The sequence below is a fragment of the Luteimonas sp. 8-5 genome, assembly GCF_029763755.1.
Lineage (GTDB): Bacteria > Pseudomonadota > Gammaproteobacteria > Xanthomonadales > Xanthomonadaceae > Cognatiluteimonas.
Genome location: NZ_JARUVM010000012.1, coordinates 1 through 55,191, shown reverse-complemented (window position 1 = coordinate 55,191; position 55,191 = coordinate 1). Strand labels below are relative to the sequence as shown.

At 67.5% G+C, this 55,191-nt stretch carries 57 protein-coding genes, 1 tRNA gene and 1 pseudogene (1 of these 59 only partly in view); 24 read left to right on the top strand and 35 right to left on the bottom strand.

What is annotated here, in order from left to right; translation table 11 throughout:
- Positions 1-213 carry the end of a bifunctional demethylmenaquinone methyltransferase/2-methoxy-6-polyprenyl-1,4-benzoquinol methylase UbiE gene (gene ubiE, locus QAA18_RS02645; protein WP_279410801.1) on the top strand. 549 nt of this gene lie to the left of the window's left edge, so 213 of the gene's 762 nt are visible here — the last part of the coding sequence; the start codon falls outside the window, past its left edge; it ends in the stop codon at positions 211-213.
- Positions 214-235: 22 nt separating this feature from the next.
- On the opposite strand, the gene QAA18_RS02640 is transcribed toward ubiE, so the two are convergent.
- The 10 genes and pseudogenes from QAA18_RS02640 to QAA18_RS02595 all read right to left on the bottom strand — a co-directional run.
- Positions 236-943 carry a transposase gene (locus QAA18_RS02640; RefSeq protein ID WP_279410799.1) on the bottom strand — a complete coding sequence of 236 codons (708 nt, stop codon included), beginning with the start codon at positions 941-943 and terminating at the stop codon, positions 236-238.
- A gap of 115 nt (positions 944-1,058) precedes the next feature.
- Positions 1,059-2,456 carry an ATP-dependent protease ATPase subunit HslU gene (gene hslU / locus QAA18_RS02635; RefSeq protein ID WP_279410797.1) on the bottom strand — a complete coding sequence of 466 codons (1,398 nt, stop codon included), beginning with the start codon at positions 2,454-2,456 and terminating at the stop codon, positions 1,059-1,061.
- A gap of 3 nt (positions 2,457-2,459) precedes the next feature.
- Entirely contained in the window at positions 2,460-3,011 is a 552-nt protein-coding gene (hslV, locus tag QAA18_RS02630) for an ATP-dependent protease subunit HslV (protein WP_279410795.1), read from the bottom strand.
- 78 nt (positions 3,012-3,089) lie between these two features.
- Positions 3,090-3,974, bottom strand: a complete 885-nt coding sequence (xerC, locus tag QAA18_RS02625; protein WP_279410793.1) for a tyrosine recombinase XerC — start codon at positions 3,972-3,974, stop codon at positions 3,090-3,092.
- 22 nt (positions 3,975-3,996) lie between these two features.
- Positions 3,997-4,686 carry a DUF484 family protein gene (locus tag QAA18_RS02620; RefSeq protein ID WP_279410791.1) on the bottom strand — a complete coding sequence of 230 codons (690 nt, stop codon included), beginning with the start codon at positions 4,684-4,686 and terminating at the stop codon, positions 3,997-3,999.
- Positions 4,683-5,540: a diaminopimelate epimerase gene (gene dapF / locus QAA18_RS02615; protein WP_279410790.1), complete on the bottom strand. Its 858-nt coding sequence runs from the start codon at positions 5,538-5,540 to the stop codon at positions 4,683-4,685. Before dapF ends, QAA18_RS02620 begins: the two co-directional genes overlap by 4 nt.
- Before the next feature lie 3 nt (positions 5,541-5,543).
- A complete protein-coding gene (locus tag QAA18_RS02610; protein ID WP_279410788.1) occupies positions 5,544-5,657 on the bottom strand; it encodes a lipoprotein in 114 nt (37 codons plus the stop codon).
- Complete coding sequence (locus QAA18_RS02605; RefSeq protein ID WP_279410787.1) at positions 5,654-6,067, bottom strand: YbaN family protein; 414 nt, start codon at positions 6,065-6,067, stop codon at positions 5,654-5,656. The genes QAA18_RS02610 and QAA18_RS02605 overlap by 4 nt, the downstream gene beginning before the upstream one ends.
- Before the next feature lie 9 nt (positions 6,068-6,076).
- Positions 6,077-8,167 (bottom strand): S9 family peptidase, encoded by a 2,091-nt coding sequence (locus tag QAA18_RS02600; RefSeq protein ID WP_279410821.1) that lies wholly within the window; start codon positions 8,165-8,167, stop codon positions 6,077-6,079.
- A 15-nt stretch (positions 8,168-8,182) separates the two neighbouring features.
- Positions 8,183-10,207 (bottom strand): annotated as a pseudogene (locus tag QAA18_RS02595) (prolyl oligopeptidase family serine peptidase); the annotation flags it as partial.
- Between the two features lie 213 nt (positions 10,208-10,420).
- On the opposite strand from QAA18_RS02595, the gene QAA18_RS02590 reads away from it, so the two are divergent.
- On the top strand, positions 10,421-10,780 hold the full coding sequence (locus QAA18_RS02590) for a hypothetical protein (RefSeq protein WP_279410785.1): 360 nt from the start codon (positions 10,421-10,423) through the stop codon (positions 10,778-10,780).
- Here QAA18_RS02590 and QAA18_RS02585 read toward each other — a convergent pair.
- Both QAA18_RS02585 and QAA18_RS02580 read right to left on the bottom strand, forming a co-directional pair.
- Positions 10,699-11,586 (bottom strand): patatin-like phospholipase family protein, encoded by an 888-nt coding sequence (locus QAA18_RS02585; protein WP_279410783.1) that lies wholly within the window; start codon positions 11,584-11,586, stop codon positions 10,699-10,701. The genes QAA18_RS02590 and QAA18_RS02585 overlap by 82 nt on opposite strands.
- Positions 11,587-11,590: 4 nt before the next feature.
- A complete protein-coding gene (locus QAA18_RS02580) occupies positions 11,591-12,574 on the bottom strand; it encodes a YafY family protein (protein ID WP_279410782.1) in 984 nt (327 codons plus the stop codon).
- 45 nt (positions 12,575-12,619) lie between these two features.
- Here QAA18_RS02580 and QAA18_RS02575 point away from each other — a divergent pair, with 45 nt between their 5' ends.
- Genes QAA18_RS02575 through QAA18_RS02565 form a run of 3 tightly spaced genes read left to right on the top strand, consistent with a single transcriptional unit; the run spans position 12,620 to position 17,236 of the window.
- Entirely contained in the window at positions 12,620-15,532 is a 2,913-nt protein-coding gene (locus tag QAA18_RS02575) for a molybdopterin oxidoreductase family protein (protein ID WP_279410780.1), read from the top strand.
- Positions 15,529-16,293, top strand: a complete 765-nt coding sequence (locus QAA18_RS02570) for a 4Fe-4S dicluster domain-containing protein (protein WP_279410779.1) — start codon at positions 15,529-15,531, stop codon at positions 16,291-16,293. The genes QAA18_RS02575 and QAA18_RS02570 overlap by 4 nt, the downstream gene beginning before the upstream one ends.
- A 37-nt stretch (positions 16,294-16,330) precedes the next feature.
- Complete coding sequence (locus QAA18_RS02565) at positions 16,331-17,236, top strand: DmsC/YnfH family molybdoenzyme membrane anchor subunit (protein ID WP_279410778.1); 906 nt, start codon at positions 16,331-16,333, stop codon at positions 17,234-17,236.
- Here the strand turns inward: QAA18_RS02565 and hemC are convergent.
- The 6 genes from hemC to QAA18_RS02535 are packed head-to-tail and all read right to left on the bottom strand — an operon-like array spanning position 17,233 to position 22,064.
- Positions 17,233-18,138, bottom strand: coding sequence for a hydroxymethylbilane synthase (gene hemC, locus QAA18_RS02560; protein ID WP_279410777.1), 906 nt, complete (start codon positions 18,136-18,138; stop codon positions 17,233-17,235). The genes QAA18_RS02565 and hemC overlap by 4 nt on opposite strands.
- A gap of 44 nt (positions 18,139-18,182) precedes the next feature.
- Positions 18,183-18,908, bottom strand: coding sequence for a LytTR family DNA-binding domain-containing protein (locus QAA18_RS02555; protein WP_279410775.1), 726 nt, complete (start codon positions 18,906-18,908; stop codon positions 18,183-18,185).
- Entirely contained in the window at positions 18,905-19,969 is a 1,065-nt protein-coding gene (locus tag QAA18_RS02550) for a histidine kinase (RefSeq protein WP_279410774.1), read from the bottom strand. The genes QAA18_RS02555 and QAA18_RS02550 overlap by 4 nt, the downstream gene beginning before the upstream one ends.
- 3 nt (positions 19,970-19,972) lie before the next feature.
- On the bottom strand, positions 19,973-20,668 hold the full coding sequence (locus QAA18_RS02545) for an alpha/beta hydrolase (protein WP_279410773.1): 696 nt from the start codon (positions 20,666-20,668) through the stop codon (positions 19,973-19,975).
- A gap of 50 nt (positions 20,669-20,718) precedes the next feature.
- Entirely contained in the window at positions 20,719-21,360 is a 642-nt protein-coding gene (locus tag QAA18_RS02540) for a hypothetical protein (RefSeq protein WP_279410772.1), read from the bottom strand.
- 2 nt (positions 21,361-21,362) lie between these two features.
- Positions 21,363-22,064, bottom strand: coding sequence for a hypothetical protein (locus tag QAA18_RS02535; protein ID WP_279410770.1), 702 nt, complete (start codon positions 22,062-22,064; stop codon positions 21,363-21,365).
- 147 nt (positions 22,065-22,211) lie between these two features.
- Between QAA18_RS02535 and QAA18_RS02530 the strand changes: the two genes are divergently transcribed.
- Together QAA18_RS02530 and QAA18_RS02525 are read left to right on the top strand one after the other, a co-directional pair.
- Entirely contained in the window at positions 22,212-22,547 is a 336-nt protein-coding gene (locus QAA18_RS02530; RefSeq protein ID WP_279410769.1) for a hypothetical protein, read from the top strand.
- Between the two features lie 7 nt (positions 22,548-22,554).
- Positions 22,555-23,343 (top strand): NRDE family protein, encoded by a 789-nt coding sequence (locus tag QAA18_RS02525; RefSeq protein WP_279410768.1) that lies wholly within the window; start codon positions 22,555-22,557, stop codon positions 23,341-23,343.
- A 4-nt stretch (positions 23,344-23,347) separates the two neighbouring features.
- Here the strand turns inward: QAA18_RS02525 and QAA18_RS02520 are convergent, their stop codons facing one another.
- The 5 genes from QAA18_RS02520 to QAA18_RS02500 all read right to left on the bottom strand — a co-directional run bounded on the left by QAA18_RS02520 (position 23,348) and on the right by QAA18_RS02500 (position 27,585).
- Positions 23,348-24,451: a hypothetical protein gene (locus tag QAA18_RS02520; protein WP_279410766.1), complete on the bottom strand. Its 1,104-nt coding sequence runs from the start codon at positions 24,449-24,451 to the stop codon at positions 23,348-23,350.
- Positions 24,452-24,456: 5 nt separating this feature from the next.
- Positions 24,457-24,978 carry a protein tyrosine phosphatase family protein gene (locus QAA18_RS02515; RefSeq protein WP_279410764.1) on the bottom strand — a complete coding sequence of 174 codons (522 nt, stop codon included), beginning with the start codon at positions 24,976-24,978 and terminating at the stop codon, positions 24,457-24,459.
- 255 nt (positions 24,979-25,233) lie between these two features.
- Positions 25,234-25,845, bottom strand: a complete 612-nt coding sequence (locus tag QAA18_RS02510) for a hypothetical protein (RefSeq protein ID WP_279410763.1) — start codon at positions 25,843-25,845, stop codon at positions 25,234-25,236.
- Between the two features lie 64 nt (positions 25,846-25,909).
- Positions 25,910-26,746 carry a nucleotidyl transferase AbiEii/AbiGii toxin family protein gene (locus tag QAA18_RS02505; protein ID WP_279410761.1) on the bottom strand — a complete coding sequence of 279 codons (837 nt, stop codon included), beginning with the start codon at positions 26,744-26,746 and terminating at the stop codon, positions 25,910-25,912.
- Positions 26,746-27,585, bottom strand: a complete 840-nt coding sequence (locus QAA18_RS02500; protein WP_279410759.1) for a hypothetical protein — start codon at positions 27,583-27,585, stop codon at positions 26,746-26,748. The genes QAA18_RS02505 and QAA18_RS02500 overlap by 1 nt, the downstream gene beginning before the upstream one ends.
- A gap of 145 nt (positions 27,586-27,730) precedes the next feature.
- Here QAA18_RS02500 and qatA point away from each other — a divergent pair, with 145 nt between their 5' ends.
- From qatA to qatD, 4 genes are read left to right on the top strand one after another with little or no spacing between them, the layout of a single operon-like run.
- On the top strand, positions 27,731-29,689 hold the full coding sequence (gene qatA / locus QAA18_RS02495; protein ID WP_279410757.1) for a Qat anti-phage system ATPase QatA: 1,959 nt from the start codon (positions 27,731-27,733) through the stop codon (positions 29,687-29,689).
- Positions 29,689-30,558 (top strand): Qat anti-phage system associated protein QatB, encoded by an 870-nt coding sequence (gene qatB, locus QAA18_RS12890; protein ID WP_343226732.1) that lies wholly within the window; start codon positions 29,689-29,691, stop codon positions 30,556-30,558. The genes qatA and qatB overlap by 1 nt, the downstream gene beginning before the upstream one ends.
- Positions 30,555-31,919, top strand: coding sequence for a Qat anti-phage system QueC-like protein QatC (gene qatC / locus QAA18_RS02485; protein ID WP_279410754.1), 1,365 nt, complete (start codon positions 30,555-30,557; stop codon positions 31,917-31,919). Before qatB ends, qatC begins: the two co-directional genes overlap by 4 nt.
- Positions 31,920-31,932: 13 nt before the next feature.
- The gene (gene qatD / locus QAA18_RS02480) at positions 31,933-32,688 is read left to right on the top strand and encodes a Qat anti-phage system TatD family nuclease QatD (protein ID WP_279410752.1); all 756 of its coding nucleotides are present in this window, start codon (positions 31,933-31,935) and stop codon (positions 32,686-32,688) included.
- Here the strand turns inward: qatD and QAA18_RS02475 are convergent.
- From QAA18_RS02475 to QAA18_RS02465, 3 genes are all read right to left on the bottom strand, one after another.
- Positions 32,671-33,054 carry a hypothetical protein gene (locus QAA18_RS02475; protein WP_279410749.1) on the bottom strand — a complete coding sequence of 128 codons (384 nt, stop codon included), beginning with the start codon at positions 33,052-33,054 and terminating at the stop codon, positions 32,671-32,673. The genes qatD and QAA18_RS02475 overlap by 18 nt on opposite strands.
- A 19-nt stretch (positions 33,055-33,073) precedes the next feature.
- Positions 33,074-33,319 (bottom strand): Arm DNA-binding domain-containing protein, encoded by a 246-nt coding sequence (locus tag QAA18_RS02470; RefSeq protein WP_279410748.1) that lies wholly within the window; start codon positions 33,317-33,319, stop codon positions 33,074-33,076.
- Positions 33,320-33,522: 203 nt separating this feature from the next.
- A tRNA-Ile gene (locus QAA18_RS02465) sits at positions 33,523-33,595 on the bottom strand.
- Between the two features lie 67 nt (positions 33,596-33,662).
- Between QAA18_RS02465 and QAA18_RS02460 the strand changes: the two genes are divergently transcribed.
- The gene (locus QAA18_RS02460; RefSeq protein ID WP_279410747.1) at positions 33,663-34,118 is read left to right on the top strand and encodes a cupin domain-containing protein; all 456 of its coding nucleotides are present in this window, start codon (positions 33,663-33,665) and stop codon (positions 34,116-34,118) included.
- 8 nt (positions 34,119-34,126) lie between these two features.
- Positions 34,127-34,546: a hypothetical protein gene (locus QAA18_RS02455; protein WP_279410744.1), complete on the top strand. Its 420-nt coding sequence runs from the start codon at positions 34,127-34,129 to the stop codon at positions 34,544-34,546.
- On the opposite strand, the gene QAA18_RS02450 is transcribed toward QAA18_RS02455, so the two are convergent.
- The 4 genes from QAA18_RS02450 to dtd all read right to left on the bottom strand — a co-directional run bounded on the left by QAA18_RS02450 (position 34,496) and on the right by dtd (position 38,818).
- Entirely contained in the window at positions 34,496-35,893 is a 1,398-nt protein-coding gene (locus tag QAA18_RS02450) for a sorbosone dehydrogenase family protein (protein WP_279410743.1), read from the bottom strand. The genes QAA18_RS02455 and QAA18_RS02450 overlap by 51 nt on opposite strands.
- Complete coding sequence (locus QAA18_RS02445; protein WP_279410742.1) at positions 35,890-36,333, bottom strand: DUF2231 domain-containing protein; 444 nt, start codon at positions 36,331-36,333, stop codon at positions 35,890-35,892. Before QAA18_RS02445 ends, QAA18_RS02450 begins: the two co-directional genes overlap by 4 nt.
- 90 nt (positions 36,334-36,423) lie before the next feature.
- The gene (gene rpoD / locus QAA18_RS02440; RefSeq protein WP_279410740.1) at positions 36,424-38,292 is read right to left on the bottom strand and encodes an RNA polymerase sigma factor RpoD; all 1,869 of its coding nucleotides are present in this window, start codon (positions 38,290-38,292) and stop codon (positions 36,424-36,426) included.
- An 85-nt stretch (positions 38,293-38,377) separates the two neighbouring features.
- Positions 38,378-38,818: a D-aminoacyl-tRNA deacylase gene (dtd, locus tag QAA18_RS02435; RefSeq protein WP_279410739.1), complete on the bottom strand. Its 441-nt coding sequence runs from the start codon at positions 38,816-38,818 to the stop codon at positions 38,378-38,380.
- Between the two features lie 36 nt (positions 38,819-38,854).
- Between dtd and QAA18_RS02430 the strand changes: the two genes are divergently transcribed.
- The 4 genes from QAA18_RS02430 to tagD are packed head-to-tail and all read left to right on the top strand — an operon-like array spanning position 38,855 to position 42,171.
- Positions 38,855-39,346: a PH domain-containing protein gene (locus tag QAA18_RS02430; protein ID WP_279410738.1), complete on the top strand. Its 492-nt coding sequence runs from the start codon at positions 38,855-38,857 to the stop codon at positions 39,344-39,346.
- A complete protein-coding gene (locus tag QAA18_RS02425) occupies positions 39,327-40,823 on the top strand; it encodes a PH domain-containing protein (protein ID WP_279410819.1) in 1,497 nt (498 codons plus the stop codon). The genes QAA18_RS02430 and QAA18_RS02425 overlap by 20 nt, the downstream gene beginning before the upstream one ends.
- A 5-nt stretch (positions 40,824-40,828) precedes the next feature.
- Positions 40,829-41,764: a lauroyl acyltransferase gene (locus tag QAA18_RS02420; protein ID WP_279410737.1), complete on the top strand. Its 936-nt coding sequence runs from the start codon at positions 40,829-40,831 to the stop codon at positions 41,762-41,764.
- The gene (gene tagD / locus QAA18_RS02415) at positions 41,761-42,171 is read left to right on the top strand and encodes a glycerol-3-phosphate cytidylyltransferase (RefSeq protein WP_279410736.1); all 411 of its coding nucleotides are present in this window, start codon (positions 41,761-41,763) and stop codon (positions 42,169-42,171) included. Before QAA18_RS02420 ends, tagD begins: the two co-directional genes overlap by 4 nt.
- Here tagD and QAA18_RS02410 read toward each other — a convergent pair.
- From QAA18_RS02410 to def, 5 genes are read right to left on the bottom strand one after another with little or no spacing between them, the layout of a single operon-like run.
- On the bottom strand, positions 42,128-43,162 hold the full coding sequence (locus QAA18_RS02410) for a CDP-glycerol glycerophosphotransferase family protein (protein ID WP_279410734.1): 1,035 nt from the start codon (positions 43,160-43,162) through the stop codon (positions 42,128-42,130). The genes tagD and QAA18_RS02410 overlap by 44 nt on opposite strands.
- Positions 43,163-43,175: 13 nt before the next feature.
- Complete coding sequence (locus QAA18_RS02405; RefSeq protein ID WP_279410733.1) at positions 43,176-44,819, bottom strand: glycosyltransferase family 39 protein; 1,644 nt, start codon at positions 44,817-44,819, stop codon at positions 43,176-43,178.
- A 29-nt stretch (positions 44,820-44,848) separates the two neighbouring features.
- Complete coding sequence (gene rsmB, locus QAA18_RS02400; protein WP_279410732.1) at positions 44,849-46,180, bottom strand: 16S rRNA (cytosine(967)-C(5))-methyltransferase RsmB; 1,332 nt, start codon at positions 46,178-46,180, stop codon at positions 44,849-44,851.
- Positions 46,177-47,097: a methionyl-tRNA formyltransferase gene (gene fmt / locus QAA18_RS02395; RefSeq protein ID WP_279410731.1), complete on the bottom strand. Its 921-nt coding sequence runs from the start codon at positions 47,095-47,097 to the stop codon at positions 46,177-46,179. The genes rsmB and fmt overlap by 4 nt, the downstream gene beginning before the upstream one ends.
- A 9-nt stretch (positions 47,098-47,106) precedes the next feature.
- Positions 47,107-47,622: a peptide deformylase gene (gene def, locus QAA18_RS02390; RefSeq protein WP_279410729.1), complete on the bottom strand. Its 516-nt coding sequence runs from the start codon at positions 47,620-47,622 to the stop codon at positions 47,107-47,109.
- Positions 47,623-47,790: 168 nt separating this feature from the next.
- On the opposite strand from def, the gene QAA18_RS02385 reads away from it, so the two are divergent.
- The 7 genes from QAA18_RS02385 (at position 47,791) to QAA18_RS02355 (ending at position 54,852) form a co-directional block, all read left to right on the top strand.
- Entirely contained in the window at positions 47,791-48,954 is a 1,164-nt protein-coding gene (locus QAA18_RS02385) for a LysM peptidoglycan-binding domain-containing protein (protein ID WP_279410818.1), read from the top strand.
- A 75-nt stretch (positions 48,955-49,029) separates the two neighbouring features.
- Positions 49,030-50,022 (top strand): DNA-processing protein DprA, encoded by a 993-nt coding sequence (gene dprA / locus QAA18_RS02380; RefSeq protein WP_279410728.1) that lies wholly within the window; start codon positions 49,030-49,032, stop codon positions 50,020-50,022.
- Positions 50,019-50,507, top strand: coding sequence for a DUF494 family protein (locus QAA18_RS02375; RefSeq protein ID WP_279410727.1), 489 nt, complete (start codon positions 50,019-50,021; stop codon positions 50,505-50,507). Before dprA ends, QAA18_RS02375 begins: the two co-directional genes overlap by 4 nt.
- A gap of 143 nt (positions 50,508-50,650) precedes the next feature.
- A complete protein-coding gene (locus tag QAA18_RS02370; protein ID WP_279410725.1) occupies positions 50,651-53,200 on the top strand; it encodes a DNA topoisomerase I in 2,550 nt (849 codons plus the stop codon).
- Positions 53,201-53,210: 10 nt separating this feature from the next.
- A complete protein-coding gene (locus QAA18_RS02365) occupies positions 53,211-53,777 on the top strand; it encodes a Sua5/YciO/YrdC/YwlC family protein (protein ID WP_279410724.1) in 567 nt (188 codons plus the stop codon).
- A 50-nt stretch (positions 53,778-53,827) separates the two neighbouring features.
- Positions 53,828-54,238 (top strand): hypothetical protein, encoded by a 411-nt coding sequence (locus QAA18_RS02360; RefSeq protein ID WP_279410723.1) that lies wholly within the window; start codon positions 53,828-53,830, stop codon positions 54,236-54,238.
- A complete protein-coding gene (locus tag QAA18_RS02355; protein WP_279410722.1) occupies positions 54,235-54,852 on the top strand; it encodes a hypothetical protein in 618 nt (205 codons plus the stop codon). The genes QAA18_RS02360 and QAA18_RS02355 overlap by 4 nt, the downstream gene beginning before the upstream one ends.
- Positions 54,853-55,191: the final 339 nt, after the last annotated feature.

Sequence of the window (55,191 nt, the reverse complement as noted above, 5' to 3'; positions counted from 1 at the left end):
ATCTACGATTTCCATTCCTTCCAGGTGCTGCCGCGCCTGGGCCGGCTGTTCGCGCACGACGCCGGCAGCTACCAGTACCTGGCCGAATCGATCCGCAAGCATCCGCCGCAGGGCGAGCTCAAGTCGATGATGGAAACGGCTGGCTTCGAGCGCGTTTCCTTCCGCAACCTCAACGGCGGCATCGTCGCGATCCATACCGGCTACAAAGTGTAAGCACAGGCGTCAAGAACAGGGGTCAGACCACCTTTTCCACTGCAACGACAGCCTTGCGGGGACCTGGAGTTCCCAATCCGGCTCGCTGGCCTGTCCGCTTCTCGATTTCCGCGACGAACTCGTCGGAGCCGAATGCTCGCTGACGCTGGGTTACCAGACGGAACCGTGCCAACTGCTCGCCACTCACCCCCTCTGCCACGAGTTGGCGATAGCGTTTCCACCGCTCTTCATCATTCCTCCCGAGCCTGGTGAATACCGGATGGGGATCTAGGACGGGATCCCCTGTCGTTCCCGTATTTCCCGAGTAGCTGGACCATTCGTAGCCGGCCGGATCAGCGACCATTCCCGCACGGACCGGATTCAACTCGATATAGCGATAGCACGTCAGCAAATAGTGCTCGGAGTCGACGAGACAGGACTTGTAGCGACCCTCCCAAAGTGTTCCGGTCCTGCCCGTCGACTCGTTGACTGCCCGGACGAAACGACGCCCCACATCCTGCATCATCAGCCCGACCGCCCCTCGCTCCTGCGGCGTTACCAGGAGGTGGACGTGGTTGGTCATCAGGACATATGCATGAATGCTGCAACCGCGCTGTCTTGCGGCTTCCCGCAGGTGCTGCAGGTATCTCAGGTAGTCTGCTCGCCTGGGAAAGCATGGCTGTCTGTTGTTGCCACGCTGTACGACATGCTGCGCTACGCCGGCCAGATCCAGTCGCCTCGTCCTTGGCACCGGGGATTCCTCGGGAGGGAGAACACAGATTCCCTATCCGCACCCCGGCAACACAGCCGGCAATGCCGGACTGTGCTGTAGGGAAAAGAGGAAATGGTGGTCTGACCCCTGTTCTTCAGAGGATGTAGCGGGACAGGTCGGGGTCCTGGACCAGGGTGCCGAGGTGCTGGTCGACATACGCGCGGTCGATGACCACGCTGTCGCCGCCGCGGTCGGGGGCCTCGTAGCTGAGGGTGTCGAGCAGGCGCTCGAGCACGGTGTGCAGGCGGCGCGCGCCGATGTTTTCCTGGCGCTCGTTGACCTGGGCGGCGATGTCGGCCAAGCGTTCGATCGCCTCCGGCGCGAACGTCAGGGCCACGCCCTCGGTGCGCAGCAGTTCCACGTACTGCGTGGTCAGCGCCGCGCGCGGTTCGGTGAGGATGCGGACGAAGTCGTCCTTGCTCAGCGCGCCCAGCTCCACCCGGATCGGGAAGCGGCCCTGCATCTCGGGGATCAGGTCGCTCGGCTTGGCCAGGTGGAACGCGCCGGAGGCGATGAACAGGATGTGGTCGGTCTTCACCGGCCCGTACTTGGTGCTGACGGTGGACCCCTCGACCAGCGGCAGCAGGTCGCGCTGCACGCCCTCGCGGCTGACGTCGGCGCCCATGCCCTCGCTGCGCTTGGCGACCTTGTCGATCTCGTCGATGAACACGATGCCGTGCTGCTCGCAGGCATCGATCGCCGCCTCGCGCACCTCGTCCTCGTTGACCAGCCTGGCGGCCTCTTCCTCGACCAGCTGCGGCCGCGCCGCGGAGATGCTGAGGGTGCGCTTGTGGGTCTTGCCGCCGGAGATCTGCGAGAACATCTGCCGCAGCTGCTGGCCCATCTCCTCCATGCCCGGCGGCGCCATGATGTCGACTCCCACATTGACCGCGGTCTCGATCTCGATCTCGCGCTCGTCCAGCGCACCGCTGCGCAGCTGCCTGCGCAGCTTGGCGCGGGTGTCGCTGTCGCCTTGGTGTTGCTGGGCCGAAGGTTCGGCACCGATGTCGACAGTGGTGTTGGCGCCGAAGCCGAATCCGCTGGCCGGCACCTCGCGCCGCGGCAGCAGCGCATCGAGGATCCGATCCTCGGCGCGCTCCTCGGCCTGGGTGCGCACGCGCTGCTTGGCCTGTTCGCGGTACAGCTTGACCGCGGTGTCGGCCAGGTCGCGGATGATCTGCTCGACGTCCTTGCCGACGTAACCGACCTCGGTGAAGCGCGTGGCCTCGACCTTCACGAACGGCGCGTTGGCCAGCGTCGCCAGGCGGCGGGCGATCTCGGTCTTGCCGACGCCGGTCGGGCCGATCATCAGGATGTTCTTGGGCATCACCTCGTTGCGCATCTCCGGCTCGAGCTGCATCCGGCGCCAACGGTTGCGCAGCGCGATGGCCACCGCCCGCTTGGCGTCCTGCTGGCCGACGATGTGCTTGTCCAGTTCCTGTACGATCTCGCGCGGGGTCATGGTGGCCGAGGTGTTCTCGATCTTCTGCATCGCTCAGAGCTCCTCGACGACGATGTTGCCGTTGGTGTAGATGCAGATGTCGCCGGCGATTTTCAGCGCTTCGGTGGCGATGGTCCTGGCATCCAGCTCGGTGTGCGCGGCCAGCGCGCGCGCGGCGGCCAGCGCGAACGAGCCGCCGGAGCCGATCGCGACCAAACCATCTTCCGGCTCGATCACGTCGCCGGTACCGGAGATCACCAGCGACGACTCCGCATCGGCAACCACCAGCAGCGCCTCGAGCTTGCCGAAGCGTCGCTCGGTGCGCCAATCCTTGGCCAGCTCCACCGCGGCACGGGTGAGCTGGCCGTGCTTCTCCAGCTTGGCCTCGAACAGTTCGAACAGCGTGAAGGCGTCGGCGGCGGCACCGGCGAAGCCGGCCAGGACCTGGCCGTCGCGGCCGAGCCGGCGCACCTTGCGCGCGTTGCCCTTCATCACCGTGTTGCCGAGCGTGACCTGGCCGTCGCCGGCGACGACGACCTTGCCGTTGCGGCGCACCGACACGATGGTCGTGGCGTGGAAGGTATTGGGATTCTGGCTGGGGTCCATGCGGCCTCCGCGGGCTGTTCCCCCAGAGGTGGGGCCGGATGGGATCGGCACAACCCCCCCTACCGCCATGCGTGACGGCTACTTGCGGCGTTTTGCGCGGGGGTGGGCGGCGTCGTAGACCTTGGCCAGGTGCTGGTAATCCAGGTGGGTGTAGATCTGGGTGGTGGCGATGTCGGCGTGGCCGAGCAGCTCCTGCACGCCGCGCAGGTCGCCGGATGACTCGAGCACGTGGCTGGCGAACGAGTGCCGCAGCAGGTGCGGATGCACGCGCTTGAACAGGCCTTGGCGCTGGGCGAGCTGGCGCAGGCGCAACTGCACCGCGCGCGGGGTGATCGGGCCGCGACGCCCGGGGAACACGGGTGCGTCGTTGCCCGCGCCGGTTTCGCGGCGCCAGGCATCGAGCGCATTGCGCGCATGCGACCCGACCGGCACGCTGCGCTGCTTGCTGCCCTTGCCCAGCACCGTCACCAGGCCGTCGGCCAGGTCGAGGTCGCGCCAGCGCAGCGCGCACAGCTCGGAAAGACGCAGGCCCGACGAGTAGAACAACTCCAGCAGCGCGCGGTCGCGCAACCCGAGTGGTGCATCGGTGGGCACTTCCACGAGCACCTTGGCCTCATCCGGGTCCAGCACCTGCGGCAGCTTGCGCGGCGCCTTGGGCGCGCGAATGGCGGCCGCGGGACTGGCCGCGATGCGGCCGTTCTTCAGCAGCCAGCGATAGAAGCTGCGTACCGCCGACAACCGGCGCTGCAGGCTCTTCGGCGACAGGCCACGGCGATGCTCCGATGCGACGAAGGCGCGGATGTCCTCCGGGCCGAGTGCAGGCAGGTCGCGCGACTGCGCCTGCGACCACGCATCCAGCGCGGCCAGGTCGCGGCGATAGCCGTCCAGGGTATTGGGCGACACCATCCGCTCGACCTCGAGGTGCTCGAGGTACTGGTCGACTGTGGAATGCGGCGCTGGCATCTGTTCGCGGCTGCCGCCGCTCCTACGGGTTCTCGTCGAAGCGCAGCAGGGCCGTGGTGAGCGCTTCGCCCATCATGCGCAGGAACAGGGTGCCCATGCCCGGGTAGAACCGGTTCGGATCGCGGCTGCCGACGGCGAGCAGGCCCAGCGCCGGCGCGCCGCCCGGCGCCACCAGCGGCATCAGCGCGCTGGACTGCACTTCCTCGCGGCGATCGCCGTACAGCACTTCGTTCTTTTCCGGCTGCAGCCGGCCGCACAGCGGTTCGCCGTCGGCCAGGCAATCCCGGAAGGGAATGATGCGACCGTCGCCGCGCGCGATCACCTGCAGCCAGTCGACATCGTCCAGGCCCTCGACCGCATCGAACATCACCACCCGCACCAGGTCGCCCTGGAAGTCCTCGGCCAGCGAGGCGGCCATCGCCCGCAGCGTGGCCGCGGCGTCGGCCTGCTTCAACATCGCCAGCGTGAGCTGGTGCGTGCGCACCGCCAGGCGCTCGTTCTCCTGGGCGTTGGCGAACAGTTCCTGCAGGCGGCGCGACAACTCGCGATTCTTGTCCCGCAGCACCTCCAGCTGGTAGCTGGCCAGCGACGCGGCCGGGCCGTTCTCGCGCGGCACCACCATGCTCACCGCCAGGTCGGGGAACTGTTGCAGGAACTTCGGGTGCCGGCGCAGGAACGCCGCGACCTCGTGCGCGCCGAGCTTTTCGGTCATGAGCGCTGGTCCATGTGTGCAAGCTCCCCTTCGAAAACGAATGCCGTTGGCCCTTCCATTGTGATCGGCCCGCCGTCGTCGCGCCAGCCGATGCGCAGGGTGCCGCCCGGCAGGGCCACTTCGACCTCGCGGTCGACGCGTCCGCGCCGCATCATCACCACCGCCGCGGCACAGGCGCCGCTGCCGCAGGCCAGGGTCTCGCCGGCGCCACGCTCGTATACGCGCAGCCTGATCCGCCCGCGCGATTCGACCTGGGCAAAACCCACATTGACCGACGCGGGGAATGCATCGCTGCGCTGCAATGCCGGGCCGAGTTCCGCGACCGGGGCCGCGGCGACGTCGTCGACCTCGATCACCGCGTGTGGATTGCCCACGGCGAGCGCACCGAAACGCACCGGCCGGCCTGCCACGTCGACGTTGTATTCATCTGCGGGTGCGTCGAACCCCTGCAGCGGAATTCGCGCCGGCTCGAGCACCGGTGCACCCATTTCAATGCGATAGACACCCCCGCCCACGGCTTCGACGGCATGCGTGCCGGAAGGACTGTCCACGACGAAGCGGGCGCCGCGCGCGGCGCCGTCGCGCACTAGCCATGCGGCCACGCAGCGGGCGCCGTTGCCGCACTGCAGGGCGGCGCTGCCGTCGGAATTCCAGATGCCGTAGCTGGCCACCGCGCCTGCGCTGCGCGCGGGCTCGATGGTCAGGATCTGGTCGCAGCCTACGCCCTTGTGGCGGTCGCCCAGCAGGCGCGCGAGCAGCGCGTCCGGTGGCGGCGACCCATCGCGCAGGTCGAGCACGACGAAGTCGTTGCCCGCGCCGTGCATCTTGGTGAAGCGCATGCCCCTGGCGGCCATCGCTCAGCCGGCCGTCGTGGCCAGCGCCGAGCCTGGGCGCACCAGCGAACCCTTGTTGCCGCAGCCGGCCAGCAGCACGGCGCATGCGATCAATGCAATGGCGACGATCTTTTTCATGGCGGCAGTGTAGCGCGCCCGCCGGCCCGCGCTTGCGGTTCCGGACGGCGCCACAACCAGATCGCGACGATCGCCATGATCGTGGTGCCGGTGGCCGCCATCCACGCCCTGGGCGCCGTCAGGAACATGACCACGGCGCACAGCGCCATCATCGCCGTGGCCAGGCGCTTGGCCCGGCGACTGACCGCACCCTGCGCCTGCCAGTCGCGGATCATCGGCCCGAACTGGCCGTGCCGGCGCAACCACGCGTGCAGCCGCCGCGAGCCGCGCGCGGCGGCGTAAGCCGACAGCAGGACGAAGGGCACCGTGGGCAGGCCGGGCACCACGATCCCGACCAGCCCCAATCCCAGCGCCCCGTAGGCCAGCAGCCACCAGGCCCAGCGCCAGCGTCCCGGTGCCCGCCGTGCCATCACCCGGCCCTAGCGTTCGGCGACCCCGAGCTGGTCGAGCATGAAGGCGTACATCTCGGCGCGCTCGCGGTAGCGGCGGAAACGGCCGGACTTGCCGCCGTGGCCAGCATCCATGTTGGTGCGGAACACGATGGTGCCGCCGCCGGTGTCGACGTCGCGCAGCCTGGCCACGTACTTGGCCGGCTCCCAGTACTGCACCTGCGAATCCCACAGGCCGGTGCCGATGAACATCGCCGGGTAGTCCTGCGCCACCAGGTTGTCGTACGGCGAATACGACAGCATGTAGTCGTAGTACTGCTTCTGCTCCGGGTTGCCCCACTCATCGTACTCGTTGGTGGTCAGCGGGATGCTCGGGTCGAGCATGGTCGTGACCACGTCGACGAAGGGCACCTGCGACAGGATCACCCGGTACTTCTCCGGCGCCATGTTGGCCACCGCGCCCATCAGCAGGCCGCCGGCGCTGCCGCCGTAGGCCGCGACGCGATCGGGCGCGGCATAGCCTTCCTTCACCAGGAAGTCGGTGACGTCGATGAAGTCGGTGAACGTGTTCTTCTTGTTCAGCAGCTTGCCGTCGTCGTACCAGGCTCGGCCCATTTCCTGTCCCCCGCGGATGTGCGCCAGGGCATACACCATGCCGCGGTCGAGCAGGCTGACCACGGTCAGGTTGAAACCGGGATCGGTGGACGACCCGTAGCTGCCGTAGGCGTACTGCAGCAGCGCCGCCGTGCCGTCGCGCTTGAAGTCCTTGCGGTGGACCACGGTCACCGGCACCTTCACGCCGTCGCGCGCGGTCGCCCACAGGCGCTGGGTCTCGTACTTCGACGGGTCGTAGCCGATCACCGGCTGCTGCTTGAGCTGGCGGCGCTCGCCGGTCCTGACGTTGAGCTCGTACGTGGTCTGCGGCGTGGTCAGCGAGGTGTAGTCGTAGCGCAGCCAGTCGGTGTCCGGCTCCGAGTTGACGGAAAGACCCATCGAGTACGCGGTCTCGTCGGCCTTCACGAACTCGCTGTCGCCGCCGTCGGCGTTGCGCAGCAGGCGGATGCGTTCCAGCCCGCCGGAACGCTCGCCGATGGCGATGAAGTCGTCGAACAGCTCGTAGCCCTCGATGTAGACGTCGTCGCGATGCGGCACCAGGTCGGTCCATTCCTGGCGCGAGGTCGCGCCGCTGGGCGCGGTGACCAGCTTGAAGTTGCTGGCGCCGCCGGCGTTGGTGCGGATCACCCAGCGATCCCCCAGGTGGTCGGCCTGGTACTCGAGGTCGCGCTCGCGCGCCGCCAGCACCGTGAACGTCTCCGGATTGGCCGCCGGCGCGCAGCGCAGTTCGCTGGAAACGGTGCTTTCCACGCCGATGCAGATGAATCGGTCGTCGCGGGTGCGGTCGATGCCCATGTAGAAGCTGTCGTCGTGCTCCTCGTAGACCAGCGGATCATCGGCCACCGGCGTCCCGAGCACGTGCTTGCGCACGCGCACCGTCAGCAGGGTCTCCGGATCCTTCTCGACGTAGAACAGGGTGCGGTTGTCGTCGGCCCAGACCAGGTTGGGCGACACGCCGGTGATGGCGTCCGGGTAGACCTCGCCGGTGGCCAGGTTGCGGAAGCGCACCGTGTACTGGCGCCGGCCGACATCGTCCTCGGCCCAGGCCAGGATCGCGTTGTCCTGGGTGACGGCGTAGTCGCCGACGCTGAAGTAGTCCTTGCCCTGCGCCATCGCGTTGACGTCGAGCAGCACTTCCTCGCGCGCGGACTCGTCGTAGCGGCCCATGACGTCCGGGCGGCGCGCGTGGATCGGGTAGTCCTGCCCGGTCTCGTAGCGGCTGTAGTACCACCAGCCGCGCTCGCGGTACGGCACCGAGCTGTCGTCCTGCTTGATGCGGGCGACGATCTCGTCGTACAGCCGGTCCTCGACCTGCTTGAGCGGCGCCATCACCGCATCGGCATAGGCGTTCTCGGCATTCAGGTAGGCCAGCATTTCCGGCTGCTTGCGGGTGTCGTCGCGCAGCCAGTAGTACTCGTCCTGGCGCTCGGCACCGAACGGCGCCTTGACGGTATGCGGCTTGCGCGCGACATCAGGGGGCGTGATGGAAGCGGGGGTATCGGTCATCGCGGTGTCCTTCGCGGCCAGCTTGTCCCAGAGGAAGCGGTAGGTCAGCGCCCACACGTGCGCGCTCTGCGCGTTGGTGGCGCCGGCACCGTGACCGCCTTCGGTGTTCTCGTAGTAGCGGACGTCCTTGCCGGCGTCGAGCATCTTCGCCGCCATCTTGCGCGCATGGCCGGGATGCACGCGGTCGTCGCGGGTGGTGGTCCAGATGAAGGTCGGCGGGTAGTCCTTGGCCGGATCGAACAGGTGGTAGGCCGAAAAGTCCTTGATGAATTCCCAGTCGGCGGTGTCCGGATCGCCGTATTCGGCCATCCACGAGGCGCCTGCCAACAGGTGGCTGTAGCGCTTCATGTCCAGCAGCGGCACCTGGATCACGATGGCGCCGAACAGCTCCGGATACTGCGTGAGCATGTTGCCGGCGAGCAGGCCGCCGTTGCTGCCGCCCATCGCGCCCAGGTGCCGGGGCGAGGTGATACCGCGCGCGACCAGGTCCTGCGCCACCGCGGCGAAGTCCTCGTAGGCCTTGTGCCGGTTCTGCTTGAGCGCGGCCTGGTGCCAGCGCGGGCCGTACTCGCCGCCGCCGCGGATGTTGGCGACCACGAACACGCCGCCCTTCTCCATCCAGCCCTTGCCGGCGGTGCCGTTGTACGAAGGCGTGAGCGACACCTCGAAACCGCCGTAGCCGTACAACAGGGTCGGCGCCTTGCCGTCCAGCGCCAGGTCCTTGCGATGAACGATGAAATACGGCACGCGGGTGCCGTCCTTGCTGGTGGCGAAATGCTGTTCGGAAACGAGCCCTTCGGCGTCGAAGAACACCGGCATCGACTTGAGCCGTTCCGGCGCCTTGCCTATTTCCGCCAGCGACAACGTCGTCGGGGACAGGTAGTTGGTCGCGGTCAGCCACACCGCGTCGCTCTCGTCGCTGTCGACCGCGCGCACGCCGAGGGTGCCGATGTCGGGCGCGCCGGCGAACTCCGACGCCGTCCAGCCTTCGGCGCCCGGCGTCAGCACGCTCAGGCGGTTCTTGACGTCGTCGAGCACGTTCAGCACCAGGTGCGACTTCGTCCAGGTATAGCCTTCCAGCGAGGTGGTGTCGGTGGGCCGGAACAGCACCTCGAACTCGCGCTTGCCTCCCATGTATTCGTCGAAGTTCGCGGCCAACAGCGAGCCGGCCGGATACTCGTTGCCGCCGGCCGCCATCGGCTCGCGCAGCTGCAGCAGCAGCCAGTCCTTGTGCACCGACTTGCCGGCGGAGTTGGGCGCATCGACCCTGGCCAGCTTTCCGTCGTCGCCCAGCAGGTAGAGCTCGTCGTTGTAGAACGCGAGCGTGCGGCTGACGAAGTTGCGCTCGTAGCCGGGCGTGTCGTCGTGGTAGCCGGCGATGTACATGTCGTCCGGCCTGCCTTCGTACACCGTGGTCGCCGATTCGAACGGCGTGCCGCGCTTCCAGGTCTTGACGATGCGCGGGTAGCCCGACGAGGTCATCGAACCTTCGCCGAAGTCGGTGAAGACGAACACGGTGTCGCGGTCGATCCAGCCCAGGCCGCCCTTCGCCTCCGGGCGGTAGAAGCCGCCCTCGACCCACTGCTTCTTCGACAGGTCGAACTCGCGGGTGACATCGGCGTCGGCGCCACCGCGCGACAGCGCGACCAGGCAGCGCTCATAGGCCGGCTTGAGGCAGTCGGCGCCGTGCCAGACCCAGTTCTCGCCCTCGGCCCTGTTCAGGGCATCGAGGTCGATCACGGTTTCCCACGCCGGCTCGGCCTTGCGGTATTCGTCCAGCGTGGTCCGGCGCCACAGGCCTCGCTCGTGCCGGGCGTCCTTCCAGAAGTTGTAGTAGTAGTCGCCGATCTTCGAGACGTCCGGGATCTTGGCGTCGGAATCGAGGATGGCCAGCACCTCGGACTTCAGCGTGGCGAATTCCGGGCCGGCGGCGAGTTCGGCATCGGTGCGCGCGTTCGGCGCGCGGGCCCAGTCCAGGGCCTTGTCGCCGGTGACGTCCTCGAGCCAAAGGTAGGGATCGACCACGTTGCTGGATTCCTTCTGCTGGGCGACGGCGGCGGGGATGGCCAGGGCGAGGATCGCAGAGGCGATCAGGGCGCGGCCGGCTTGCGACGGCTTGCTGGAGGACATGCGAACTCCGTGAATGCGGCGGTGGCAATTGGCGGGCCAGCTTACCGGCTTCCGTTCCGCGATTCGCATCCCATGAGATGGGGACGGCGCAGCCTCGGGTCAACCAAAGGAGGAGCGCCCGCCATGACCCCCATTACCGCCATCCGCAACGAACGTCCCGACCCGCGACTGGCCGCGATCCTGCGCCGGACGGCCATTGCCGGCGCCGGCCTGGTGCTCGCGCTGCCCGCGGCCCGCGGCTACAACCCCTGGATCGGTGCCATGCCGCTGTGGCTGCTGGCCATGCCGCTGGCGAGCCTGTGGGCCCTGCAGGGTTTCCGCCTGCCGCGGGTGGCGCCGGCCGGCACCCGGCTTTCCGCCGCACCGCGCCGCAGGCGCCGCCCGCAGGCGCGTCGCCGCCGTCAGTATCCGGCCGCGTCCAGGGCCCTGGCGGCTTCCTCGCGCCCGAGCGCGATCAGCTCGGCGGCGCGCCAGAACTCGTAGAACTGGCTGGCATCGCGCGGGATCCGCACTTCCACGCCGGGCGGATCCAGTGCCAGTTGCACGCGCGCGAGCCGCGCCTGCATGGTATCCAGGGACGCGGTCATCAATTCGATGAAACCCAGCCGCGTGCCGCTTGCGCCCTCGCCGCCGTCCTGGTCGCGCCGCGCGCGGCGCAGCGGCCACCAGCGCGAACCGGTGTCGGCACTGGCATCGGTATCGGTGGAAGCCTGCTGATCCTGCTCGCGCGGCGGGCCGTTGAGGTCCACCGCCACCACGATATCGGCATCGGCCATGCGCATCGCGGTCAGGGGCAAGGGCGCGAGAAGGCCGCCATCGACCAGCGCGCGACCATTGACCACGTGCGGCGTGAACACGCCGGGAATCGCGAACGAAGCACGCAAGGCGTCCCACAGGTCGCCCTGGCGCAGCCACATCTCGCGATGGTGCTCGAGGTCGACCGCCACGGCGGTGAAATCGATCGGCAGTTCCTCGATCCGGGGCGACCCGCAGACCTCGCGCAGCGCCGCGACGAGTCGTTTTCCGGTGAACAGCGAAGCCCGACCCCAGCCCGGATCCAGCAGACGCAGCATCGCGTTGCGGTCCATGCCCAGCAACCAGTCGCGATAGGCCCCGAGCTGGCCGGCCGCATGCAGGCCACCGACCAGGGCGCCGATGGAGGTGCCGGCGATCGCGACGATCTCCAGCCCGCGCTCCTCCAGCACTTCGATCACGCCGATCTGGGCCAGGCCGCGGGCGCCGCCCGACCCGAGTACCAGGCCGATCCGCGGCTTGCGGCCTTCGTCCACGGGTTCAGCGCTCGTAGTTGGACAGGGCCAGCTGCAGCAGCGCGCGTGCCTGCTCGCGCAGCGACGCCGGCTCGACGACTTCGGCGTCCGCGCCGTAGTGCAGCACGTCCATCAGCAACTCGCGCGCGTTGCTGTAGGGCACCTTGAGTTCGTAGCGCCCGTCGGGCAGGTGGCGGCCCTGCTGCTGCGAATGCCACTGTTCGTCGGCGACCCAGCGTGCGGCGCGTTCGTTGAACACGATGGTCGCCCAGCCCTTCGGCGCGCCGGAGAAGATCCCGTAGCTGCCCGCCAGGTGCTCGTTGAGCGTGGCCTCGTCGATGTCGCGCGCCACCTCGTCGAGCATGCGCGCGCCGCTGATTCGGTCGACCGAGAAGCTGCGCAGCGCCTCGCGCTCGTTGTCCCAGGCGTCCAGGTACCAGTTGTCGCGGTAATGGGTGATGCGTTGCGGCGACACCGTGCGCCGGGTCTTCTCGCCGGTGGAGCGGGCGCGGTACTCGAACGCGAGCTGGCAGCGCTCCAGCACCGCCGAACACACGATGCGGAACGCGGCCTCGTCCATGCGCCTGGTGCGGTGCGGGATCACCCGCACCCGTTCGACCGGCCAGCGCTTGGGCGCGCCGTCGCGGGCGTGCGAATGTTCGTCCAGCAGCTTCTCGATGCGCTGCTGCAGCGGCGCCAGCGCGCTCGACAACAGCCCGCCGCCGCTGCGCGCGAGCAATTGCTGCGCCGCGAGCAGGGCGTGCAATTCTTCGGAATTCAGCCACAGGCCGGGCAGTTCGAAACGGTTGGCCTCGTCCGGGTCGTAGCGGAAACCGGCTTCGCCGTCGCCGATCACCGGCGCCATCAGCGCATCGCGCAGGAAGGCCAGGTCGCGATAGACGGTCGCGCGCGAGCAACCCAGTTCGTCCTGCAGCCGCGGTACGGTCACCGGATAACGGGCGACCCGGAGGATGCGATGCAGGGCGATGATGCGTTCGTAACGGTCCATGGGCCGATTATGGCGCGCCCCGGGGCCGCCGTGCACAATGGCCGGATGCGCGAGCCCCTGCTCAACACCTCGCCCTCCCCGGGGGACGAAGTGCAGACCACCACCTGCTACATGTGCGCCTGCCGCTGCGGCATCAAGGTGTGGCTGTCGGACGGGAAAATCAGGTACATCCAGGGCAACCCGGCCCACCCGGTCAACCGGGGCGTGCTGTGCGCCAAGGGTTCGGCCGGGATCATGCAGCACTACTCCCCGGCGCGGCTGGAGAAGCCCCTGCTGCGGGTGGGCGAGCGCGGCAGCGGCGAGTTCCGGGAAATCGAATGGGACGAGGCCATGGAGATCGCCCGCTCCTGGCTGGCGCCAATCCGCGAGCGCAACCCGGACGAGCTGGCCTTCTTCACCGGCCGCGACCAGTCGCAGGCGCTCACCGGCTGGTGGGCGCAGCAGTTCGGCACCATCAACTACGCCGCCCATGGCGGTTTCTGCTCGGTCAACATGGCCGCGGGCGGCCTGTACACCCTGGGCGGCTCGTTCTGGGAGTTCGGCGAACCGGACTGGGACCACACGCAGTACCTGATGCTCTGGGGCGTGGCCGAGGACCACGATTCCAACCCGATCAAGCTCGGCCTGGGCAAGCTAAAGGCACGGGGCGCCAAGATCGTGGCGGTGAACCCGGTGCGCAGCGGCTACGGCGCGATCGCCGACGAATGGATCGGCATCCGCCCCGGTACCGACGGCCTGTTCGCCTTCGCCCTGATCCACGAACTGCTGCGCAGCGACCGCATCGACCTCGACTTCCTGGTGCGCTACGCCAATGCGCACTGGCTGGTGGTGCGCAACCCCGGCGGCGCCGACGACGGCCTGTTCGCACGCGACGCCGAAGGCAACGTCCTGTGCTGGAACCGCGACCCCCTTCTCCCGCCCGCGGGCGAAGGTGCCCCGCGCAGCGGGGCGGATGAGGGCCGCCCTTCTCCGGCAGACGCCATCGACATCTCCCCCGCCGTAGTCGGCGAGTACACCCTCCCCGACGGCCGCCGCGCCGTGCCGGTGTTCCAGCTCCTGGCCGAACGCTATCTCGATCCGCAGTACTCGCCGGACGCCGTGAGCGAACGCTGCGGCATCCCCGCCGACACCATCCGCCGCATCGCACGCGAGCTGGCGCAGGCCGCCTTCGACAGCAAGCTGTCCTTGCCCGTCGCCTGGACCGACGCCTGGGGCCGCGAGCACGCCGAGATGATCGGCCGGCCTGTGGCCATGCACGCGATGCGCGGCATCAGCGCGCACAGCAACGGTTTCCATACCTGCCGCGCATTGCACGTGCTGCAGATGCTGCTCGGCGCGGTGGACGCGCCCGGTTCGTTCCGTTACCAGCCGCCCTACCCCAAGCCGATCCCCCTGCCCAACCGCCCGGGCAAAACGCGCAAGGCCGACGGCACGCTGGACGCCGGCCCGCTGGGTTACGTGCACGGGCCGGAAGACCTGCTGGTGGATGCCGATGGCAACCCGCGCCGCATCGACCACGCCTTCTCCTGGTCCTACCCGCTGGCCGCGCACGGGATGATGCATACGGTGCTGCGCAACGCGCATGCCGGCAGCCTGCCCGGCAGCAGCGGACCTCGCATCGATACCTTGTTCATGTTCATGGCCAACATGGGCTGGAACTCGGCGATGAACACCCGCGAGACGCTGCACTGGCTGACCGACAAGGACGCTGGCGGCGAGTACCGCATTCCGCGCATCATCTATTCCGACGCTTACGCATCGGAGATGGTGGCCTACGCCGACCTGGTGTTGCCGGACACGACCTACCTGGAACGTTTCGACGCGATCAGCCTGCTGGACCGGCCGATCTCCGATGCCGACGGCGTCGCCGACGCGATCCGCCATCCGGTGCTCGATTCCGCGAAGCAGTCACCGGGCCGCGACGTGCGCGGCTTCCAGTCGGTGCTGCTCGATCTTGGCGCACGCCTCGGCCTCCCCGGGATGGTGCATGCCGATGGTTCGCCGAAATACCGCGACTACGCCGACTACATCGTGCGCCACGAGCGCGCGCCCGGCGTCGGCCTGCTGGCCGGCTGGCGCGGCGCGGAAGGCAACGAACATGGCAAGGGCGCGCCGAATCCCGCGCAGCTTGACGCCTACATCGCCAACGGCAACTTCTGGCGCGAGGAAATCCCGGAGCACGCGCGCTATTACAAGATGGCCAACCGCGGCTACCTGGAATGGGCGCAGCGCTTCGGCTTCGTCGGCTCGACCGCGCCGATCGTGCTGCAGTTGTATGCCGAGCCGCTGCAGAAGTTCCGCCTGGCGGCGCAGGGCCACGGCGCCGTGCAGCCGCCGGAACGCGACCGCGCGCGGGTCGCGCAGTATTTCGATCCGCTGCCGCTGTGGTACGAGCCGTTCGAGCACGACCAGACCAGCCGCGACGCGTTCCCGCTCAATGCGGTCACCCAGCGGCCGATGTTCATGTACCACGCCTGGGGCTCGCAGAACGCGTGGCTGCGGCAGATCGCCACCCGCAACTTCCTGTACCTGGACCCCGGCACCGGTGCCCGGCACGGCATCGCCGACGAGGACTGGATCGAAGTGACCTCGCACCACGGCACCATCACCGTGCAGGCGAAGTTCGCCGCCAACGTGCAGCCCGACACGGTGTGGACCTGGAACGCGATCGGCAAGCGCAAGCGCGCCTGGCGCCTGGCCAAGGACGCGCCGGAGTCGAAGCAGGGCTTCCTGCTCAACCACCTGATTTCCGACGTCACGCCAAAGGGCGATTACGCCAATGCCGACCCGGTGACCGGCCAGGCCGCGTGGTTCGACCTGCGCGTGTCCATCCGCAAGGCCGTGGACGCATCGGTGGGCGAAAGCGAGCCGCAGCTGCCGGAACTGGCCTACGCCGAGGCCGACGAACGTCCGCTGCGCTACGGCGCGCGCTTTCGCCACCAGGAGCATGACCGATGACCGCGCTGCCGGCCCCGCCCAAGGTCAAGCTCGGCCTGGTGATCGACCTGGACACCTGCGTCGGTTGCCACGCCTGCGCGGTGAGCTGCAAGGAATGGAACAGCGGCGGTATCGCGGGGCCGTTGACGGATACGGATCCCTACGGGAAGGAGCCGGAGGGGGTCTGGTTCAATCGGGTGCATAGCTATGAGGTCGCGGGGACCGGGGACCGGGGACCAGGGACCGAAGTGCAGCCTGCGATGACCCTGCATTTCCCGCGGTCGTGTCTGCATTGCGAAACGCCGGCGTGCGTGACCGTGTGTCCGACGGGTGCGAGTTACAAGCGCGCCGAGGACGGCATCGTGCTGGTCGACGAGGACAAGTGCATCGGCTGCAAGCTGTGCAGCTGGGCCTGCCCGTACGGCGCGCGCGAGTACAGCGAAGTCGAAGGGGTGATGAAGAAGTGCACCCTGTGCGTGGACCGCATCTACAACCAGAACCTCGACGAATCCGAGCGCCAGCCGGCCTGCGTGCAGGCCTGTCCCAGCCGCGCCCGCCACTTCGGCGACCTCAACGACCCGGAATCGGACGTGTCGAAGCTGGTCGCCGCGCGCGGCGGCATCGACCTGATGCCGCAGCTGGGCTACCAGCCGACCAACAAGTACCTGCCGCCCCGCCCCCGCCGCGCCGGTAACGAGGACTCCGACCGTGGGAGCGGCGGAAGCCGCGACCTTGGCAACACTTCGCCACTGAAGTGGCTCGACCGGATCCTCAATCGCTGACGCGATCGCGGTTGCCGCCGCTCCTACGGAACTCGCCATGCATCCCGCACTCTCCGTCATCTTCTTCACCACCCTGTCCGGCGCCGGCTACGGCCTGCTGGCATGGCTGGCGATCGCATCGCTGGGCGACGGCCTGTGGGGCGAACTGCGGATGGCGGCGACGCTGCTCGCGCTGGTCCTGGCCAGCGCCGGCCTGCTGGCATCGTTCTGGCACCTGGGCAAGCCGTTGCGTGCCTGGCGCGCGTTCTCGCAGTGGCGCACGTCGTGGCTGTCGCGCGAGGGCGTGGCCGCGGTCGTGACCTACGCGCCGGCATTGCTGTTCGCCGCCGGCATCGGCGGGGATGCCATGGCCGTCGTGTTGCTGCTTTGCGCGCTGGCAACGGTGGCATGCACGGCAATGATCTACGCCTCGCTCAAGCCGATCCCGGCCTGGCGCCACGGCCTGGTGTTGCCGGTGTACTTCGGCTTCGCGCTGCTGTGTGGCGGCCTGCTGCTCGCGGCCATGGTGGCAGGCCAGACGAGCGCTGCGCCAACTCCACTGGTGGCCCAGGGGGCGATCTTCCTCGCAGCGCTGATGGGTGCGCTCAAGCTGCGTTACTGGCGCGGCATCGACGGCGGCACCCTGCCCGCCACGCGCGGCGACGCCGTCGGCCTGCCCGGCCGCGACGTGGGCGTGTTCGAACGCCCGCACACCGAAGCCAACTACCTCACCCGTGAGATGGCCTTCGTGGTGGCGCGCGAACATGCGACCCGGCTGCGCGGGCTGGCGCTGGTGCTGTTCGCGGTGCTGCCGATCCTGGCGGTGTTCGCCATCGGCCGCATCGGCGATGTGCCGCCGGCGGCCTGGCTATGGCTTGCGGCGCTGGCCGCGCTGGCCGGCGCGTTCCTCGAGCGCTGGCTGTTCTTCGCCCAGGCGCGGCACATGGTGACGCTCTACTACTAGAGAAACGCTCCCGCGCCGGACTCGAGCAGCTGGCGGGCGACTTCGCGTCCCAGGGCTTCGGGATCGGCCGCGGGGCCATCGGCCGTCGCGCGCACGTGGCTGCCGTCGGTGGCGGATCCGACGAGGCCCTCCAGGTGCAGTCCGGAACCCGCCAGGCGCGCGAACCCGGCCACCGGCACATGGCAGCTGCCGTGCAGCGCGCGGTTCATCGCCCGCTCGGCTTCCACGCAGGTGCGGGTCGGGGCGTCGTCCAGCGCCTTGCACAGTGCCGCGATCGCATCGTCGCGGTCGCGGCATTCGATCGCGATCGCGCCCTGCGCGGGCGCGGGCAGCCATTCCGGCGCGTCCAGGCGCGCGCGGATGCGCGAATCGAAGCCCAGTCGCCGCAATCCGGCGCAGGCCAGGACGATGGCGTCGTAGTCGCCGGCGTCCAGCTTGGCCAGCCGGGTGTTGACGTTGCCGCGCAGGTCGAGCAGTTCCAGGTCCGGTCGACGTGCGCGCAACTGCGCTTGGCGGCGCAGCGACGAGGTGCCGACACGCGCGCCCTGCGGCAGGGCGTCGATGTCCCCGTAGCGGTTGCTGACGAACGCGTCGGCATGGTCGGCGCGGGCCAGGATCGCCGGCAGCGCGAAGCCCGGCTCCAGCTCCATTGGCACGTCCTTGAGCGAGTGCACGGCGCAGTCGGCTTCGCCGCGCTGCATCGCCACTTCGAGCTCCTTGAGGAACAGGCCCTTGCCGCCGATCGCAGCCAGCGAGCGGTCCAGGACCTGGTCGCCGCGGGTGCTCATCGGCACCAGCTCGACCTCGAGTCCCGGATGCACCTCGCGCAGGCGGGTGGCGACGTGTTCGGTCTGCCAGAGGGCGAGCGGGCTTTTGCGGGTGGCGATGCGGAGCTTGGGCATGGCGGAATTATCCGCTATCGCGGCTTCCGCCGCTCCCACGGGCCCTACACGATGCGCAGCTGGGTGCGGAGCTGGGGCAGGCAGCGGCGGCTGACTTCGAGGGGATGCTCGCCGTGGCGGAGCACGGCGTGGACGTGGCCGTCGCCGTCGCGGCGCAGCTCCATCAGTTCATGGCGGGCGACCAGGCAGTTGCGGTGGATGCGCACGAAGCGCTCGCCGAACTCGTCCTCCAGCGATTTCAGGGATTCCTCGATCAGGTCGCGGCCGCGCGCGTGGTACACGACCACGTATTTGTCCTCGGCCTGCAGGTAATGCACTTCCTCGACCGGGATCAGGCGCAGGCTGCCGCCTAGCCGCGCGCACAGATGGGTGCGCTCGGCACCTCCGGCCGCTTCCGCGTGCTGGCGGCCGGCGGCAAAGGTGCGCACCCGCTCCAGCGCAGCGGCCAGGCGTTCGGGACGCACCGGCTTGACCAGGTAGTCGATCGCCTGGGCTTCGAACGCGGACAGCGCGTGCGCATCGAACGCGGTACAGAACACGACCGCGGGGCGCGGCTCGAACGCGGCCAGGTGACGTGCAACCTCCAGCCCGTCGACGCCCGGCATCGCGATGTCGAGCAACACCAGGTCCGGATCGTGCGCCGCGCAGGCACGCAAGGCATCGAGCCCATCGCCGGCCTCGGCGACGATGTCGACATCGGCGACGTCCGCAAGCAGCTGCCGCAGGCGGTCGCGGGCAATGGGTTCGTCGTCGACGAGGATGACCTTCATGTCGTTGCGTCCGGCATCACCGGAACCCGGATCTCGCAACGATAGTAGCCTTCCTCGTGACGCGCCGTCAGGCCGGCGCGCGCGCCGAATGCATAGGCCAGGCGGTCGCCGATGCTGCGTTGTGCGTGCCGCGCGCCACTGCCGTCGTCGCCCTTGCGCGGCGCCGGCGCGGGATTGCCGATGGAGATGCGCAGCAGGCCGTCGTGCACCGCGAGGGAGATCTCCACGGTCCCGCCCTGCTGCAACCTGGCAACGCCGTGCAGCACCGCGTTCTCGACCAGCGGCTGCAGCACCAGGCGCGGCAGCGGCGCGTCCCATGGCAAAGGCTCTTCGCGCTGCCACTCCACCTGCAACCGTTCACCCAGGCGCAGGCCTTCGATCGCGAGGTAGCGCTCGGCCAACTCCACTTCCTCGCGGAGGCTGGAGTCGGATTCACCCGCGCCCAGCGCGGCCCGGAACAAGTCGGACAGGTCCAGCAGTGCCTGTTCGGCGACGACCGGGTCGCGACGCACCAGGCCGACGATGGCGTTGAGGCTGTTGAACAGGAAGTGCGGACGGATCCGCGCCTGCAGAGCATCGGCCTGCGCGCGCGCGCTGGCGCGCACCTGCGCCTGCCAGCCATCGATGGCATACAGGTAGCGCAGTACCACCGCGGTAATCAGGGCCGAGAGCGCGGCGCTGCCGAAAGCAAAGCGGGCAATGCCCACGTCCGCCGGCACCAGCGCATAGCCGAGCAGGGCGTCGACCTGGTACAGCATGGCCGCCCCGGCCAGCGCGACCAGCGATGCCGCGGCGATCGCCACGACCGAGCCGAGCACGACCGGCAACCGCGACAACGGCGCGCGCGACGCGCACAGCAATACCGAAATGGTCATCGCCAGCCACAGCGCGAACCCGCTCGCCGACAGGAAACGCCCTGTGCTCCACTCCGCCCCGCCGTCGGGCGCGAACGCCACCACCAGCACCGCCAGCTCGGCCACGCCGAACATCGTCGCCAGCCGCGGCAGCCGGCAGAGATCCGGAAGCCAGGGTTCGTCGGGCGCGCGGGCGTCGTGGCGCATGCGTCAGCCGCTGGCGAACCGCTGGTCGAGCCAGTCGCCGAGGTCCCGGATCTCCGCCGCGCAGACCGCATGGCCCATTTCGTAGGCGTGCCAGTCCACCGCGAACCCCAGCCCGCGCAGCACTTCCGCGCTGCGTTCGCCGGCAACGAACGGCACCACGGGGTCCAGTTCGCCGTGGGCCATGAACAATGGCTGCCGGTTCGCGCCCGGCTGCAGGTCGTCGCGTGCCTGCGGCGCCATCGGCAGGTAGGTCGACAACGCCACCAGTCCGGCCAGCGGAACGCTGCGGCGCAAGCCGGCGGCCAGGGTGATCGCGCCGCCCTGGGAGAAACCGGCAAGGATCAGCCGTTCCGGTCCGATGCCGCGTCGGGCTTCGCGCGCGATCAATGCCTCCACCTGGGCGATCGACTCGATCACGCCCTCGCCGTCGGCGCGGTCGCCACCGGCGAGTTCGTCGGCGCTGAAGTTGCGGATGTCGTACCAGGCACGCATGCGCATGCCGTTATTGATCGTGACCGCGCGCATCGGCGCGTGCGGGAACACGAAGCGCAACCCCGGCCAGCCCAGGCGCACCAGCTCCGGCACGATCGGCTCGAAGTCGTGGCCGTCGGCACCCAGGCCGTGCAGCCACAGCACGGTCCATTCCGGCGAAGGGCCGGTTTCGTGTTCGACGGTCTCGAGCAAGGCGGTGGCGTCCATGGCGGCATTGTATGGGCACCGCCATTGTGGCCGGAAAAGCGCGGCGACGGTTACCTGGCCGGCTCGGGCCCGAGCTTGAAGCGGCACACGTGGCCGCCGCGGACGATGCACTCCATGTGGTGCACGCGGCGGCCCGTGGCCTTCTCCATGTAGGCCAGGTCGAACTTGCAGACCTGCGGGTGCTGGCGCGCCAGGCCATGGAAGACGCAGTTGAAGGCCTCCACCTGCCAATCGTCGCCGTGGCGCGCGGGCACCGCTTCATAGCCCATCGCGTCCAGGCGCTGGGCCAGCGCGCGGGCGAGCGCCTCGCCACTTTCGGCTTGCAGCGGCGCCTGTGTCGCGGCCACCGTGGCGCCCAGTTCCTGCAACAGCGCGCCCACTTCCGCCTCGCCCATGCGCGCGTGCAGCTGCGAAACCAGGGCCGCGGCGATCGCGCCATAGTTGCGCGGGAACAACTCGCGCCCCTCGGCGGTAAGGCCGTAGCGCGCCTGCGGCCTGCCGCCGGTGGGGCGAGGTTGGAGCCGCTCCACCAGCCCGCGCACGGTGAGCACGGTCAGGTGCTGGCGCACCGCGTTGTGGCTGATGCGCAGCCGCTCGCACAACTCCTCGACACCCGCGCCCTCGCGGGCGAACAGCAGCTGCCGGAGCAGCCGCTGCTGGGTATCGCCGAACTGTGCGAGTCCGTGCGCCATGCTCAACTGGCCTTGTCGGGGAACTGCCTGGCGATGGCGCCGGCCAGCGCGTCGGCGATCATGTCCATGTGCGACTGCATTGCGGTCCATTCGGCCGCTTCGCCTTCGGTGTCGCCGGCCAGGATCAGGTTGATCTGCTGCGAATGGTGCGCACCGTGCGCCAGCAGCATTGCGCGCACGCCGTCCTCGGGCAGGTTCGGGTTGGCGCCGGCAAGGAACTTCGCGATCTCGCCCGCGTTGTTGCCCAGGTCGGTCATGGCCTTGCTGGCCGCGGCTTCGTTGCCGTCGGCGCGGGCGTCGTTCAGGGCCTTCACCGCGTCCCAGTGGCCGGCGAGCAGGTTGAGCATGCCGTCGCCGGCGGCGTCGCCGTAGAAACCGGCCACCGCACCCGCGATCTGCTTGGCGTTCTCCACCACCGCATCCGCCGCCGCCTTGGCATCGTTCTCGTTGCCGGCCTTGACGGCCAGCGCGTAGTCGCGGGCGTGGACGATATGTCCATGCCAGAGGTCGCGCATGGCGGCCTGCAGCTGCGGTGCAGCGACTTCGGCGGTGGCGTCGGACGCGGCGGCGTCGGTCGCGGCCGGCGACTCCTGCATGGCTTCATCGGCAGTGGCGTAGGCCTCGGCCGCAGGGGCAGCCTGGTTGCAGCCGGCAACCAGCGCCAGGGTCACGGCCAGGCCGAGGGGTTTGAGTGAAATCGACATCGAAAGGCTCCCGGGTACGTCGCGGAGCGCGACCGGCACAGCCTGGCCTTTCTGCGAGTCTACGCCAGAATGACATGTGTAAAGCCGTTGGAACAAGGGCGCTTACGGGCTTGGCATACTGTCTGCATGCTCATGAGGAAAGACAAAATGGCGACCTGGATCACCACCGCCATCCCGCTGATCCCGGAAGTGATCCGGCTGGCCACGCCGTATTTCTCGAAGAAGCCGGCCGATGGACTGAACCTGCCGGCCTCCGTCGCCGAGCTGCAGGATTCGGCCCGCACCAACGCCGAGGCAATCACGAAGAACGCCGAGGCGCTGGAAACCTTCGCCGCGAACACGCAGAAGTACATCGAGGCCTTGCAGACCAGCGTGGTGTCGCTGCGCAAGGAGCTCGCGGTCGCAAGGACGGTGGCGGTAGTGGCCGCGACCGCCGCGGCACTGTCGTTCTGCCTGGCAGCCTATGCGCTGGCGGCGGGATAGCAGGCGCATGTGCCTGGTTGCCCTCGGCCTGCAGCAGCATCCCGCCTGTCCGCTGGTGCTGGTCGCCAACCGCGACGAGCTGCACGCGCGGCCGACGGCGGCGGCGGGCGTCGATCCCGACCTGCCGGACCTGTATGGCGGCCGCGACCTGGTGCAGGGCGGCGGATGGCTGATGGTGTCGCGACGCGGGCGGCTGGCTGCCGTGACCAATGTGCGGGTGCAGCCCCTGGGTGCGAGCCATCCGCGCTCGCGTGGCGCACTGGTGCGCGATTTCGTGTCCGGCGCCAGCGATGTGGATGCATTCCTGGATGCGGTGGCGCCCGTCGCCGGCGAGCATGGGCCGTTCAACCTGGTGTTGTGGGACGGCCAGGCGATGGAATATGCAGGCAACCATCCACGCTTTGCCCGGCATCCGGTCGCGCCGGGCCTGCACGCCGTCTCCAACGGCCCGTTCGATGCGCCGTGGCCCAAGAGCAACTTCGCCAGCCGGGCCCTGGCGAGCTGGATGAAGAACGGCCTGCCCGCCGATGCGCGCAATGCGGACATCTCGCCCCTGCTGATGGCGCTCGCCGACGACACGCCGGCGCACGACGCGGACCTGCCCGACACGGGTGTCGGCCCCGAACTGGAGCGCCGCCTCTCCCCACCATTCGTGCGCGATCCGGTCTACGGCACGCGCTGCAGCTCGATCGTGCTGGTGCAGGCGCACGGCATCCGTTTCGTCGAGCGCAGGTTCGGCGCCGATGGCGCGGTGCTGGGCACCAGCGATGCCTGGATCGAGGTGGGTAGCTCCTGATCCGCTATTCCTGGTCCAGATAACGGATCTGTGTCGCGCCGCCGCTCTGCAGGATCAATCCCGTCCGTGCCTCGGGGATCAGCACAGCCACGGGATGCGAGGTATTGGCCCGGTAGCGCCACGCAACGCCCGCCGAAAGATCGACCAGCTCGATCCTGCCGCGGGTGGATTCGTTGCCGGCCAGCACCAGCCACGGCACGCCGGGCGTGTACGAAGCCCAGTGCACGGCCTGCAGACTGATCGGGTAGCTGCGCTCGCGGCGCCAGTCGCGCGTATTCCATTGCACGACCTCGGCCTGTTCGCCGGCGATCTTCGGCGACAGGTCGCGCCGTTGCGCTTCCGGCAGCCAGTGCACGCTGACCAGGCGCTCGCTGTTGTCGCGCAGCATTACCGCCAGGACGTCCGTGCGCGGCTCCTTGCCATGGGTATGAGCTCGACTGACGACATCCAGGCGTGCGGATTCGTCCTGCACCACCAACCGCAACAACAGCAGCTCGCCGTTGCTGCTGCCCACGGCGACCAGGTTCGAGCCCGGATCCATGCCGAGCGCGGTGACGCCGCCTTCCACGCGCAACGGCTCACCGACGATCGCGCGCCTGGAATGATCGTAGATGCGCAACTCGTCGTAGCTGGACAGCAGGTAATGGCCCGACACCGGAGCGGCGAGCAACGGTCCGCCCGACCATTCGCCCGGCACTGCCAGCAACAGGTCGCCGGTGCGTGCGTCCCAGACCTTGGGAACGCCTTCCGGATCCGTGCCCATCACGTTGGAGCCGACCGAACTGGTCAGGACGATGCCGTCGGCGGCGCCGAAGGCGATGTGCTCGATGCGGTAGGTGTGCGCCTGGCGCGTGATCCGCGCGTCGGGCTGCGATGCATCCCACAGCTCCAGGCGCCCGCTGTCGCGGCCGACGGCAAGGATCTTGAGCGTCGGATCGTAGGCGACCGCGGTGGCGTCGTCGTCCATGCGGCGATTCAGGTCGACGAAACCCTGGGTGAAGCCTGGATGGACGCCCGTGGGGCGCAACTGCTTCCACCACGCGCCCGCCGCCATCACGGCCAGCGCGATGGCGATGGCCGCGAGGATGGCCCAGGGGCGCGCGTGCATGCGGCCTACTTGCTGGAAACAGGGGCGACGCCTGGCGATGCGGCCAGCCGTTCGCGAACCGCGGCTTCGAGCGAGCGCAGTCCCCAGGCACGGCCCGTGGCGATGGCCTCTTCGACCGGCACGCCTTCGATCCACGCTGCGCGCAGCGCGGCCATCGCGCCGACCCTGTTGCCGCTGGCGCAATGCACGAGCACGGGCGCTTGCGCACCGGCCAGCAGGCGGTCGAAGGCTTCGACGTTGGCGCGGGTCAACGCATCCGGTCCGGAGATGGGCAGGTTGTCGTAGCCGATGCCGGCGGCCTGCATTGCGGCGGCCTCATCGAACTCCGGGGTCTCGCCGTCCTGCGCGAGGTCGATGACGTGGCGGATGCCCGCGGCCTCGAGTTTGGCGATGTCGCCCTGGGAGATACGTCCGGAAGTGTAGATGCCGCCCCCTGGATTGGCGGCATTCATCAGGTCGAGCCCGGCCGGATCGCCCGCATGGACGGCGAGGGCGAAGAGGCATGCGGCGATCGTACCTATGGTCATGGGGACGATTCGCGGGTTCATTTCCCCTCCTGGCTGCGTACCTGGAACTGGATGACTTGGCCCACCACCTACCGAAAAGCTGGCGCACCTAACTGATATACCGGGAATTCTAGGGAAAAACGAAGAAGTCGGGGTACGCGATCCGACTCACTTTTCGAGAGCCTGGACTGATGCGAAGCCAGAAGCGGCATCAGCGGCAAGGGCATCGGTTTGCTCGGCAGGCATCGGCCATCTTCTTACGCAACCATCTTAGCCCTAAGGACGCTTTACAAGCGTGTTCTCCAAGTGTGCACGCATGATCACAAGGCCCGGGCCTCCCATCTGTCCAAGGTACTGCACATACGGCTCGACACGCGCCAGCAACCGCAGTCCGCGCTGCTCGAAAGCGCGGCAATCGAAGTACGGCGAGATATTGTCCCGATACAGCTCAACGCTTTGAGCGAAGTAGCCCAGCACCTTGACATAGCTCTGCAGCGTTGTCCGAAAGACCTGCTCGCCGGAACTAGGCAGGGAACTCGCACCATTCAGCACGTCGCCCAAGGTGACATCGGATGTTAGGTGCTGTGCCTCCATTGCTTCCAGGTCGCGTCCGATCTCGATCAACATCCGCACGTGCTTGTCTTTGAGGTCGCCTTGAGCGACCTGTTCGAGCTGGTGATTCTGCATCAGCAGCGTAAGCACCAGCCCAGCGACCGTCAGAAACGCCAGTAGCGGGCCAGCGGTCCCGCCGAAGTAGGTGCCAAACGAAGTCCAATCATCGATGGTGATTGCAGTGAACGGCTTGCCGAGTGCATTGAAGTAGATCCATCCCGTGCCGGCGATTATGACAAGCGCCACGAGTACGAAGATCAACGCGATCCACTTCATATGCATCCCTCTTCGGCCCGCACGGCAGCAAACTGATCGCGGCCATAGCGGTCAGCCATTGACGCTACAGCCTTGGAAGGCCAGCAGCACGAATCGCCCGTTGCACTTCACGGAAGACATTATCGAACGCAGGCAGCTGGCTCATCTGATGTGTGAGCCGCCCGGACCAAAGTCGTCGCAAGCGATCTTCTTTGCCAGCGACCGCTTGTCCCAGGCCAACAGCCGTCCGCTGCCTGAAGGCAAGCTTCGCGTCCAGTTCTGCACGCAGTTCGTCCAAGCGCAAGTCGGACGATCCAAGCAGATACCAGAGATCATAGAGATCGCGGGGTTCATTACGCGCACGGTCGCTTAGTGCGACGAGCTTTTCGACAACAATTTCCTCGATCGCGTAGACGCGTACCGTCCCCGTCTCGGGCAGATCATCGAACGCATCATAGGTACGCAACACCGGCCGCTCTTGCAATGGGAAGCACAGCACTTCATTGATAGTGACGTCGACTTTGACATCGTTTGAGGCTGGCAGCGGTCCCTGGTAACGCAGATAGAAGGTGTGACTGTTCTGGTGACCGTGCCGATCCTCTCGATCGAAAGCGATACGCAACCCGGACGCCGATTCGATCGAGGCAAAGATCTCGGCGAGACCTGCAAGAATCTCCTGCAGGGTGATCGGCTGACTCAACGTGAAGTCTAGATCTTCTGAGAAACGGTAATCTTCGAACCAGCAGCGCCGCAGAGCGGTTCCGCCTTTGAAGACCATGACTTCGCGCAAGGGATGAACCGCCAATCCCGTGAGGAACCAAGCCAAGACGTAGTCGCGCTCAATGACCGACTCTGGAATGCGCCGTCCGCCAGCAGTGGTCAATGTGTTGGCAATTTTAGAGATGCTGCGTTGAGGGATCATCAGCCCAACCTCACGGCATCGAACTCTTCTGGCGTGATGTTGAGCTGAAGCCGCCAACGTGACACGAACGTGCCTTCCGAGGGCATCATCGGGTCCAGCCGTTGATAGGTGGCTGTCAATTTGGCGCGCAAGGGCTCCAACTGGTCGGCATCTGCAAGCTTGTATTGTTCCAGCAGAAATCCAAGTCGTCTAAATACGGCGCCTACGTTGATTCTCAACGCATAGTCCACCAGCCGGTCAACCTGGATGGTATCGCGCTTCATCCACAGGCCTTTGGCGATCTCGGTAATGCCGCCGGTGTAGGACGGGTGCCGCAGACCATCGATGATCGTGCGTTCCATGTCGCTGATCATCACAAAGCGTTCCTTATCGACCCAATGCTTGGTCACCCCGAAATTCTGCGCGTCGTTGATTTGGATGAACCGAAATTCGTAGCCACCCACGGTCTGAGGTCGGACGCGCCGAGTGCAAGATGTATAGATGGTGAAGTTGGGCTGTGTCGTCATCCGGTGCAATTCGAGCGCCGTGGCATGAGACAGGAAATAGGCGGCCGTACCCGCCAGTTCGCGTGCGATCAGGTAGGGAATATCGATGTGTTCCGTCGCACGACCCAGTTCGAAAGGCACAAGGTTGTATAGGCCGGGTTTGAGCCGGGTGACCAGGCCGCGCTGCTGGGCCTTGTGAACCAAGCTGCGCGCCGAACCCGCCGATAGACCGGTGATGGTCTTCACATCGGACAAGGTGAAGGTCGACCGACCTCGCTCATAGAGTTCGGTGAACAGCTGTGCCGCACGCGGCCCAAGCGTCTTGACCGGGGCATAATCATGTTTTGTGGTCAATTCGTGCCCCTTTAGGGACCGTCATGCGCATGAAATATAACTAATCTTATAACAAACGGCAAGTTCGTTCCTCAAGAGGGAACGAATCCGTCGCTTAATATAACGATGTAAGATGAAGGCAGCTACGGGGATGCGGGGGGAGCCAATGATCCTGGCCGACAATGAAACCAAGGTCGATCTGCTGAATAACGAGGCGATCGCCACCACCATCATCGGCTTGCTTCAAGAGCGTCCCGATCGCCCCGTCACGATCGGCGTTCATGGCGACTGGGGAGCAGGCAAGTCCAGCGTTCTGGAAATGATCGAAGCCGGCTTCGACGGCAACGATAAGGTGCTGTGCCTCAAGTTCAACGGTTGGCGCTTCCAAGGCTTCGAAGACGCCAAGATCGCCCTCATCGAAGGCATCGTCACAGGGCTAGTCGAGAAACGCCCAGCACTAACCAAGGCTGGCACCGCCGTCAAAGATGTGTTCAAGCGCATCGACTGGCTGAAAGTGGCAAAGAAGGCCGGTGGCTTGGCCTTGACGACGTTCACTGGAGTCCCCACGCCTGAGCAGATCAGCAGTATCGTCCAAGCGCTCGAAGGAATACTCGCCGATCCCGGGAAACTCGCGACACGTGAGAACATCACCGATGCCATCGATGGCGTGAAGTCGGTTTTGAAGCCAGCGGAAACCAAGAACGTACCGGAGGAAGTCGAGGAATTCCGCAAGGCGTTCGACAAGCTCCTGAAGGAAGCCGGCATCGAACAACTGGTCGTGCTGATTGACGATCTCGATCGCTGTCTGCCAGACACTGCCATCGAGACGCTCGAAGCAATACGCCTGTTCGTGTTCACCGCTCGAACTGCCTTCGTGGTCGCGGCCGACGAGGCCATGATCGAGTACGCCGTGCGCAAACACTTCCCCGATTTGCCAGAAACCACTGGCCCGCGTGACTACGCGAGAAACTATCTTGAAAAGCTCATCCAGGTTCCGTTTCGAATTCCGTCATTGGGTGAAGCCGAAACACGTATCTACGTCACGTTGCTGTTGGCCGGCGCGGAAGTCGGGGAAAGCGACGACGGCTACAACGAACTCATCAAGGTTGCCCGCGAGCGGTTGAAACGACCGTGGGCCAGCGAGCCGCTGGACAATGCAACCGTGAACAAGGCATTGGGTGACAATGCGAAGAAGGCGCATAACGCGTTGATGCTAAGCGATCAGATAGGACCCACGCTGGCAAGCGGCGCGAAAGGGAATCCGCGACAGATCAAGCGCTTCCTGAATGCACTCCTGTTGCGTCAGCGCACCGCGGATGCACGGGGCTTTGGCGACGAGATCAAGCTGCCGATACTGGCCAAGCTGATGCTTGCCGAACGCTTTATTCCAAGCTTGTTCGATCAGATTGCTACTGTGGCCGTAACTCATGCCAAAGGCCACTGCGAAGATCTAGCGCTTCTGGAAAAATCTCTGGCAGCGGTCGACACCGGTGCAACGAACTCCAGCACGAAATCCAAATCGACTAACGATGGGAAGGGCTCGAAGGCGTCGGCCACAGCACCGGAAAGCGTCGTTCTAACAGAATGGAAATCGTCGCCGGCAATCTTGTCGTGGGCGAGCGTGCAGCCCTCACTCTCCGAGATTGATCTTCGCCCCTATCTGTTTGCCACCAAGGACAAGAAAGACTACTTCGGACCCGCGTCCGTACTTGGCCATCTCGCCGTGGTCGCAGAAAAGCTACTGGGTGCGAAGCTATCAGTACAGGCACTGGAATCAGAACTGAAGTTGCTCGCACAGCCCGAGGCCGAGAAGCTGTTCGAGGCCGTGCGCGCCAAGATCATGAGTGGCGATACCTTCGACACCCAGCCTGCAGGAATCGATGGATTGATTGCCTTGATCAAAGCTCAGCCAAGCCTGCAGGGGAAACTACTGGATTTCCTTGAAGCCTTACCCAGCAGCCGGTGTGGACCTTGGGTGGTTGGAGGGTGGCAGTCGATTCTCAAAGAAACCGACGCCAAGGATCGGTTCGATCAATTGTTGGCGGGCTGGGCCAAAGTCACGAACAATCCGATGCTGAAAGCAGCCGCGGAAGGCACCAGCAAGACATCGGGGAAGAGTCGCTAATGGGGACTTCCACAGCGTATGGCGGCCCCGGCGGCGGCACGCCCCTGATTCCTTCCTGGCTTGGTGCGGGTGGTGGCGACAGTCCTTCACCCTCCCCGGACCGCGACGTTCCCGGCGGCGATGGCCCGGCACCTCCACCTGGCCCGCCTCGCCGCCCCCCTTTGCCCGCACCGGCAGATCCCGGCCGATTCACGGGCGCACGAACCAGTTTCACCCGGTTTGCGAACTCTGGCGGTAGTGACCGGGTCAATCTGGGACGCGCCGTATCACGTTATGTCTCAACCGCATCAGGGGGCGCAAGACAGGCCGCCCAGCGCATGGGCGCATCCAGAGGCGCCGGCACAAGGCTGCTCAGTTTCCTCTCCGACGCACAGGCACGCGGTGTTCGGGAAGCCCTGAAGACCCTCAATCTGGAGAGCCTTGCTGGCCTCCCTATCGATCAGGTATTCGTCGGCTTGGCCGAACACATCTGTCCGGGTGCAGGGACGGTCGACGAGGGAATTGCACGTGAAGCTTTTATCGAGACCATCATCGAACTTACTACCGTCGGGATCACCGATCTTGATGCCTTGACCCCCGACCAGATGCAAACCGTGTTCGAGCTTTATGCGACTCATGCGATCGAGGCGAGATTGTGTAACGACATCGGCACCAAGGCGATAACCGTCCCGGCCGATGCCCGAGCTGCGCTTCAGGTCCAGAAGCAACTGCACGATTTCATTCGGAACGGCGTCAGTGACGCTTTGTCTGAAGCGCGTGCGGCGACGCCCAATCTCACCCAAGATCGTATCCAGTCATTCGTTGATACAGTTTACGAACGCTCCTTCGCAATTCTCCAAGCCCTAGGCGATGCGGAGGCGGATCAATGAAAAGGCACGTAATCGTTGGCCGCTTCGGCCCCGGCGACCGCTCCCCCGTTCAAAGCGCCGACGATGAACAAGTTACGCGTTTGGACCTCGTCGCCGGCGACAGGATGCTGGACCACGGGATCGGCGGCGCATTGACCAGCCTAAAGCGCCTCGACGTGACCCCCTCTGAGATGGGTATCGACCTTTTGGTTCTTGCTGCCCATGTTCATGCGGCCGATACGCGGATATCACGCTCAGAACAATCGCAGGATTCCTGGACACGTGAGATCAGATTGGTGATTCCTGTCAGCGACCCGGCTCGCTGGCACGCGGCGAGTGGAACACTGGTCCAGGCGTTGAACTTCTTGACTGGTGATCGCTGGACCGTGGGCTTTCGAGCCAGACCTCGAAAGTTCAACAGCATCACCACCTCACCCGTCACGCTCCTTCCGCCGCCTTTCGATACTGTCAGTTTGTTCTCCGGCGGCTTGGATAGCCTCGTCGGAGCCATCGATCTCCTTGAATCCGGAATGACTCCCCTGTTGGTCAGTCATGCTGGGGACGGTGCGACGAGCGATGCGCAGAATCAGCTGTTTGATCAGCTGAAGAAGCACTACAAGAAGTCCGCATTCGATCGACTACGTGTCTGGATGGCCTTCAGCACGCAACTTGTGAAAGGCGTATCTACCGAGAATTCCACACGGGGCCGGTCATTCTTATTCTTCGCACTTGGTGTATTCGCTGGAACGGGCTTGGGTTCGAGATCTACGCTACGAGTTCCGGAAAACGGCCTCATCGCGCTCAACGTTCCTCTCGATCCGCTGAGGCTCGGATCCAACAGCACAAGAACCACGCATCCCTTCTACATAGCCAGATGGAACGATCTGCTCAGAGAGGTGGGGATCAATGCTTCGATCGAGAATCCTTATTGGAACAAAACCAAAGGAGAGATGGTTGCCGAGTGCGCCAATCAGGGCATTCTTTCCGACCTCGCTGCCGAATCTCTGTCTTGTGCACACCCCTCCAGTGGCAGGTGGAAGGGACGTGGCATCGAACATTGTGGGTACTGCTTGCCGTGCTTGATCCGCCGCGCTGCGCTCGACGCTGCCTGGGGAAGCGGCGTTGACGCCACGATTTACACTGTTCCCGACCTTCACGCGCACGCTTTGGACACGCGTGAATCGATCGGCCAGCAAGTTCGTTCGTTCCAGTTCGCCATCGAACGCATGCGGGCACAGCCAAGCCTTGCGAACCTCCTGATCCACAAGCCGGGCCCGCTCACCGATGAGATACCGAAGCTGGACCAGCTAGCCGGCGTCTATCGGCGCGGCCTCGATGAAGTCGCACGCTTGATCGACGGCGTTGAGACAAGACCAATCTGACGGTGGCACACCCATGATTGCGCTCAATGGTCTTGTGGATCTCCACTGCCATCTCGATTTGTATCCCGATCACGAGGCGGCCATTCTCGAAGCGGAAGCGGCTGGTGTCTTCACCCTAACGGTAACGACCACTCCAAAGGCATGGCAACGCAATCTCGAACTGACCAAGGCCACACGTTATGTACGTGCGGCACTCGGGCTGCATCCCCAGTTGGTCGCGGAGAGGTTCCACGAATTACCTATATGGGATGCGCATCTCCCAGAAACGCGTTACATCGGCGAGGTAGGCCTGGATGCTGGGCCGCGCTATTACCGTTCGTTCGATCTACAGAAGGAGGTTTTCGCTCACGTTCTATGTGAATGCGCGAAAGCCGGCAACAAAGTCATTACGGTGCATAGCGTTCGGGCAGCAAAGGCCGTACTTGATCATATCGAAGCTCATCTTCCTGCCGGGCGTGGAAGAATCGTGTTGCATTGGTTCACCGGCACTAAAAGCGAATCACGCCGCGCCATTGATATGGGTTGCTACTTCTCGATCAATTCCACCATGTTGGACAATGAGCGTCACCGCGAGATGGTTTCAACTATTCCGCTGGACAGAATCCTCACTGAGACCGATGGCCCATTCACTAAAATCGGCGAACGTCCCTCTAGGCCATCGGACGTGATCATCACCGTGGCGGCTCTCGGACAACTGCATAATGTTCCACCAAATGAGATTGCCGTGACAATCCGAAATAACTTACGCCGTTTATTGGGCGAACTGTAAGCAACCAGCTCCAGCGCACGAAACCAGCATTTGCTGGCAGCGTATCGCGCAGATCGTGTGCCGGATCCCGTTCGGCCGCTCTGTCGCCACCGCGAAGCGGAAGATCCGACTCAGTTGCTCGCGCAGGCGGTAGGCCTGTTCGATGCAATCGCGCTTGACCAGCCGCAGCAACAGCGGCCTGATCTCGATGACGCCAATGTCCGCAATGGGCAGTCGGCCAATCCAGGGATACGCGTGGTTCTTCAATCGGGCACGTTCCTTGTCGAGCTGCTTCTTGGTCCATCCCTTGGCGCGCACGTCCAGCCATTCTTCGGCGACGTTCTTGAAGCTGGCGTCCGCGGCGGTCCTGGCTTTTAGCTTCGCCACCCGCTTCTCGCCGGACGGGTCACGTTGCTCGTACAGCGACAGGGGCGCGATCGCGCTCGACCAGCGCGCGCTTCAACGAGATTTCCGGATACACGCCCAGCGCCAGCCGTTTTTCGCGACCGGCGACGCGGTACTTCATCCGCCAGTACTTGGCGCCGTTCGGCATGACCTCGAGGTAGAGGCCGCCACCGGCCGACAGCTTGTAGGGCTGCGTCTTTGGCTGCGCGTTGCGCGCGGCCACGTCCGTCAATGCTTTCGTCGTCATCTGGAGGGATATTTGGGGGCATCTCGAAATGACGCCCCTCAAAATTGGGAATGTGCCCCCAAATGTGCCCCCACTTTGAGGCGGATGTAAACCGACTCCGTCGTACTGGATCGAACTGCCGCTTTGCTCCGAAAAACCTTATTTTTCAGGTATTTGCTTGATGCGGTCGATCGGGGTCGGACGGCGTTGAACGGGGTGAAAAATGGGCCCACCAGGACTCGAACCTGGAACCAAAGGATTATGAGTCCTCTGCTCTAACCATTGAGCTATAGGCCCGCGGCCGGGCAATTATGGCGGAAACGGACGCCGTGTCGCCGCCGGCATCGCGTCCTACAATCCAGGCATGAAGAAGATCGATATCGCGAAGCTTCCGGTCGGCACGGGCAGCGGCTATCCGCCGCCCTACGATGCAGCCTGTGCCACGCGCCAGCGCGTGCGCCTGGGCGATGCCGCCGGCCTGACCCAGTTCGGGGTCAACCTGCTGCGCCTCCCGCCCGGTGCCTGGTCGAGCCAGCGCCATTGGCATTCGGCCGAGGACGAGTTCGTGCACGTGCTCGAAGGCGAGGTCGTGCTGGTCACCTCGCAGGGCGAGGAGGTGCTGCGCGCGGGCGACAGCTGCGGCTTCCGGGCCGGCGACGCGGACGGCCACCACCTGCAGAACCGCACGCAGCGCGACGTCGTGCTGCTGGAAGTCGGCAGCCGCCGTCCCGACACCGACGCGGTCGACTATCCGGACATCGACCTGAAACTCGATGCCGGCGACCGCAGCTACCGGCATCGCGACGGGACGAAATACTGAGCCTGGCCATGGAGCTGCGCGGAAGCTGCCACTGCGGGAACATCCGTTACACCCTGGACTGGCCCGGCGAGCCGCCGGCGATTCCCGGGCGCGCCTGCACCTGCAGCTACTGCACGCGACACGGCGCCGTGTGGACGGCCCACCCGGACGCGGTGTTGACCATCTTGCTCGACGATGCTGCAAGGGTTTCGCGCTATGCCTTCGAGACGAAGACAGCGGAGTTTTTTGCATGCGCCGGCTGCGGGATCGTGCCCGTGTGCATCAGCCGCATCGAGGGGCGCGACCACGCGGTCGTCAACGTCAACACCTTCGACGACCCGACCATCCCCGTCGAACGCGTCCAGGTGTCGTTCGACGGGGAGGACGAGGACCAGCGACTAGTCCGCCGGCACGAGCGCTGGATCGGTCGCGTCCGTTTCGACGCCTGAATCGGCAGGCGCTTCCGCATCCACGGGCATTTCCGCCGACGGCGGCACCGCCACCGGCGTCGCGGGCGTCACCCGCCAGATCGTGTTGGACAGGTCGTCGGCGACGATCAGTGCGCCGCGCGGATCCACGCTCACTCCGACCGGGCGGCCGCGGGTCAGGCCGTCCTCGCCGCGGAAACCGCTGACGAAGTCGATCGGCTCGCCGACCGGCCTGCCATTCTCGAAGCGCACGAACACGACCTTGTAGCCGGACGGCGGATTGCGGTTCCAGCTGCCGTGCTCGCCGACGAACACGCCATCGGCGAACTGCGCGCCCATCGCTGGCGACGAGAACGAGAGCCCGAGCGCGGCAACGTGCGAGCCCAGCGCGTAGTCCGGTGCGATCGCCGAAGCGACTTTCTCCGGATCCTGCGGCATCACCCGGGTATCGACGTTCTGGCCCCAGTAGCTGTAGGGCCAGCCGTAGAACGCGCCTTCCTTCACCGACGTCAGGTAGTCCGGCACCAGGTTCGGACCGATCTCGTCGCGCTCGTTGACCACGGCCCACAGCACGCCGGTTCCCGGCTGCACCGCCAGCGCGGTGGGATTGCGCAAGCCGGTCGCGTAGGTCTTGTGCGCGCCGGTGGCGGCATCGACCTGCCAGATCACGGCGCGATCGACCTCGGCGGTCATGCCGCGCTCGGTGATGTTGCTGTTGGAACCGATGCCTACGTACAGGTAGCGGCCGTCCTCGCTGGCGGCCAGCGACTTGGTCCAGTGGTGGTTGATCGCCGACGGCAGGTCGGTCACCTTCGTAGGCGCGCCGCTGGCGCGGGTCTGGCCGACCGCGTAGTCGAACTTCACCAGCGCGTCCTGGTTGGCGACGTACAGCGTGTTGCCGACCAGGGCCAGCCCGTAGGGTGCGTTGAGGTCTTCGGCGAACACCGTCTGCAGTTCATAGGTGCCGTCTCCATCTGCATCGCGCAACAGGGTCAGGCGGTTGCCGCTCTTGACCGAAGTGTTGCCCTTGGCCTTGATCCTGCCTGCGATCACGTCCTTGGGCTTGAGCTTGGGCGCGTTGCCGCCGCGTCCCTCGGCGACGAGGATGTCGCCGTTGGGCAACACCAGGGTCTGGCGCGGAATGAGCAGGTCGGTGGCGATGGCGGTGATCGTGTAACCCTGCGGCACCGTAGGTGTTCTGTCGCCCCAGGCTGCCGGCTTGGCGATGATCATGTCCGGCATCAGGGTGCGGTTGGGCTCCGGGATCTCCGGGTTGGCCCCGTACTGGTCGAGCTGGGGTGCCTCCTTGCTGCACGCGGCCAAGGCCAGCGCGAGCGCGGAGACGGCGATCGTGGCGAGGCGGTTCATCGGACACCTCCCGCGCGCGCATACGCTTGGGGCAGGCTTGCGAAAGCCAGCCAGGTCGCGACCAATGCCAGCACCGTCACCAGCAACGACATCCACAGCGCGGCCGGCATGATGGCCCACGCGTCGCGGCCATGGTGCAACGCGTCGAAGAATCCGACGACCCAGGTTGCGGCGACCACCAGGACGCGAAACCAGCTGCGGCCGCCGACGAACAGGGCGAAGACCTCGCACAGCACCGCGATGCTCGCCAGCACCATGCCGCCGACGAGCAGCCAGGATGCGAAGTTGCTCCACTGGATCTGGTGGCTGGACCAGTAGGCGTAGTCGGCCAGCAGCGCGCCGAGGAACAGGACGAAGGCGCCTGACAGGGCGAATGCGTGGAAGGGGTGTGAAGCCCCGGGATCAGCCCGGGGCCGGGTACGGTCGGCGGTGACGGCCATGGCTCGCTCCTCGTGTGCGCGATCTGGCAAGCATTCAGCTTGCGCCGTTACGCGCGCGTGAGAAGCGCAGGGTGGAACTCGCGTTCGCGGCTACTCGATGTCGAGGAACGAGCGCAGCTGTTCCGAACGCGACGGATGCCGCAACTTGCGCAGCGCCTTCGCTTCGATCTGGCGGATGCGCTCGCGGGTGACGTCGAACTGCTTGCCGACTTCCTCGAGGGTGTGGTCGGTGTTCATGTCGATGCCGAAGCGCATGCGCAGCACCTTGGCCTCGCGCGGGGTCAGGCCCGCGAGCACGTCGCGCACCGTTTCCATGAGGTTGGTGTTGGTCGTGGCCTCGATAGGGGACTCCACGTTGGTGTCCTCGATGAAGTCGCCCAGGTGCGAGTCCTCGTCGTCGCCGATCGGGGTCTCCATGGAGATCGGTTCCTTGGCGATCTTCATGACCTTGCGGATCTTGTCCTCGGGCATGTCCATTTCCTTGGCCAGCTCCTCCGGCGTGGCCTCGCGGCCGAACTGCTGGAGCATCTGGCGGGAAATGCGGTTGAGCTTGTTGATCGTCTCGATCATGTGCACCGGGATGCGGATGGTGCGCGCCTGGTCGGCGATCGAGCGGGTGATCGCTTGGCGGATCCACCAGGTGGCGTAGGTCGAGAACTTGTAGCCGCGGCGGTACTCGAACTTGTCGACCGCCTTCATCAGGCCGATGTTGCCTTCCTGGATCAGGTCGAGGAACTGCAGGCCGCGGTTGGTGTACTTCTTGGCGATGGAGATCACCAGGCGCAGGTTGGCCTCGACCATTTCCTTCTTGGCCTTGCGCGCCTTGGCTTCGCCGTAGGCCATCGCACGGCTGATGTCCTTGAGGTCGGCCAGGGTGACCATCATCGACTTCTCGAGCGCGATGGTGGCTTCCTGCTCGGCGATGATCTGGTCCTTGACGTCGCGCAGGCCCGAAGACCACTTCTGCTTGCGCTTGAGGACCTCGTCGACCCAGCCCAGGTTGGTCTGGTTGCCGTCCCACGCGCGGATGAAGTCCTTGCGCGGCATCTTGGCCACGCGCACGGACAGGTCGAGGATGCGGCGCTCGTGGTCCTTGATGGCGCCCTGCACGTCGCGCAGGTTGCGCACCAGGGTATCGGTGAGCGGCAGCGGCAGCTTGAGGGTCATGAACAGCGCGGCCATCTCGTCGCGCAGCTTGAGCACCGGCTTGGCGGACGGGCCATTCTTGGCGTACGACTTCTGGAACTTCGCGTACAGCGCGGCCAGTTCCGTCATGCGGCGCTCGACCTCGGCCGGATCCGGACCGGTGGGGCCGGCCTCTTCCTCCTCGGTGGAATCGTCGTCCTCGTCCTCGTCGGCATCGGAGTCGTCGTCGCTCTCGGCCTTGGCCGGGGCGGGCGCGGGCGCCGGCGGCTCCGGCTCCTCGTCGAGCAGGTCGTTGAAGCCGACCACGATTTCGGCCAGGCGCTTCTTGCCCGCCTTGTGCAGTTCGTAGTCCTCGACCAGCAGGTTCACCGACAGCGGGAAGCTGGCCAGCGACGACAGCATCTGGTTAAGGCCTTCCTCGATGCGCTTGGCGATGGCGATCTCGCCCTCGCGGGTCAGCAGCTCGACCGTGCCCATCTCGCGCATGTACATGCGCACCGGGTCGGTGGTGCGGCCGCCCTCGGCATCGAGCGCGGACAGGGTGGCGGCGGCTTCCTCGGCGGCGGTGTCGTCGACCTCGCGGCCGCTGCCGGAATTGCCGGCCAGCAGCAGGGTCTCGGCGTCGGGCGCGATCTCGTGCACCTCGATGCCCATGCCGTTGATCATGCCGATGATGTCTTCGATCTGCTCCGGATCGACCATGTCGTCGGGCAGGTGGTCGTTGACTTCGGCGTAGGTCAGGTAGCCTTGCTCCAGGCCCTTGCTGATCAGCTGCTTGATGTCGGACTGCGGAGCCTGGCGTTCGTTGGCCATAGGGGGCGTGCCACCGGAATATTGGGACGGAAAGAACCCTGCATTATACGTCATGGGCCGGATTCACCGGCCTTTGGGCCCGGAATCAGGCCTTCAGCAGGAATGTCACCGGGCCGTCGTTGGCCAGGCTGACGACCATATGGGCACCAAAGCGCCCGGTTTCCACCCCCGGGGGATGGATCCGCCTGCATTCACCCACGAGGGCGTCGAAGATCCGTTCAGCTTCGGCCGGCGCCATCGCCGTGCTGAAGCCCGGGCGCAGCCCGGAACTGGTGTCGGCGGCCAGCGTGAACTGGCTGACCATCAGCAGCCCGCCGCCGGTGTCGGCCAGCGACAGGTTCATCCGCCCCTGCCCGTCGCCGAAGATCCGGTAGCCGACCAGGCGCCGGGCCATCTTCTCCACCTGGGCCTGCCCGTCGCCCGGCTCGATCCCGACCAGGGCCAGCAATCCGGGGCCGATGGCACCGATGGTTTCACCGTCGACGGTCACGGAAGCCGAGCTGGCACGCTGGATGAGGACGAGCATGGCTGCATTGTAGGATGGCCGCATGGGGCCGATGACATGAACGGAGACTGGCAACCGTTGCCGCGACGCGCACTGCGACTGTTCGTGTTGCGTGGCGCGCTGCTGGCGATCCCGGTCGGCTTCGCCGCCCTGGTCGTGGCCGCCGTCGCGGAGGCCCCGGCACCGGCGTGGCTGGGCGTCGCCGGCGCGGTGGCCGGCGCCGCATTCGGTTGCTGGCGCGGCGAGCGCGCCTGGCGCTACACCGCCTGGCGCCTGGACGCAGCCGGTTTCGCCCTGCGCCGTGGCCACCTGTGGCGCAGCGAGACCCGGGTCCCGCAATCGCGGGTCCAGCACCTGGACCTGCAGCGCGGGCCGCTGCAGCGGCGCTTCGGCCTGTCCACCCTGGTGATCCATACCGCGGGCACGCGCCACAGTGCGGTCGGCGTGGGTGGCCTGGATGCCGAAGACGCCGAGCGCCTGCGCGACATCCTCGCCCGCCAGGTGGACGACGACGATGACGACGACGGTCATGACGGCCGCGCCGCCTGAGCCGGGCGCCGAGCGCCGCCTGCATCCGTTGTCCTGGTTGTTCGTGCTGCTGGCGCAGCTGCGCCAGTTCATCGTGCCGTTGGTGGCGCTGCTGTTCTTCGGCCAGCGCGATTCGGAGGCGCCATGGCTGCTGATCGGCGTGGGTGTGCTGGTGCTGGCGTCGGTGTGGCGGTACTTCACCTACCACTACCGGATCGAGGACGACAGCATCGTGATCCGCAGCGGCCTGCTGCACCGGCAGCTGCGCCAGGTGCCGTTCGCGCGGATCCACAACGTGGCCCTGCACCAGACCCTGCTGCACCGGATGTTCGACGTGGCCGAAGTCCGGCTCGAGTCCGCCGGGGGCGACAAGCCGGAGGCGCAAATGCGGGTGCTGCGGCTGTCCGATGCCATGGCGCTGGAACAGCTGGTGCGGCGACGCGGTTCGGCGCCTGCCGTCGCCGGCGCGACCCACGCCGGCGAAGCACCGGCGCAGACGCTGCTGCAGTTGCCACCGATGGAAGTGGTGCGACTCGGCCTGGTCTCCAATCGCGGCCTGCTGGTCCTCGGTGGCGCCGCCGCGGCGGTCTCGCAGTTCAACCAGCGCCTGCTGGCCAACCTCTTCGAAGGCTGGGGCAAGGCGCTGTTCGGCTACGCCGACGCGCACCGTTTCGACGCAGGCGACTACGTGCTGGTCGGCGCGAGCCTGCTGGTCGCCTTCGTGCTGTTCCTGCGTGCGCTGTCGGTTGGGCTGGCACTGCTGGGCTACTTCGGATTCCGCCTCGATGAACACGGCCGCCGGCTCACGGTCGAGCGCGGCCTGCTGACCCGCCTGCGCACCAGCGTGCCGCGCCGGCGCATCCAGGCATGGACGCTGGAGGAAGGTCTGCTGCATCGCCTGCTGAAGCGGCGCAGCCTGCATATCGACACCGCCATCGCGGGCGGCGCGGATGCCGGCCAGCGCGCGCTGCGGGAGCTTGCGCCGATCGCCACGCCCGGCGACTGCGATGCACTGGTGCGACATCTTCTCCCCGGGACGCAATGGCCGCCGGCGCAATGGCAGCCGCTGCACCGCCTGGCCTGGCTGCGCCTGGCGTGGCCGGGGACGCTGCTGGCCCTGGCGGTCTGCGCCGCGGTCGCCTGGCGCGGCGGTGCGTGGGCGTTGTTGCTGCTGGTGCCATGGCTGGCGTGGACGCTGCTGGTCGCGCATCGCCATGCGCACCATGCCGGCTATGCCTGCGACGAGCGGCTGGTGGCGGCCCGCGCCGGCTGGTGGTCGCGGACCTGGCGCTTCGCCGAAATCGACAAGCTGCAGGCGCTGCGCATGGCACAGTCGCCGCTGGATCGCCGTTGCGGCATGGCCACGCTCGTGCTCGACACCGCCGGTGCCGGGGCGATGGCGCCGCCACTGCGGTTGCGCTACCTGCGCGAGGGTGAAGCGCGGGACCTGTTCGAACGGCTGGCCGCGGCCGTGGCTGCGCGCAAGCTGCACTGGTAACCGCCATGAAACGCATGCTCGGCAACCTGCTCTACCTGATGGCCTGGATCGCGGGCCACCTGCCCTGGCGATGCCTGCACGCGCTGGGCGATGGCCTGGCATGGCTCTGGAGCCGGCGCGACGTGCGCGAATCGTGCGTGGCCAGGCGCAACATCGAACTGGCATTTCCCGCGCTGGACCAGGCTGGACGCGACGCCCTGCATCGCGCGGTACTGCGGACCACCGCGCGCCAGGCGCTGGAGACGCTGGCCCTGTGGACGCGACCGCATGCGCGCAACCTCGGCCTGATACGCGAATCGCACGGCACCGCCCTGCTCGACGACGCGATCGCCGCCGGCCGCGGCGTGATCGTCGCCGCGCCGCACTACGGCAACTGGGAACTGCTCAACCAGTGGCTGGCCGCACGCACGCCACTTTCCATCCTGTACCGCCCGCCGGAGTCGGCGATCGGCGAAGCCTTCCTGCAGCGCGTCCGCGCGGGCGACGAGGGCCGCGTGACCCAGGTGCCGGCCGAAGGCACGGCGGTGCGGCGGTTGCTGCGCACGCTGCAGGCCGGCGGCGTGGTCGGGATCCTGCCCGACCAGCAGCCCAAGGCCGGGGAAGGCGAGTTCGCGCCGTTCTTCGGCATCCAGGCCTTGACCATGTGCCTGCTGCCGCGCCTGGCCTCGCGCACCGGCGCGACGGTACTGTTCGCGTATTGCGAACGCATCCCCGGCACCGGTGTCGCGCCCGCATTCGCGCTGCGCATCGAGCCCGCCCCGGAAGGCATTGCCGACACCGACACGGAGGTGGGCACGGCCGCGCTCAATGCCGGCGTGGAGCGGATCGCGCGGCGCGATCCCGCGCAGTACCAGTGGACCTACAAGCGCTACAAGCTGCGGCCTTGCGACAGCGGCGAAGCCAACCCCTACTGCGACCTGGAACGAAGGCGGACCAAATGACCCGGACCGTGATCACCTATGGCACCTTCGATGTCGTCCATATCGGCCACATCAACCTGTTGCGCCGCGCGCGCGAGCTCGGCGACCGCCTGGTGGTGGGCCTGTCGACGGACGAGTTCAACAGCAAGAAGCACAAGTCGGCGCTGCTCAATTACGCCAACCGCAAGGCGGTGCTGGAGGCGATCCGCTACGTGGACCTGGTGATCCCCGAAGCCAGCTGGGAACAGAAGATCGAGGACGTGAAGACCCATGGCGTCGCCGTGTTCGTCATGGGCGACGACTGGACCGGCAAATTCGACTTCCTGCGCGACGCGTGCGAAGTGGTCTACCTGCCGCGCACCGCGGAGATCTCGAGCACCGAGATCAAGCAGACGATGGTGTCTTCGGCAACGTCCGCCAGTACTTGAGCCGTCGCAACAGGCTCGCCGGCTTGCGCCGCAGTCCGTCGCGGCCGCGGGCCAGTTCCGCTTCCACCGCGTCGAGTACGCGCTCGCTCGAACGCCCGTCGCGCCAGGGATGCATGGCCTGCACGTAGCGCCGGCGCGCCTCGCGCGACGGATCGTCGCCCTCCAGCACCGACGCCAGCGCGGACTCCAGTTGCGCCGGTTCGTCGACCGTCACCAGGTGCGGGCCCGGCGCGCGGTTGCGGAACGCCACCACGGGCTTGTCCAGGAGCATGAATTCCGCCGCCGCCGACGAGGTGTCGGTGAGCATCGCGTCGGCGTCGCGCAGCAGCGGCAGCATTTCGTCGGCCGTGGCGATGCTGAAGTTGGCGCCCCGGATCGCGCGGATCGGCGCGGCGAACTCCTCCGCCATCTTCGGGTGGAACTTCACCGTCCAGTGCCAGTCGCGCCGCGCCACGATGTCGCGGATCGTGTCGGCCAGCGCCGGCGCGGAAGTCAGCGACGGGCTGAAGGTGGGAGCGTAGAGGATGCGCCTGGCGGCGCCGGCGGCGCGCGCCCGCGGGGCGTCGAACAATGGATCCACCTTCGGCCAGCCGGTCTCGGCGACGCGGAAGCAGCCGTGGCGTTTGGCCAGCGCCTCGAACGGCCCGGTGGTCAGCCGCCCGAAGGTGCAGAACAGGTCGAACATGCCGCGGATCCTGAAGTGGCCTTTCTTCTCGATGGCGAAGCCATGGAAGACCTGCACCTTCAGGCCGGGAAAGAACGGCGGCACTTCGTTGCCCGGGACGAACACCGCATGCGGCGCGAACGCCGCGACCTCGGCGACCGAACCCAACAGGCGTTCGCGGGGGTGCAGGTGCGACGGCGCCGGGCCGTTGAGGAACCAGGCCACTTCGGCGCCGCGCGCGCGCGCGGCCGCCTGCAATGGCCGCAGGATCTCGAACGAGTACGGCAACTCGACGAACATCAGGTAGCGCCGCGCTTCCCCTGCCATCGGCATCCTTCCGTCAACGACAGGCCATGGTGGCATGCGCCGGCACCAGCCACCATTCGCGCCGGTTGGCGCCGCCCAGGTGCTGCGACAGGGACTGGTCGACACAGGGCAGCAAGCCGGTGTCCTGCACCAGCAGCCAGCGCGAGGCCGGCGCCTGCCGTTGCCATGCCAGCGCGCGCCGCATCTGCTCGGCCGGCTCGGCCTTGAAGCCGAACGTCGCGGCCGGGCGGTCGGCCATCAGCAGGTTCTGCTCGCGCCAGGCGACCAGGCCAAGTTCCGCATCCGGCCCGATCCGCGCTCCTGCATCGCGCATCAACGCCGCCGAGGAACTGGAATCGGTGAGCAGGCGGTAGCCCACGAGCCCGAACACGACCCAGAGGCCGGCAAGCATGGCGAGCATGCCCGCGATGGCGCGGCGACGGCCGGCCCACAACAGGCAGCCCAGCCCCCAGGTGCCGATCGCCACCAGCATCCATGCACCACCGGCGACTTCGGCTGCGTCCATCCCGCGTTCGAGGACCAGCCGGGTCTCGAAGCGCGGATCCGAGGCCAGCATCGCGGTGCCCGCGCCCAGCATGAGCACGGTCAGCAGCGCAGTGAACGCCATGGCCAGCCGTTGCGCGCCACGCCTGCGCACGATGCCGGGCAGCAGAGGCGCCAGCGCCAGGCACGCCATCGGCAGTGCGGGCATGACGTACACGTCGCGCTTGCCGTCGGGGATCGAGAAGAACACCAGCACCAGCGCCCACCAGCCCAGCGGCAGCAGGTAACGGGCATCGCGACGGCGCAGGCGTCGCCACCATGCCGGCAGCGCCCAGGGCAAGGCGAGCATCGCCGGCAGCCACATCAGCAGCGTGACCTCGAGGAAGTACCAGGGCGGCTGCGGGTGGTCCCAGGATTGCGCGTAGCGCTTTGCCGTCTGCTTGAACAGGATGTCGTCGAGGTAGGCGCGATAGGCCGGATCGGTGCTGCCGGCGACGGCGAGCACCATCGGCACCAGCCACAACGAAACGGCCACGAGGAAGGCCAGCGGACCGGCCCACGTGCGCCAGCCGCGCAGCGGCGCGCGTGCCGCGTGCCATCCGCGCATCGCCGCGACGATGCCGGGCAGCACCATCAGCAGCGCGATCACGCCCACGCCCTTGGTGATCGTGCCCAGGCCGGCGGCGAACCAGCCGAGCATCCACATCCGCCATTGCGGCGCCTCGCCGTCGCGCGCCGACAGGAAGAAGCGCAGGAACCCGTAGTTGCCCAGGGTGATCCAGAACGTCACCAGCGGATCGATCTGCGCCTTGCGCGCCTGGTAGGTGAACTGCAGCGCGAACAGCACCGCGTAGCCGGCGTACAGCCCGACGCGTGGCGTCCACAGCCGGCGGCCCAGGTCGACCACGCACCACAGCGTGCCCAGCGCGGCGAGCAGCGACGGCAGCAGGAACGCGACGCGCCAGTTGCCGACGACGGTGTAGGCGGCCGCCTGCAGCCACATGAACAACGGCGGCTTGTCGGCATACAGCTCGCTGCCGCGGTGCGGGAACAACCAGTCGCCGCTTTCGACCATGTGCTTGGCCACGAGCGCGAAGCGCGGCTCGTCGGCCGGCCATGGATCGCGCAAGCCCAGCCCGGCACCCAGTACCAGCAGTGCCAGGACCCAGAACATCCGTGTAGACATCCATGTTCTCCGGGCGGTCATGCCCCGGAGTGTATGGGCTTCCCGATCCTGGCGTAGAAGAATCCGTCCATGCCGTCCTGCCCGGGCAGGCGCTGGCTGCCGTGGCCGGTGTCCTCGCCGAAGCGGGCATCCAGCGGCTGAAGGCGGGCATCGGGCGTGCGCGCCAGGAAGGCCGCGACCTGCGCGTCGTTCTCGCGGCGCAGGATCGAACAGGTGGCGTACAGCAGGGTGCCGCCGGGTGCCAGCGCGGGCCAGAGCGCGTCGAGCAGGCGCGCCTGTCCGGCGGCAAGCTCGTCGATGTCGCTGGCGCGCCGGTGCAACAGGATGTCGGGCTGGCGGCGCACGACGCCGGTGGCGCTGCAGGGCGCATCCAGCAGGATCGCGTCAAAGGGCGTGCCGTCCCACCAGCCGGAAGTATCGGCGGCATCGGCCACGCGCAGCTGCACGTTGTCGCCGCCATCCAGGGCCAGGCGGGCGAACGTGGCCCGCACGCGCTCCAGCCGCTTGCGGTCGACATCCAGCGCCAGCAGGCGCAGGGAGCGATCGCGTTCGAGCAGGTGCGCGGCCTTGCCGCCGGGCGCACTGCAGGCATCCAGGATGCGCATGCCCGCCGCGGGCCGCAGCGCATCGGCCACCAGTTGCGCGCTGCCGTCCTGCACGGAAAGCTCGCCGTCGGCGAATCCGGGCAGCGCCGACACCGGCACCGGGTCGTCGATGCGCAGGCCGTCCACACACGCCGGCACCTGCGTGGCAACGATGCGGCTTGCGGCCAGGCGCTCGCGCATGCCTTCCGGCGTCGCCAGGCGCCGGTTCGCCCGCAGCCACAGCGGGCCCGGCTCGGCGCTGGCCTGCACGATCGCGGCGACGTGCGCGGGCCGGTCGCGACGCAGCATCTCCAGCAGCCACTTCGGCCACGACGCGGAGGCATCGACGGTCGGCAGGCCGTCGCGCTGCGCGCGCCGCAGCAAGGCGTTGACCAGTCCGGCCTGGTGGGCACGGCCAAGCACGCGGGCCGCGTCGACCGTCGCCGCCAGTGCCGCGTGCGGCGGCAGCTGCAGCACTTCGAGCTGGACGAACCCGGTGTACAGCAGCGCACGCAGGATGCCGTCGCGGCGGCCGGGCGGTCGCGGCATCCATTGCGCGAGCGCAGCCTCCAGGCGCGCGCGCTGGCGCAAGGCGGCGAAGACGATGGCTTCGACCAGGGCGCGGTCGCGCGGATCAGGCAGCTGTGGCAAGGCGGCCGCGAGTTCGGCCTTGAGCGAATGGCCGCCGTGGAGGACGGCGTCGAGTACGCGTGCTGCGACGGCTCGTGCGCCGGCGCCGCGGTCCTGGCGACCGCCTGCATTCATCCGCGGCCCAGCTGCGGACGCGCGTTGAGGTAGTCGGCCGCGGCCACCGGCCGGCCGCCATCGCGTTGCACCTGCAGCAGGCGCAGCGCGCCTTCTCCGCATGCGACGTCGATGCCGTCGCGTCCCGCGGACACTACCTCGCCGGGGGCGGCCGCCCGTGCCAGCGGGATAGCGCGGGCGCGATGGATGCGGACACGCTCGCCGGACAACTGCGCCTCGGCCACGGGCCAGGGGTGGAACGCGCGCACCTTGCGCGCCAGCAGTTCGGCCGGCTGCGACCAGTCGAGCCGGGCCTCGGCCTTGTCCAGCTTGTGCGCGTAGGTGACTCCTACCTCGGGCTGCGGCTGCGGGACCGGACGCATGCCCGCCCGCAACAGCCCCAGGCCGTCGGCCAGGACCTGTGCACCGAGAGCGGCCAGGCGATCGTGCAGTTCGCCCGAAGTTTCATCCGGACCGATGGCAATGCGCTGGCTGAGCAGCACGGGCCCGGTGTCCAGGCCCTTCTCCATCTGCATCAGGCACACGCCGGTCTCGGCGTCGCCGGCTTCGATGGCACGCTGGATCGGCGCGGCGCCACGCCACCTCGGCAGCAGCGACGCATGCACGTTCCAGCAGCCGTGCACCGGGATGTCGAGGATCTTCTGCGGTAGCAACAGCCCGTAGGCGACCACGACCATCAGGTCGGGCTGCAGCGCGCGCAATGCATCGCGCGAGACCTGCGATTTCAGCGACTCGGGCTGCAGCACCGGAATCCCGCGCTGCAACGCCTCGAGCTTCACCGGCGAAGGCTGCAGCCCGCGGCCGCGGCCGGCGGGACGATCGGGTTGGGTGTGGACGGCCACGACTTCGCCGCGTGCGGCGGCGGCGCGCAGGGCTGGAACGGCGAACTCGGGGGTTCCGGCGAAGACGATCCGCATCGCGGGCCGTCAGGCGGCGTCGGCGCGGCGTTGCTTGGCGAGCTTTTTGCGCACCATCTCGCGCTTGAGCGGCGAGAGGTAGTCGACGAACAGCTTGCCGTCGAGGTGGTCGATCTCGTGCTGGATGCACACCGCCAGCAGGCCGTCGGCGGCCAGTTCGAACGGCTCGCCATGGCGATCGAGCGCGCGCACCGTGATCTCCGCGGCACGGGTCACGTCGGCGAAGATCCCGGGGACGGACAGGCAGCCCTCCTGGCAGACCTCCTCGCCGCTGCGGGCGACGATCTCCGGGTTCACGAAGACCATGCGCCGGTCCTTCTCCTCGGAGACGTCGATGACCATGAAGCGCTTGTGGACGTCCACCTGGCTTGCCGCCAGGCCGATGCCGGGAGCCTCGTACATGGTCTCGAACATGTCGTCGAACAGGCGCTGGGCCTCCTCGCCGGCCAGCCACGCCGGGTCGACCGGGACTGCCTTGGTACGCAGCCGGGGGTCGGGGAACTCGAGGATCGGGAGCAGGGCCATGGCTTGAAAAGGGAGGCGTGGGTCACATCCGCAAGCACCGGGCTTGCGGAATTGGGCAATGATACCGCTACCGGCTTGCGTCCGGCTGCGATCCCTGCGCTCTATTGGCCCGGGTTAAGGGTGGGTTTTCCCAAGGGGAGCGGGTACATGGCCGCAAAGCTTAAACATTTGCCTCAAGGGCTGCGCACGGCCATGGCCGTCGCGTTGCTCACGATCACCACGTGGGCGGTCGCGGTGGACCTGCGCGCCGACCATCCGGACACCTACGTGGTGCAGCGTGGGGACACCCTGTGGGACATCGCCGGGCGCTTCCTGCAGAAACCGTGGCTGTGGCCGGAAATCTGGCAGGCCAACCCGCAGGTCGAGAACCCGCACCTGATCTATCCGGGCGACGTGCTGTCGCTGGCCTACATGGATCGCGTGCAGCAGCCGCAGGCCGTGGTCCAGCCGGGCCCGCGGACCGAACCGCCGATCACGGGCATCCCGCTCGGCGAGATCGAGCCGTTCCTGAAGGACCTGCGCGTCGTCGATTCCTTCGACCAGTTGCCCTACGTGGTCGGCCTGGAAGAGGACCGCCTGCGCGGCGGCCAGGGCCAGCTCGTCTACGTGCGCGGCCTCGCCGGCGCCCAGCCCGGCCAGCGCTACATGGTGGTGCGACCGGTGCAGCGCTATGCCTTCGTCGACCGCACCGATGGCTGCTGCGACCTGTTCGACCGCGACAGCCTGGACTTCCGCGGCAGGCGCACCCTCGACTCGGCCGATTTCTGGGCCGCCGTGATGGTGATGGACAAGGGCAAGGAGCTGCTGGGCCACGAGCTCAAGCGCGTCAGCGCGGGCACCATCACCCGCGGCGAAGTCGGCGGCATCGAGGCCAGCACCCTGATGCTGGACCATGACTCGCACGAGGTCCGCGTCGGCGACCGCATCGTGCCGGTGGACGTCCAGTCCTACGATCCCTACTTCCACCCGCATCCGCCCGCCCGCTCGTTCGACTACGGCCGGGCGAAGGTCCTTGCGGTGGCCGACATGCTCGCCACCGGCGGCCCGCACGACGTGGTCGCGCTTTCGGTCGGCGCGCGCGACGGCATCGACAACGGCACCGTGTTTTCCACCTGGCGCGTCGGCACCAACGCCGTCGACCGTGTCGAGTACGGCCTGGACCGCACCGAGAGCACCATTTTCGCGGGGAGCAAGGTGCGCCTGCCCGACGAGTTCGCCGGCCACGTGATGGTGTTCCGCACCTTCGACAAGATGAGCTACGGCCTGGTGATGGACAGCGTGAAGCCGACCCGCGTGGGCTTCGAGCTGAAGCATCCGGACGCCCCGTTCTGAGGCGCGTCGTTTCCTGACGTTCGCAAGCGGCGGCGCCTGACGGCGCCGTCGCCGTTTCCGGGCCACGCTCCCGGGATGGACGACCTCGATGCGCGCACCCGGGCGTGGCTGCAACAGCCGCGCCACCACCTGCTGCACTGGCGGCACCCCGACTACCCGGCCCTGTTGCGGCGTATCGCCGATCCGCCGCGGGTGCTGTTCGTCGCCGGCGACCCGACGCTGCTCTGGCATCCCTGCGTGGCGGTGGTCGGCAGCCGTTCGCCGAGCGCGGGCGGCGCCGACAACGCATTCGCCTTCGCCCGCGCATTCGCCGCATCCGGGCTGGCGGTGGCCAGCGGCCTGGCCTCGGGTATCGACACCGCCGCCCACGCCGGCGCGCTGTCCGCCGGGGGCGCCACCATCGCGGTGCTCGGCACCGGCCCGGACGTGCCCTACCCGCGCTCGAACGCGGCGCTGCACGCGCGCATAGCCGCGCATGGCGTGCTGGTCAGCGAGCTTCCGCCCGGCACGGTCGCGCACCGAGGACAGTTCCCGCGCCGCAACCGGATCATCGCCGGCTTGTCCCTCGGCACCGTGGTGGTCGAAGCCGCCCAGCGCTCCGGGTCGCTGATCACCGCCCGCCTGGCCGGCGAGAGCGGCCGCGAGGTGTTCGCCCTGCCCGGCTCGATCCACAACCCCAAGGCCCGCGGCTGCCACCGCCTGCTGCGCGATGGCGCGGCCCTGGTGGAATCGCCCGACGAAGTCGTGGCCGCGCTCGGTCCGCTCGCGGCACGCCTGGCCGACGACTTGCGGGGACGCCTGGGCGCCCCCATCCATGAGCCGTCGGCGGCTCCGTGCGAGGCCGCCGCGGCCCCTGGCCCGGCAGATCCCGACTACAAGAAATTGTGGACGGCCCTGGGCCACGACCCAACAGGTATGGATGGACTCGTCTCACGGACCGGATTGACGGCCGCGCAACTGTCCTCCATGCTGCTGGTCATGGAGCTTGAAGGCCGGGTGGTTTCACGCCACGGCCGCTACACCCGCACCTCCACAGCACCTGCCACGGTGCAGGCCGAGGGGAAATGAAAGAGAGCATCCTGGACGTCCTGCTGTACCTGTTCGAGCACTACTTCACCGAAGACGTCCCGCCGCCGGGCGACCGCGAGCAACTGGCCAACGGCCCGCTGCTGGACGAACTGACCCAGGCCGGCTTCAGCCCGGCCGAGATCCACAAGGCCTTCGACTGGCTCGGCGCCCTGGCCGAGCAGCGCCCCGCGCCCGGCGACCCGCGTGCCGGCGGCCCGACCCGGATCTTCTTCGGGCCCGAGCTCGACAAGCTGGACGTGGAATGCCGCGGTTTCCTGATGTTCCTGGAGCAGCACGGGATCCTGGACCCGGACCAGCGCGAGCTGGTGCTGGACCGGGCGATGGCCCTGGACCAGGACGAGCTGGACCTCGAGGACCTGAAGTGGGTCGTGCTGATGGTCCTGTTCAACCAGCCGGGCTCCGAGGCGGCCTACGCCTGGATGGAGACCCAGATGTACCTGGACGAACCCGAGCCGGTCCACTAGCCGGGGTTCGCCCGGGTCACCGGCTGGCGCCGCCGGCGCCGCGTGTGGTACCTCTAATAAAAGGAATCGACGCCCGGGGCCACGGCCGCGGGCGTCGCCGCCTTCACGGCACGCCGCCGCCCAGCTCCGGACCCTCTGCCGCCATGGCCAAGAACCTCCTCATCGTCGAGTCGCCCGCCAAGGCCAAGACGATCAACAAGTACCTCGGCAAGGACTTCACGGTCCTGGCGTCCTACGGCCATGTCCGCGACCTGGTGCCCAAGGAGGGTGCGGTCGATCCGGCGCACGGCTTCGCCATGCGCTACGACCTGATCGAGAAGAACGAGAAGCACGTCGAGGCCATCGCCAAGGCGGCCAAGGCGGCCGACGCCCTGTACCTGGCCACCGACCCGGACCGCGAGGGCGAGGCGATCAGCTGGCACATCGCCGAGATCCTGCGCGAGCGCGGGCTGCTGGAAGGCAAGCCGCTGCACCGGGTGGTGTTCACCGAGATCACCCCGCGCGCCATCCGCGAGGCGATGGAGCAGCCGCGCACCATCGCCGGCGACCTGGTCGATGCGCAGCAGGCCCGCCGCGCGCTCGACTACCTGGTCGGCTTCAACCTGTCGCCGGTGCTGTGGCGCAAGGTGCAGCGCGGCCTGTCCGCCGGACGCGTGCAGTCGCCTGCGCTGCGCATGATCGTCGAGCGCGAGGAGGAGATCGAGGCGTTCGTCGCGCGCGAGTACTGGTCGATCGAGGCCGAGTGCGCGCACCCGTCGCAGCCGTTCACCGCCAAGCTGGTCAAGCTCGACGGCAAGAAATTCGAACAGTTCACCGTCACCGATGGCGAAAGCGCGGAATCGGCGCGCGAGCGCATCGCCAGGGCCGCCGGCGGTTCGCTGCACGTCACCGACGTCGCCAGCAAGGAACGCAAGCGCCGCCCGTCGCCGCCGTTCACCACTTCCACGCTGCAGCAGGAAGCCGCGCGCAAGCTCGGCTTCACCACCAAGCGCACCATGCAGGTGGCGCAGAAGCTCTATGAAGGCGTGAACATCGGCGAGGAAGGCACCGTCGGCCTGATCAGCTACATGCGTACCGACTCGGTCAACCTCTCGGCCGAGGCGCTGGGCGAGATCCGCGACGTGATCGCGCGCGACTTCGGCACCGCCTCGCTCCCGGACAAGCCCAACTTCTACACCACCAAGTCGAAGAACGCGCAGGAAGCGCACGAAGCGGTGCGCCCGACCTCGGCGCTGCGCACGCCGGCGCAGGTGGCGCGCTTCCTCACCGACGACGAGCGCCGCCTGTACGAACTGGTGTGGAAGCGCGCCGTGGCCTCGCAGATGATCCCGGCCACGCTGAACACCGTGTCGGTCGAACTTGCCGCGGGCAGCGAACACAGCTTCCGCGCCAGCGGCACCACGGTGGTCGTACCCGGCTTTCTTGCCGTGTACGAAGAAGGCAAGGACACCAAGGGCAAGGAAGACGAGGATGAGGGGCGCAAGCTGCCGGCGATGAAGCCGGGCGAGCGCGTGCCGCTGGACCGCATCCATGCCGACCAGCATTTCACCCAGCCGCCGCCGCGCTTCACCGAAGCAGCCCTGGTCAAGGCGCTGGAGGAGTACGGCATCGGCCGGCCGTCGACCTACGCCTCGATCATCCAGACCCTGCTGTTCCGCAAGTACGTGGAAATGGAGAGCCGCAGCTTCCGCCCGACCGACGTCGGCCGCGCGGTCTCCAACTTCCTCAGCGCGCACTTCACCCGCTACGTCGACTACGACTTCACCGCCAGGCTCGAGGACGAGCTCGACGCGGTGTCGCGCGGCGAGGAGGAGTGGGTGCCGCTGATGGAGAAGTTCTGGGGCCCGTTCAAGGAACTGGTGGACGACAAGACCGAGTCGGTCGACCGTTCCGAGGCCACCGGCGCGCGCGAACTGGGCACCGACCCGAAGAGCGGCAAGCCGGTGAGCGTGCGCCTGGGCCGCTATGGGCCTTACGCCCAGATCGGCACTGCCGACGACGAGGAGAAGCCGACCTTCGCCTCGCTGCGGCCGGGCCAGAGCATGCACACCATCTCGCTCCAGGACGCGCTGGAGCTGTTCCGGCTGCCGCGCAAGCTGGGCGAATCCAACGGCGAGGAGGTCAGCGTCGGCATCGGCCGCTTCGGTCCGTTCGCCAAGCGCGGCAGCGTCTACGCCTCGCTGAAGAAGGAAGACGATCCGTACACCATCGACCTGGCGCGCGCGGTGTTCCTGATCGAGGAGAAGGAAGAGATCGCGCGCAACCGCATCATCAAGGAATTCGAGGGCAGCGACATCCAGGTGCTCAACGGGCGCTACGGACCCTACATCAGCGACGGCAAGCTCAATGGACGCATTCCCAAGGATCGCGAACCGGCATCGCTGACGCTGGAGGAAGTGACCAGGCTGCTGGAGGAGACCGGCAAGCCGATGCGCGGCCGCTTCGGCAAGAAGGCCGCCGCGAAGAAGGCGCCGGCGAAGAAGGCTGCAACGAAAAAAGCCGCGGCAAAAAAGACCACCAAGAAGGCTGCAACGAAGAAGACCGCGGCGAAGAAGTCGCCTGCGAAGAAGGCCGCGAAGAAGGCGGTGGCGAAGAAGGCCGCCGCGCCTGCAGCGGCGCCGGAGCCGCCGCCGCTGCTGACGCCAAAGCCCTTCGTCGGCGGGCGCCGCGTGGTCAAGAAGGCCGACGCCTGACGGCGACAGCGTGAGCGCGCCCGTCCTGCCCATCGCCGATGCCGTTGCGGTGCTGCGCCGCGGCGGCCTGGTCGCCTGCCCGACCGAAAGCGTCTGGGGCCTGTCCTGCGATCCTTTCGACGAAGCGGCCGTGCTGCGCCTGCTCGCGCTCAAGCAGCGCGGAGTCGACAAGGGCCTGATCCTGGTCGCCGCCACGCCGGCGCAGTTCGACGGCATTGCCGACTGGGAACCGCTGCCCCCGGGGCGCAAGGCGGAGGTCCTGGCCAGCTGGCCGGGCCCGAACACCTGGATCATGCCGGTCACGCCCCGGGTTCCGCGCTGGATCAGCGGCGAGCACGACGGGGTGGCGCTGCGGGTCAGCGCCCATCCGGTGGTCGCAGCCCTGTGCACGGCCTTCGGCGGCCCACTGGTCTCGACCAGCGCCAACCGCGCCGGCGAGCCTGCCGCCCGTAGCCTGGATTCCCTGGACCCCGCCCTGCTCGCCGCCACCGACGGCCTGCTGGCAGGCGAGACCGGCGCCCGCGACCGTCCCAGCGACATCCGCGACGCCCGCACCGGCACCCTGTTGCGCGGCTGATTGCGACGCCCGCACTTGGCAGGCGCCGGCGCAGGGGGCAAGATCGGCCCATGCGCTTACTCCCGGTCACCCTGGTGTGCTTCCTGGCCTCCGCCGCGACGCTGCTGCCTGCCGGCAATACCGCCGCCGCGGACCAGGTGAAGATCTACCGCTGCGTTGCCGCCGACGGCAGCGTGGCCGTGCGCGACTCGGCCTGCCCCGACGGCGAGACCCAGCAGGTGCGCGACATGACGCGCCCGAAGGATCCCGCGCCGGCACCGGCCAGCGCGCAACCGCAACCGCATCCGTACTACTACCCGCCTGCCTCGGCCTACGACGGCGTTTCTTCAGGGGGTGGCGTGGTCGTCCGCCGCCCGGTGTACCCGGTGCCCGCGCCGGCCCCGGCGCAGCCGGCCGACTGGGGCCATGGCAGCTGGGTGAAAGGCAGCTGGACCGACTCGGGCAGCTGGACCGACCGTTGAACCGGGCCGCGTGCCTGGCGGTGTGCCTGGCCTGCTCGATCTTTCCACTATGGATTCCGCCCGCCTCGGCGCAACAGGTGGTGGTCTACCGTTGCACCGACGCGGCCGGCAACGTCACCGTGCAGAACGACGAGCCGTGCCCCAAGGGCGCGCGCGAAGAGCGCAAGGTGATCGAACCGCCGCCACCGCTGCCGGTCTTCGAGCCGCCGGCGGCACCGGAGACACCCAGCCTCTACGCGCCGCCGGTCAGGATCGTGCAGCGGCCCGGGGCCAAGGCGCCGGAGCCGCAACCGCCGCCCGGACTGTTCCAGTGCAGCACCTGGGACCAGCTGCACTACTTCACCGAGAAAGCGGAGCCGCAGAAGCATTGCGCACCGCTGCAGGTCGTGGGCATCGACGGTGTGTCGCGCCCGGAGGCCAGCGCCTGCGAGATGGTCGCCGACGTGTGCAGCGCGGTGCCGCCGGAGCGCTTGTGCGAGGCGTGGCAGCGGCGTATCGACGAAGCGGAGTTCCGCTGGCGTTTCCCCGGTGCCGATGCCGATGGGAGCCGGCGCGTCGAATACGAGCGCCTCAAGGCCATCCACGCCGCCAGCAGCTGCGCCCCCGCCCCGTAGGAGCGCGTCTCGCGCGCGACCTCCTCGCGCGCTTACGCTGGAAAGGCGGTCCGCTTTGGCGAATGTCCCCCGGCCGGGCCTGCGGCCCGGCCTCCTCCTTGATTTCGCCAAAGCGCACCACCTTTCCCGCGACGCCCGGAGCGACCCGCGTCGTGAACGCCGCTTCGGGAGCGTTCCGAAGCATCGACCCACCCGCTTGGCTTAGCGTCGTGGAATGGGTTTGCCCAAGACGGGACCGTCGGAGACATGGATGTCGACGACGAGGCCCCTTGGACGGGTTCACGCCGTGTCCCGGCTTGGGCAAGGCCATTCCGCGGCGCCCCGCACGTGAGCGGGCGG

Bases quoted from the DNA above. Each gene is read 5' to 3' on its own strand.
- QAA18_RS02555 (WP_279410775.1), bottom strand. From the start codon at position 18,908: ATGAAGGTCATCCTCGTCGACGACGAACCCATTGCCCGCGACCGCCTG.
- QAA18_RS02535 (WP_279410770.1), bottom strand. From the start codon at position 22,064: ATGTCGATTTCACTCAAACCCCTCGGCCTGGCCGTGACCCTGGCGCTG.
- QAA18_RS02620 (WP_279410791.1), bottom strand. From the start codon at position 4,686: ATGACCGAAAAGCTCGGCGCGCACGAGGTCGCGGCGTTCCTGCGCCGG.
- QAA18_RS02540 (WP_279410772.1), bottom strand. From the start codon at position 21,360: ATGGCGCACGGACTCGCACAGTTCGGCGATACCCAGCAGCGGCTGCTC.
- QAA18_RS02505 (WP_279410761.1), bottom strand. From the start codon at position 26,746: ATGATCCCTCAACGCAGCATCTCTAAAATTGCCAACACATTGACCACT.
- QAA18_RS02430 (WP_279410738.1), top strand. From the start codon at position 38,855: ATGAACGGAGACTGGCAACCGTTGCCGCGACGCGCACTGCGACTGTTC.
- qatB (WP_343226732.1), top strand. From the start codon at position 29,689: ATGGGGACTTCCACAGCGTATGGCGGCCCCGGCGGCGGCACGCCCCTG.
- QAA18_RS02550 (WP_279410774.1), bottom strand. From the start codon at position 19,969: ATGCGCCACGACGCCCGCGCGCCCGACGAACCCTGGCTTCCGGATCTC.
- QAA18_RS02605 (WP_279410787.1), bottom strand. From the start codon at position 6,067: ATGGCACGGCGGGCACCGGGACGCTGGCGCTGGGCCTGGTGGCTGCTG.
- QAA18_RS02460 (WP_279410747.1), top strand. From the start codon at position 33,663: ATGAAGAAGATCGATATCGCGAAGCTTCCGGTCGGCACGGGCAGCGGC.
- QAA18_RS02455 (WP_279410744.1), top strand. From the start codon at position 34,127: ATGGAGCTGCGCGGAAGCTGCCACTGCGGGAACATCCGTTACACCCTG.
- QAA18_RS02420 (WP_279410737.1), top strand. From the start codon at position 40,829: ATGAAACGCATGCTCGGCAACCTGCTCTACCTGATGGCCTGGATCGCG.
- QAA18_RS02580 (WP_279410782.1), bottom strand. From the start codon at position 12,574: ATGGACCGTTACGAACGCATCATCGCCCTGCATCGCATCCTCCGGGTC.
- dapF (WP_279410790.1), bottom strand. From the start codon at position 5,540: ATGGCCGCCAGGGGCATGCGCTTCACCAAGATGCACGGCGCGGGCAAC.
- QAA18_RS02450 (WP_279410743.1), bottom strand. From the start codon at position 35,893: ATGAACCGCCTCGCCACGATCGCCGTCTCCGCGCTCGCGCTGGCCTTG.
- QAA18_RS02360 (WP_279410723.1), top strand. From the start codon at position 53,828: ATGCGCTTACTCCCGGTCACCCTGGTGTGCTTCCTGGCCTCCGCCGCG.
- QAA18_RS02610 (WP_279410788.1), bottom strand. From the start codon at position 5,657: ATGAAAAAGATCGTCGCCATTGCATTGATCGCATGCGCCGTGCTGCTG.
- QAA18_RS02525 (WP_279410768.1), top strand. From the start codon at position 22,555: ATGTGCCTGGTTGCCCTCGGCCTGCAGCAGCATCCCGCCTGTCCGCTG.
- QAA18_RS02530 (WP_279410769.1), top strand. From the start codon at position 22,212: ATGGCGACCTGGATCACCACCGCCATCCCGCTGATCCCGGAAGTGATC.
- QAA18_RS02565 (WP_279410778.1), top strand. From the start codon at position 16,331: ATGCATCCCGCACTCTCCGTCATCTTCTTCACCACCCTGTCCGGCGCC.
- xerC (WP_279410793.1), bottom strand. From the start codon at position 3,974: ATGCCAGCGCCGCATTCCACAGTCGACCAGTACCTCGAGCACCTCGAG.
- QAA18_RS02545 (WP_279410773.1), bottom strand. From the start codon at position 20,668: ATGGACGCCACCGCCTTGCTCGAGACCGTCGAACACGAAACCGGCCCT.
- qatA (WP_279410757.1), top strand. From the start codon at position 27,731: ATGATCCTGGCCGACAATGAAACCAAGGTCGATCTGCTGAATAACGAG.
- QAA18_RS02510 (WP_279410763.1), bottom strand. From the start codon at position 25,845: ATGAAGTGGATCGCGTTGATCTTCGTACTCGTGGCGCTTGTCATAATC.
- hslV (WP_279410795.1), bottom strand. From the start codon at position 3,011: ATGGACCCCAGCCAGAATCCCAATACCTTCCACGCCACGACCATCGTG.
- QAA18_RS02590 (WP_279410785.1), top strand. From the start codon at position 10,421: ATGACCCCCATTACCGCCATCCGCAACGAACGTCCCGACCCGCGACTG.
- QAA18_RS02375 (WP_279410727.1), top strand. From the start codon at position 50,019: ATGAAAGAGAGCATCCTGGACGTCCTGCTGTACCTGTTCGAGCACTAC.
- QAA18_RS02515 (WP_279410764.1), bottom strand. From the start codon at position 24,978: ATGACCATAGGTACGATCGCCGCATGCCTCTTCGCCCTCGCCGTCCAT.
- QAA18_RS02425 (WP_279410819.1), top strand. From the start codon at position 39,327: ATGACGGCCGCGCCGCCTGAGCCGGGCGCCGAGCGCCGCCTGCATCCG.
- fmt (WP_279410731.1), bottom strand. From the start codon at position 47,097: ATGCGGATCGTCTTCGCCGGAACCCCCGAGTTCGCCGTTCCAGCCCTG.
- dprA (WP_279410728.1), top strand. From the start codon at position 49,030: ATGGACGACCTCGATGCGCGCACCCGGGCGTGGCTGCAACAGCCGCGC.
- rsmB (WP_279410732.1), bottom strand. From the start codon at position 46,180: ATGAATGCAGGCGGTCGCCAGGACCGCGGCGCCGGCGCACGAGCCGTC.
- QAA18_RS02410 (WP_279410734.1), bottom strand. From the start codon at position 43,162: ATGGCAGGGGAAGCGCGGCGCTACCTGATGTTCGTCGAGTTGCCGTAC.
- qatD (WP_279410752.1), top strand. From the start codon at position 31,933: ATGATTGCGCTCAATGGTCTTGTGGATCTCCACTGCCATCTCGATTTG.
- QAA18_RS02520 (WP_279410766.1), bottom strand. From the start codon at position 24,451: ATGCACGCGCGCCCCTGGGCCATCCTCGCGGCCATCGCCATCGCGCTG.
- QAA18_RS02470 (WP_279410748.1), bottom strand. From the start codon at position 33,319: ATGACGACGAAAGCATTGACGGACGTGGCCGCGCGCAACGCGCAGCCA.
- dtd (WP_279410739.1), bottom strand. From the start codon at position 38,818: ATGCTCGTCCTCATCCAGCGTGCCAGCTCGGCTTCCGTGACCGTCGAC.
- QAA18_RS02405 (WP_279410733.1), bottom strand. From the start codon at position 44,819: ATGTTCTGGGTCCTGGCACTGCTGGTACTGGGTGCCGGGCTGGGCTTG.
- QAA18_RS02570 (WP_279410779.1), top strand. From the start codon at position 15,529: ATGACCGCGCTGCCGGCCCCGCCCAAGGTCAAGCTCGGCCTGGTGATC.
- rpoD (WP_279410740.1), bottom strand. From the start codon at position 38,292: ATGGCCAACGAACGCCAGGCTCCGCAGTCCGACATCAAGCAGCTGATC.
- QAA18_RS02445 (WP_279410742.1), bottom strand. From the start codon at position 36,333: ATGGCCGTCACCGCCGACCGTACCCGGCCCCGGGCTGATCCCGGGGCT.
- def (WP_279410729.1), bottom strand. From the start codon at position 47,622: ATGGCCCTGCTCCCGATCCTCGAGTTCCCCGACCCCCGGCTGCGTACC.
- tagD (WP_279410736.1), top strand. From the start codon at position 41,761: ATGACCCGGACCGTGATCACCTATGGCACCTTCGATGTCGTCCATATC.
- hslU (WP_279410797.1), bottom strand. From the start codon at position 2,456: ATGCAGAAGATCGAGAACACCTCGGCCACCATGACCCCGCGCGAGATC.
- QAA18_RS02600 (WP_279410821.1), bottom strand. From the start codon at position 8,167: ATGACCGATACCCCCGCTTCCATCACGCCCCCTGATGTCGCGCGCAAG.
- hemC (WP_279410777.1), bottom strand. From the start codon at position 18,138: ATGCCCAAGCTCCGCATCGCCACCCGCAAAAGCCCGCTCGCCCTCTGG.
- QAA18_RS02575 (WP_279410780.1), top strand. From the start codon at position 12,620: ATGCGCGAGCCCCTGCTCAACACCTCGCCCTCCCCGGGGGACGAAGTG.
- QAA18_RS02370 (WP_279410725.1), top strand. From the start codon at position 50,651: ATGGCCAAGAACCTCCTCATCGTCGAGTCGCCCGCCAAGGCCAAGACG.
- qatC (WP_279410754.1), top strand. From the start codon at position 30,555: ATGAAAAGGCACGTAATCGTTGGCCGCTTCGGCCCCGGCGACCGCTCC.